The organism is Alcaligenes sp. WGS1538, from assembly GCF_043187505.1.
GTDB lineage: Bacteria > Pseudomonadota > Gammaproteobacteria > Burkholderiales > Burkholderiaceae_B > Alcaligenes.
In genome coordinates this window covers 3,596,537-3,651,238 of record NZ_CP171109.1, presented here as the reverse complement: position 1 = coordinate 3,651,238, position 54,702 = coordinate 3,596,537, and the positions used below count along the sequence as shown (strand labels likewise).

The 54,702-nt window shown below is 65.1% G+C and carries 56 protein-coding genes and 1 tRNA gene (2 of these 57 only partly in view); 22 read left to right on the top strand and 35 right to left on the bottom strand.

Translation table 11 applies throughout. The annotated features are described in order from the left end of the window. Positions 1–1,294: the 5' portion of a glycine betaine/L-proline transporter ProP gene (gene proP, locus ACF3ND_RS17010; protein WP_394062579.1), read on the bottom strand. It extends 239 nt beyond the left edge of the window; only the first 1,294 of its 1,533 coding nucleotides appear in the window; its start codon is at positions 1,292–1,294; the stop codon falls past the left edge of the window. A gap of 154 nt (positions 1,295–1,448) precedes the next feature. Continuing rightward, complete coding sequence (locus ACF3ND_RS17005) at positions 1,449–2,393, bottom strand: LysR family transcriptional regulator (RefSeq protein WP_394062577.1); 945 nt, start codon at positions 2,391–2,393, stop codon at positions 1,449–1,451. A gap of 107 nt (positions 2,394–2,500) precedes the next feature. Here ACF3ND_RS17005 and ACF3ND_RS17000 point away from each other — a divergent pair, with 107 nt between their 5' ends. The 6 genes from ACF3ND_RS17000 (at position 2,501) to ACF3ND_RS16975 (ending at position 8,988) form a co-directional block, all read left to right on the top strand. Next, on the top strand, positions 2,501–3,985 hold the full coding sequence (locus ACF3ND_RS17000; protein WP_394062575.1) for an amidohydrolase family protein: 1,485 nt from the start codon (positions 2,501–2,503) through the stop codon (positions 3,983–3,985). Between the two features lie 125 nt (positions 3,986–4,110). After that, entirely contained in the window at positions 4,111–5,523 is a 1,413-nt protein-coding gene (locus ACF3ND_RS16995; protein ID WP_394062573.1) for a gluconate:proton symporter, read from the top strand. Between the two features lie 18 nt (positions 5,524–5,541). Then, positions 5,542–6,387 (top strand): serine hydrolase, encoded by an 846-nt coding sequence (locus ACF3ND_RS16990; protein WP_394062571.1) that lies wholly within the window; start codon positions 5,542–5,544, stop codon positions 6,385–6,387. Between the two features lie 44 nt (positions 6,388–6,431). Further along, positions 6,432–7,256 carry a carbon-nitrogen hydrolase family protein gene (locus tag ACF3ND_RS16985; RefSeq protein WP_394062569.1) on the top strand — a complete coding sequence of 275 codons (825 nt, stop codon included), beginning with the start codon at positions 6,432–6,434 and terminating at the stop codon, positions 7,254–7,256. 18 nt (positions 7,257–7,274) lie between these two features. After that, a complete protein-coding gene (hutG, locus tag ACF3ND_RS16980; protein ID WP_394062567.1) occupies positions 7,275–8,078 on the top strand; it encodes an N-formylglutamate deformylase in 804 nt (267 codons plus the stop codon). Positions 8,079–8,139: 61 nt separating this feature from the next. Beyond that, positions 8,140–8,988 (top strand): putative RNA methyltransferase, encoded by an 849-nt coding sequence (locus tag ACF3ND_RS16975; protein WP_394062565.1) that lies wholly within the window; start codon positions 8,140–8,142, stop codon positions 8,986–8,988. A 5-nt stretch (positions 8,989–8,993) separates the two neighbouring features. Here the strand turns inward: ACF3ND_RS16975 and ACF3ND_RS16970 are convergent, their stop codons facing one another. Continuing rightward, positions 8,994–10,571 (bottom strand): diguanylate cyclase domain-containing protein, encoded by a 1,578-nt coding sequence (locus tag ACF3ND_RS16970; RefSeq protein WP_394062563.1) that lies wholly within the window; start codon positions 10,569–10,571, stop codon positions 8,994–8,996. Between the two features lie 266 nt (positions 10,572–10,837). Between ACF3ND_RS16970 and acnA the strand changes: the two genes are divergently transcribed. Next, positions 10,838–13,591, top strand: coding sequence for an aconitate hydratase AcnA (gene acnA / locus ACF3ND_RS16965; RefSeq protein WP_394062561.1), 2,754 nt, complete (start codon positions 10,838–10,840; stop codon positions 13,589–13,591). A gap of 72 nt (positions 13,592–13,663) precedes the next feature. Here the strand turns inward: acnA and ACF3ND_RS16960 are convergent, their stop codons facing one another. Continuing rightward, positions 13,664–13,903 (bottom strand): DUF2061 domain-containing protein, encoded by a 240-nt coding sequence (locus ACF3ND_RS16960; RefSeq protein WP_394062559.1) that lies wholly within the window; start codon positions 13,901–13,903, stop codon positions 13,664–13,666. Between the two features lie 173 nt (positions 13,904–14,076). Between ACF3ND_RS16960 and ACF3ND_RS16955 the strand changes: the two genes are divergently transcribed. Next, positions 14,077–15,486 carry an MFS transporter gene (locus tag ACF3ND_RS16955; protein ID WP_394062557.1) on the top strand — a complete coding sequence of 470 codons (1,410 nt, stop codon included), beginning with the start codon at positions 14,077–14,079 and terminating at the stop codon, positions 15,484–15,486. A gap of 14 nt (positions 15,487–15,500) precedes the next feature. Here the strand turns inward: ACF3ND_RS16955 and ACF3ND_RS16950 are convergent, their stop codons facing one another. Continuing rightward, positions 15,501–16,346 carry an aldo/keto reductase gene (locus tag ACF3ND_RS16950; protein WP_394062555.1) on the bottom strand — a complete coding sequence of 282 codons (846 nt, stop codon included), beginning with the start codon at positions 16,344–16,346 and terminating at the stop codon, positions 15,501–15,503. Between the two features lie 384 nt (positions 16,347–16,730). Here ACF3ND_RS16950 and panB point away from each other — a divergent pair, with 384 nt between their 5' ends. The 9 genes from panB to ACF3ND_RS16905 all read left to right on the top strand — a co-directional run bounded on the left by panB (position 16,731) and on the right by ACF3ND_RS16905 (position 25,393). Beyond that, positions 16,731–17,552, top strand: a complete 822-nt coding sequence (panB, locus tag ACF3ND_RS16945) for a 3-methyl-2-oxobutanoate hydroxymethyltransferase (RefSeq protein WP_394062553.1) — start codon at positions 16,731–16,733, stop codon at positions 17,550–17,552. Between the two features lie 64 nt (positions 17,553–17,616). Continuing rightward, positions 17,617–18,582: a LysR family transcriptional regulator gene (locus ACF3ND_RS16940; RefSeq protein ID WP_394062551.1), complete on the top strand. Its 966-nt coding sequence runs from the start codon at positions 17,617–17,619 to the stop codon at positions 18,580–18,582. A gap of 47 nt (positions 18,583–18,629) precedes the next feature. Continuing rightward, positions 18,630–20,066: an FAD-dependent oxidoreductase gene (locus tag ACF3ND_RS16935; RefSeq protein WP_394062549.1), complete on the top strand. Its 1,437-nt coding sequence runs from the start codon at positions 18,630–18,632 to the stop codon at positions 20,064–20,066. Between the two features lie 92 nt (positions 20,067–20,158). Then, entirely contained in the window at positions 20,159–20,686 is a 528-nt protein-coding gene (locus tag ACF3ND_RS16930) for a CMD domain-containing protein (protein WP_394062548.1), read from the top strand. Next, positions 20,683–21,267 (top strand): peroxidase-related enzyme, encoded by a 585-nt coding sequence (locus ACF3ND_RS16925; RefSeq protein ID WP_394062546.1) that lies wholly within the window; start codon positions 20,683–20,685, stop codon positions 21,265–21,267. Before ACF3ND_RS16930 ends, ACF3ND_RS16925 begins: the two co-directional genes overlap by 4 nt. Before the next feature lie 84 nt (positions 21,268–21,351). Then, on the top strand, positions 21,352–22,497 hold the full coding sequence (locus tag ACF3ND_RS16920) for an alpha-hydroxy acid oxidase (protein WP_394062545.1): 1,146 nt from the start codon (positions 21,352–21,354) through the stop codon (positions 22,495–22,497). Positions 22,498–22,567: 70 nt separating this feature from the next. Beyond that, positions 22,568–22,987, top strand: a complete 420-nt coding sequence (locus ACF3ND_RS16915; RefSeq protein ID WP_394062543.1) for a DUF2946 family protein — start codon at positions 22,568–22,570, stop codon at positions 22,985–22,987. Between the two features lie 63 nt (positions 22,988–23,050). Next, the gene (locus tag ACF3ND_RS16910; RefSeq protein ID WP_394062541.1) at positions 23,051–23,590 is read left to right on the top strand and encodes a YcnI family protein; all 540 of its coding nucleotides are present in this window, start codon (positions 23,051–23,053) and stop codon (positions 23,588–23,590) included. A gap of 123 nt (positions 23,591–23,713) precedes the next feature. Then, positions 23,714–25,393, top strand: coding sequence for a copper resistance protein CopC (locus tag ACF3ND_RS16905; RefSeq protein ID WP_394062539.1), 1,680 nt, complete (start codon positions 23,714–23,716; stop codon positions 25,391–25,393). A 50-nt stretch (positions 25,394–25,443) separates the two neighbouring features. Here the strand turns inward: ACF3ND_RS16905 and ACF3ND_RS16900 are convergent, their stop codons facing one another. The 5 genes from ACF3ND_RS16900 to ACF3ND_RS16880 all read right to left on the bottom strand — a co-directional run bounded on the left by ACF3ND_RS16900 (position 25,444) and on the right by ACF3ND_RS16880 (position 31,145). Then, positions 25,444–27,735 carry a molybdopterin cofactor-binding domain-containing protein gene (locus ACF3ND_RS16900; protein ID WP_394062537.1) on the bottom strand — a complete coding sequence of 764 codons (2,292 nt, stop codon included), beginning with the start codon at positions 27,733–27,735 and terminating at the stop codon, positions 25,444–25,446. Further along, positions 27,732–28,205: a (2Fe-2S)-binding protein gene (locus ACF3ND_RS16895; RefSeq protein ID WP_394062535.1), complete on the bottom strand. Its 474-nt coding sequence runs from the start codon at positions 28,203–28,205 to the stop codon at positions 27,732–27,734. Before ACF3ND_RS16895 ends, ACF3ND_RS16900 begins: the two co-directional genes overlap by 4 nt. A gap of 308 nt (positions 28,206–28,513) precedes the next feature. Next, positions 28,514–29,704: a hypothetical protein gene (locus ACF3ND_RS16890; protein WP_394062534.1), complete on the bottom strand. Its 1,191-nt coding sequence runs from the start codon at positions 29,702–29,704 to the stop codon at positions 28,514–28,516. Positions 29,705–29,893: 189 nt separating this feature from the next. Then, the gene (locus tag ACF3ND_RS16885) at positions 29,894–30,850 is read right to left on the bottom strand and encodes a DUF2332 domain-containing protein (RefSeq protein WP_394062532.1); all 957 of its coding nucleotides are present in this window, start codon (positions 30,848–30,850) and stop codon (positions 29,894–29,896) included. A 219-nt stretch (positions 30,851–31,069) separates the two neighbouring features. Further along, positions 31,070–31,145, bottom strand: a tRNA-Thr gene (locus ACF3ND_RS16880). Between the two features lie 245 nt (positions 31,146–31,390). Between ACF3ND_RS16880 and cysP the strand changes: the two genes are divergently transcribed. The 3 genes from cysP to cysW are packed head-to-tail and all read left to right on the top strand — an operon-like array spanning position 31,391 to position 34,131. Next, entirely contained in the window at positions 31,391–32,395 is a 1,005-nt protein-coding gene (gene cysP / locus ACF3ND_RS16875; RefSeq protein ID WP_394062530.1) for a thiosulfate ABC transporter substrate-binding protein CysP, read from the top strand. A gap of 3 nt (positions 32,396–32,398) precedes the next feature. Continuing rightward, on the top strand, positions 32,399–33,289 hold the full coding sequence (gene cysT, locus ACF3ND_RS16870) for a sulfate ABC transporter permease subunit CysT (protein WP_394062528.1): 891 nt from the start codon (positions 32,399–32,401) through the stop codon (positions 33,287–33,289). Beyond that, positions 33,286–34,131 carry a sulfate ABC transporter permease subunit CysW gene (gene cysW, locus ACF3ND_RS16865; protein ID WP_394062526.1) on the top strand — a complete coding sequence of 282 codons (846 nt, stop codon included), beginning with the start codon at positions 33,286–33,288 and terminating at the stop codon, positions 34,129–34,131. Before cysT ends, cysW begins: the two co-directional genes overlap by 4 nt. A 127-nt stretch (positions 34,132–34,258) precedes the next feature. Here cysW and ACF3ND_RS16860 read toward each other — a convergent pair whose 3' ends face one another. The 6 genes from ACF3ND_RS16860 to petA form a co-directional block, all read right to left on the bottom strand. Continuing rightward, entirely contained in the window at positions 34,259–35,440 is a 1,182-nt protein-coding gene (locus ACF3ND_RS16860; RefSeq protein ID WP_394062524.1) for a Fic family protein, read from the bottom strand. 244 nt (positions 35,441–35,684) lie between these two features. Further along, a complete protein-coding gene (locus ACF3ND_RS16855) occupies positions 35,685–36,116 on the bottom strand; it encodes a ClpXP protease specificity-enhancing factor (RefSeq protein WP_394062522.1) in 432 nt (143 codons plus the stop codon). A 7-nt stretch (positions 36,117–36,123) separates the two neighbouring features. Beyond that, positions 36,124–36,732: a glutathione S-transferase N-terminal domain-containing protein gene (locus ACF3ND_RS16850; protein WP_394062521.1), complete on the bottom strand. Its 609-nt coding sequence runs from the start codon at positions 36,730–36,732 to the stop codon at positions 36,124–36,126. Between the two features lie 127 nt (positions 36,733–36,859). Further along, positions 36,860–37,714 (bottom strand): cytochrome c1, encoded by an 855-nt coding sequence (locus ACF3ND_RS16845; protein ID WP_394062520.1) that lies wholly within the window; start codon positions 37,712–37,714, stop codon positions 36,860–36,862. Positions 37,715–37,733: 19 nt separating this feature from the next. Next, on the bottom strand, positions 37,734–39,122 hold the full coding sequence (locus ACF3ND_RS16840) for a cytochrome bc complex cytochrome b subunit (RefSeq protein WP_394062519.1): 1,389 nt from the start codon (positions 39,120–39,122) through the stop codon (positions 37,734–37,736). Positions 39,123–39,171: 49 nt separating this feature from the next. Then, on the bottom strand, positions 39,172–39,816 hold the full coding sequence (petA, locus tag ACF3ND_RS16835; protein ID WP_394062517.1) for a ubiquinol-cytochrome c reductase iron-sulfur subunit: 645 nt from the start codon (positions 39,814–39,816) through the stop codon (positions 39,172–39,174). A 124-nt stretch (positions 39,817–39,940) separates the two neighbouring features. Between petA and mscL the strand changes: the two genes are divergently transcribed. Next, a complete protein-coding gene (gene mscL, locus ACF3ND_RS16830) occupies positions 39,941–40,390 on the top strand; it encodes a large conductance mechanosensitive channel protein MscL (protein ID WP_394062515.1) in 450 nt (149 codons plus the stop codon). A gap of 191 nt (positions 40,391–40,581) precedes the next feature. On the opposite strand, the gene ACF3ND_RS16825 is transcribed toward mscL, so the two are convergent. After that, positions 40,582–41,358, bottom strand: coding sequence for a Nif3-like dinuclear metal center hexameric protein (locus ACF3ND_RS16825; RefSeq protein WP_394062513.1), 777 nt, complete (start codon positions 41,356–41,358; stop codon positions 40,582–40,584). Between the two features lie 25 nt (positions 41,359–41,383). Between ACF3ND_RS16825 and ACF3ND_RS16820 the strand changes: the two genes are divergently transcribed. Further along, positions 41,384–42,553: a S1C family serine protease gene (locus ACF3ND_RS16820; protein ID WP_394065859.1), complete on the top strand. Its 1,170-nt coding sequence runs from the start codon at positions 41,384–41,386 to the stop codon at positions 42,551–42,553. A gap of 89 nt (positions 42,554–42,642) precedes the next feature. Here ACF3ND_RS16820 and tatC read toward each other — a convergent pair whose 3' ends face one another. From tatC to ACF3ND_RS16730, 18 genes are all read right to left on the bottom strand, one after another. Further along, entirely contained in the window at positions 42,643–43,410 is a 768-nt protein-coding gene (gene tatC, locus ACF3ND_RS16815; RefSeq protein ID WP_394062511.1) for a twin-arginine translocase subunit TatC, read from the bottom strand. After that, the gene (gene tatB, locus ACF3ND_RS16810) at positions 43,407–43,883 is read right to left on the bottom strand and encodes a Sec-independent protein translocase protein TatB (RefSeq protein ID WP_394062509.1); all 477 of its coding nucleotides are present in this window, start codon (positions 43,881–43,883) and stop codon (positions 43,407–43,409) included. Before tatB ends, tatC begins: the two co-directional genes overlap by 4 nt. A gap of 20 nt (positions 43,884–43,903) precedes the next feature. Continuing rightward, positions 43,904–44,137, bottom strand: a complete 234-nt coding sequence (gene tatA, locus ACF3ND_RS16805) for a Sec-independent protein translocase subunit TatA (protein ID WP_394062507.1) — start codon at positions 44,135–44,137, stop codon at positions 43,904–43,906. Positions 44,138–44,149: 12 nt separating this feature from the next. Continuing rightward, positions 44,150–44,518 (bottom strand): histidine triad nucleotide-binding protein, encoded by a 369-nt coding sequence (locus ACF3ND_RS16800; protein WP_394062505.1) that lies wholly within the window; start codon positions 44,516–44,518, stop codon positions 44,150–44,152. An 87-nt stretch (positions 44,519–44,605) separates the two neighbouring features. After that, positions 44,606–44,959: a phosphoribosyl-ATP diphosphatase gene (locus ACF3ND_RS16795; protein WP_394062503.1), complete on the bottom strand. Its 354-nt coding sequence runs from the start codon at positions 44,957–44,959 to the stop codon at positions 44,606–44,608. Further along, positions 44,956–45,360, bottom strand: a complete 405-nt coding sequence (hisI, locus tag ACF3ND_RS16790; RefSeq protein WP_394062501.1) for a phosphoribosyl-AMP cyclohydrolase — start codon at positions 45,358–45,360, stop codon at positions 44,956–44,958. Before hisI ends, ACF3ND_RS16795 begins: the two co-directional genes overlap by 4 nt. Continuing rightward, positions 45,360–46,151 carry an imidazole glycerol phosphate synthase subunit HisF gene (hisF, locus tag ACF3ND_RS16785; RefSeq protein WP_394062499.1) on the bottom strand — a complete coding sequence of 264 codons (792 nt, stop codon included), beginning with the start codon at positions 46,149–46,151 and terminating at the stop codon, positions 45,360–45,362. The genes hisI and hisF overlap by 1 nt, the downstream gene beginning before the upstream one ends. Beyond that, positions 46,148–46,888, bottom strand: coding sequence for a 1-(5-phosphoribosyl)-5-[(5-phosphoribosylamino)methylideneamino]imidazole-4-carboxamide isomerase (hisA, locus tag ACF3ND_RS16780; RefSeq protein WP_394062497.1), 741 nt, complete (start codon positions 46,886–46,888; stop codon positions 46,148–46,150). Before hisA ends, hisF begins: the two co-directional genes overlap by 4 nt. Positions 46,889–46,966: 78 nt before the next feature. Further along, on the bottom strand, positions 46,967–47,662 hold the full coding sequence (locus ACF3ND_RS16775) for an imidazole glycerol phosphate synthase subunit HisH (protein ID WP_394062495.1): 696 nt from the start codon (positions 47,660–47,662) through the stop codon (positions 46,967–46,969). Positions 47,663–47,683: 21 nt separating this feature from the next. Beyond that, positions 47,684–48,271: an imidazoleglycerol-phosphate dehydratase HisB gene (gene hisB / locus ACF3ND_RS16770; RefSeq protein WP_394062493.1), complete on the bottom strand. Its 588-nt coding sequence runs from the start codon at positions 48,269–48,271 to the stop codon at positions 47,684–47,686. Between the two features lie 24 nt (positions 48,272–48,295). Continuing rightward, complete coding sequence (hisD, locus tag ACF3ND_RS16765; RefSeq protein WP_394062491.1) at positions 48,296–49,600, bottom strand: histidinol dehydrogenase; 1,305 nt, start codon at positions 49,598–49,600, stop codon at positions 48,296–48,298. 130 nt (positions 49,601–49,730) lie between these two features. After that, entirely contained in the window at positions 49,731–50,414 is a 684-nt protein-coding gene (hisG, locus tag ACF3ND_RS16760) for an ATP phosphoribosyltransferase (RefSeq protein ID WP_394062489.1), read from the bottom strand. Further along, on the bottom strand, positions 50,411–51,673 hold the full coding sequence (gene murA / locus ACF3ND_RS16755; RefSeq protein ID WP_394062487.1) for a UDP-N-acetylglucosamine 1-carboxyvinyltransferase: 1,263 nt from the start codon (positions 51,671–51,673) through the stop codon (positions 50,411–50,413). Before murA ends, hisG begins: the two co-directional genes overlap by 4 nt. Next, positions 51,666–51,914, bottom strand: a complete 249-nt coding sequence (locus tag ACF3ND_RS16750) for a BolA family protein (RefSeq protein ID WP_394062485.1) — start codon at positions 51,912–51,914, stop codon at positions 51,666–51,668. Before ACF3ND_RS16750 ends, murA begins: the two co-directional genes overlap by 8 nt. A gap of 4 nt (positions 51,915–51,918) precedes the next feature. Continuing rightward, positions 51,919–52,677, bottom strand: a complete 759-nt coding sequence (locus tag ACF3ND_RS16745) for an ABC transporter permease (RefSeq protein WP_394065858.1) — start codon at positions 52,675–52,677, stop codon at positions 51,919–51,921. A 95-nt stretch (positions 52,678–52,772) separates the two neighbouring features. Then, positions 52,773–53,564 carry an ABC transporter ATP-binding protein gene (locus tag ACF3ND_RS16740; RefSeq protein WP_394062483.1) on the bottom strand — a complete coding sequence of 264 codons (792 nt, stop codon included), beginning with the start codon at positions 53,562–53,564 and terminating at the stop codon, positions 52,773–52,775. Positions 53,565–53,759: 195 nt separating this feature from the next. Beyond that, positions 53,760–54,428 carry a phospholipid-binding protein MlaC gene (locus ACF3ND_RS16735; RefSeq protein WP_394062481.1) on the bottom strand — a complete coding sequence of 223 codons (669 nt, stop codon included), beginning with the start codon at positions 54,426–54,428 and terminating at the stop codon, positions 53,760–53,762. A 42-nt stretch (positions 54,429–54,470) separates the two neighbouring features. Further along, positions 54,471–54,702, bottom strand: partial view of a VacJ family lipoprotein gene (locus tag ACF3ND_RS16730; RefSeq protein WP_394062479.1) — the 3' portion only. The gene runs 551 nt beyond the window's last position; 232 of the gene's 783 nt are visible here — the last part of the coding sequence; its start codon lies beyond the right edge, outside the window; the stop codon is at positions 54,471–54,473.

The window sequence follows — 54,702 nt, the reverse complement described above, 5'->3', positions numbered from 1 at the left end:
AGGCGAACATCAGGTAGAAGGCGGGCAGCAGCAGATTGCCGGTCTGCTCGACCAGCCAGGCGGCGATGGTGGGCGTCAGGCCCGCGATGATGATGGCGATGTTGAAGGAGGCGGCCAGCGCGCTGTAGCGGATGCGGGTGGGGAACAGGGCCGGCAGGGTGGAGGCCATGACCCCGGTCATGCAGTTCAGCAGCACGGCCAGGATCAGCAACCCCAGAAAGATCCGCACGTTGTTGTCGCTGCCGATGAAGTGGAAGGCGGGCACCGCCAGGATCAGCAATCCTATGCTGCCGATCAGCAGGAAGGGCTTGCGGCCGACCTTGTCGCTGATGAAGCCCACCACCGGCTGCACGAACAGCATGCCTATCATGATCACCACGATGATCAGCACGCCGTGCTCTTCGGAATAGCCCAGGTTGCTGGACAGGTAGGTGGGCATGTAGGTCAGCAGCATGTAGTAGGTGATGTTGGTCACCAGCACCATGCCTATGCACACGAGCAGGGCCTTGCGGTACTTGGAGAAGATGGCGCCGAAGGAGACGGTGGGGCGTTCCTGTAGCGCGGCGCGGTCTTCCTGTTCCATTTTTTCCAGTTGCTGGGTGAAGGCGGGCGTCTCTTCGGCGGCGTGCCTCAGGTACAGGCCCAGCAGGCCCAGCGGCCCGGCCACGAAGAAGGGCACGCGCCAGCCCCAGTCCTGGAAGGCCTGTGCGGTCAGCGCCGTCTGCAGCAGCACCACCAGGCCCGCGCCCAGCACGAAGCCGGCGATGGAACCGAAGTCCAGCCAGCTGCCCAGGAAGCCGCGCTGCCGGTCGGGCGCGTATTCGGCCACGAATACCGCCGCGCCGGTGTATTCGCCGCCCACGGAAAAGCCCTGGGCCAGCTTGCACAGCAGGAGCAGGACGGGCGCCCAGATGCCGATGCTCAAGTATGAAGGGATCAGGCCGATGCAGAAGGTGCTGATGGCCATGATGATGATGGTCAGGGACAGCACTTTCTGGCGCCCGAAGCGATCGCCCATGACGCCGAAGAAGACGCCGCCCAGCGGCCGCACCAGGAAGGGCACCGAAAAGGTGCCCAGGGCGGCGATGGTCTGCACGGCGGGGGAGGCGTCGGGGAAGAAGACCTTGCCCAGGGTGGCGGCCACGAAACCATAGACGCCGAAGTCGAACCACTCCATGGCGTTGCCCAGTGCGGCGGCGGTGACGGCCTTCTTGAGCTTGGTATTGTCGACGACGGTGATGTCGTCGATCTGCAGCGGCCGCGCGTCGCTCGAAGCCGAGGGTGTCTGTGCCATGAATGCCTCCCGTGATGTGCAGGGCGAGCGCCCGCAGGTTCGTTTTACATTCTTGCCTTGACCATTGCTGCAACCGGCGCGGCGGCCTTGAAGAAAGGGCCGCGTCTGGAAACGATTCTACGTCCGGCCCCGCGAACCGTCCATATGGAGTCGCCTACAGGGCGCGGCACCCCTTGGGCAGGCGCGCCTGCTTCACGTAGGCGCGCACTTCCTGCGCCAGCGCGGCCGCCGCGGGCGTGGGCGCGTGGTCCTGGTGGAACATCAGGCACAGGGTGCGCACCAGCTTGGGGGCGCGCAGCAGGGAAAAGGACAGGCCGGGCACCATCACGCGGTGCGCGGCCAGGGCGGGCAGCAGGGCAATGGCCAGGCCGCTTTGCACCAGGGCGGCCTGGGAGGTGGTGCTGGAGGCTTCGTAGAACGGCGCGGCGGCTTCGATGGGCAGATCCGCCCGCGATTGCAGCACCGCCATGATGCCGGTCTCGTCCACCACCCCGACCAGCTTGCGGTGCCGCAGCGCCTTCCAGCTGACGGCGCCGCGCGCATCGGGCTTGATCTGTTCGTCGTCGCTGCGATAGAGCACGCCGAACTGGTCTTCCAGCAAGGGCTGGCTGTCCAGCCCGTGGACGTCCGCCCAGGGGCTGGTCAGGCCGAAGTCCACGTCCCCGGCGGCGATCTGGCGCTGGATGCGCCCCGAGTTGTCGTCGCGCAGGTAAAGGCGCACGGCGGGGTGGCGCTGGGAAAACGTGTAGGCGGCCGGCGCGATCAGGTCGGTGATGGCCGAAGGGGCGGCGGCCACGCTGACGCGGCCGCTTTTCAATGCGCCGTAGCGCATGACGTCGCCGATGGCGCCGTCGAAATCGGCCAGCAGGCGGGTGATGCGCGGCAGGAATTCCTGGCCCACTGGAGTCAGGGCGACGCGTCGGCTGGTGCGGGAGAACAGCGGCGTGTTCAGCGCCGCCTCCAGCTGCTGGATCAGGCCGGTGACGGAAGACTGCGTCTGGAACAGGCGCCGCGCCGCATGGGTGAAGCTGGCCTCCTGGGCCACGGCCACGAAGGCGTTCAAGTGTTTCAAGGTGATGTGCTTGGGCAGTCTATCCATCTTGATTTGCGATCAATCCATTAACTTAAACAATTTTTCATATTAATCATGCCTTTGGATAATACGCCCAACTCCTGCTTCCGTGGGGGGGATTTGTGGAGATGGGTATGCAGGCAGACGACCGCAGGCTGGACGTCAAGATCACCGATGGCTGGATCATGGATGGAACGGCGGCGCCGCGCTGGCGGGGCGACGTGGGCATTCGCGCAGGACGTATCGTCGCCCTGGGGGATCTGAGCGCCTGGACGGCCGAGCACTGCCTGGATGCGCGCGATAAAGTAGTTGCGCCCGGGTTCATCGACACGCATGGCCACGACGACCTGATGTTCATCGAGAAACCTGCACTGGACTGGAAGACCAGCCAGGGAATCACCTCGGTCGTGGTGGGCAATTGCGGCGTCAGCGCCTTTCCGGCGCCATTGCCGGGCAATTCGGCGGCCGCCCTGGCCCTGCTGGGCGAATCGCCCCTGTTCACGGGCATGGCCGACTATGTGCAGGCCGTGCAGGCCCTGCAGCCCATGATCAATGTGGCGGCCCTGGTGGGCCACGCCAATCTGCGCATGGCGGTGATGCAGGATCCCATGGCCGCGCCCACCGCCGACGAGCAGGCCGCCATGGAGTCGCTGCTGGACCAGGCCCTGGAGCAGGGCGCGGTGGGCTTCAGCACCGGCCTGGCCTACGAGCCTGGCTGCATGGCGCAGCCTGCCGAGCTCGAAGGCCTGGCGCGAGTCGCGGCCGCGCACGGCTCCCTGCACACCAGCCACATCCGCAACGAAGGCGACACGGTCGAGGAATCCGTCGAAGAAGTGCTGGCCGTGGGCCGCCAGACCGACTGCGCCACCCTGGTGTCGCACCACAAATGCATGTTGCCGGCCAACTGGGGCCGCAGCGACCGTACCTTGGCCAACATAGACCGGGCTCGCGCCGCGGGCCTTCAGGCCGCGCTGGACATCTATCCCTATTCGGGCAGCTCCACCATTCTGATCCCGGAGCGCGCCCACACCATAGACCGCATCCGCATCACCTGGTCCGAACCCCATCCCGAATGCAATGGCCGGTATCTGGCCGACATCGCCGAGCAATGGGGCTGCGACCGGGAAACCGCCGCGCGCCGCCTGCTGCCGGCCGGCGCCATCTATTTCGCCATGGACGAACAGGAAGTGCAGCGCATCTTTCGCCACCCCTGCTGCATGGTGGGATCCGACGGCCTGCCGGCTGACGCGCATCCGCATCCGCGCCTGTGGGGCAGCTTCACCCGCATCCTGGGGCGCTACGTGCGCGAAGACGGCCTGATGCCGCTGGAGCAGGCCGTGGCCAAGATGACGTCGCTGCCGGCATCGGTGTTCGGCCTGCAGGACCGGGGCGTGCTGCGGCCCGGCGCCTGGGCCGACGTGGTGGTGTTCGATCCCGACACCGTTCAGGACCGCGCCACCTGGGAGCAGCCCACGCTGCCTTCGCAGGGCGTGCAGGCCGTGTACGTGAATGGCGTGCAGGTGCATCCGCAGGCGCCGCAGCAGCGGCCCGGCCAGGTCTTGCGCCGGGCCTTTCCCGCCCAGGCGCAAAGCCTGGCCGCGCAGCAGGCCCGGACCTAGGCCGCAGCCGCACAGACAAGAAAATACCTGCCATGGCCTGGGCGTAAGACAGGGTATGGCGCATTGCATCACAATAGGACCGGCTCCGTCATGGGCTGGTCCGGAAGGATCGTAAAGGAGACGTCATGACCTTCACTCAGCAACAGGCGCCCACTGGCAAGCGTAACGCAGCCATTGCGGTGTTCTTGATCGGGCTAGCCATAGCTCTCTACACCCATTTCTACCTGCCCGGCCAGACCTCCCTGTGGGGCCTGACGCCGGTGGTGGTGTTCGCCGTCATCGCCCTGCTGGGCGTGGACATCGTGCTGGCGACCATAGGTGCCATCGTGCTGGGCGCCATCATGACCAGCACCACGCCGATCGCCATGGGCAAGCTGCTGGCCGAATCGCTGGGTTCGTTCATCGCGGTGGTCGGCCTGATCATCGTGCTGGGCGCGGGCGTGGGCGAAGTGGCCTCCCGCACGGGCGCGGCCGAACAACTGGTGCGAGCCATCGTCAAGCGCATCGGCCTGTCCAACCCGGTGCGCGTGCGCCTGGGCATCATGGTGACGTCCACCCTGATCTGCGGCGCCCTGGGCACCCTGGCCGGCGGCAACGCCATCATCGCCGCGGTGGTGATCCCGATCGCCGCCGCCGTGCGCCTGTCCCCGCCCGCCGTGGCCGCGCTGTTCCAGAGCGCAGGCTCGGCCGGCCTGGTGCTGGGGCCGTTCACTCCCAATGTGGTGACCGTGACCGGCCTGACGGGCCTGAGCTACATGGAATATCTGACCGTGGCCGGCCTGCCCATGGCCGCCGCCACGCTGCTGACCGGCTGGTTCATGTCCGGCCGCATCCAGAAGATGACGGAAAAGGACTTCCAGTATGAAGAAGCTGCACAGGGCGCCGCCGCCTTCGACCTGAACGCCAAGGCCTCGCCCAAGGCCGTGCGCGCCGCCTGGGCCTTCTGCGCCACCATCGTGACCCTGGCCGTCATCGGCATCATGGCCAAGGCCGGCTTTGCCTTCGCCATCATCGTGATGGTGTCCCTGGGCGCGGTCACCGGCCTGGCCGGCGGACTGTCCCCGCGCGAAATCCTGCAGGCCATGTATGCCGGCGCGGGCAAGCTGATCTGGATCTTCTTCCTGTTCTGGCTGTTCAATCCCGTGCTGGTGCTGGTGGATCAGCTTAACGCCTATCACGCCCTGCTGGACGCGGTGCAGCCTTACCTGGTGGGCATCAGCGGCGCGGCCTTGTGCATGATCATCGTGGCCTTCAACGTGGTGGGCCACATCCCGGGAGCGGCCGTGGCGCAGATGACCTTCACCGCCAAGATATTCGGTCCCGTGCTGGCGGCGGCCGGCGTGGGTCCCGCCGCCACCACGGCGGTGATCCTGGGCAGCTCGCAGATCGACTGGTTCGGTCCCTTCCCTTCGTCCGACATGTTCGGCCAGATGGGCCTGGCCCGTTCCACCCAGCTCAAGTACATGCTGTACAACGGCTGGGCCGTGATGCTCATCAATCTGCTGATGTTCGCCGGCCTGTTCATGATCCTGGCCTGATCGACGAGGAGAGACGCCATGTTCACCCTGGGAAGCGAGATACTGGACGCGGCTGCGCTGCGCAGCCGCCTGCGGCGCAGCCTGGAGCCCGCGCTGGAGCGGGAGGGCGCCCGCATTTCCATGGCCGTGCGCACGCTGGAGGGCGACAGTCTGTTCGACTGGCATGCGCAGCGCGCCATGCCCTCGGCCAGCCTGATCAAGGTGCCCATGCTGCTGTGCCTGCTGGAGGAGGTCGCCCAAGGGCGCTTGAGCCTGGAGGACATGTGCGCGCTGCCCGGCGCCGGCCGCGCCGGCGGCACGGGCATCCTCAGCCAGCTGCCCAGCGTGCAGGCCCTGACCTTGCGCGAACTGGCGCACCTGATGATCGTCCTGAGCGACAACGTGGCCACCAATGCCCTGATCGACCTGCTGGGCATGGAGCGCATCAACCAGTGGAGTCGGCAGGCCGGCCTGCGGCACACGGACCTGCAGCGCCACATGATGGACGCCCAGGCGCGGGCCCAGGGAAAAGACAACTGGACCAGCGCGGCCGACGCCTGCGCCGTGCTGGCATACCTGCTGCATGCGCCCGCCCTGCCGGACGACTTGCGTCAGGAAGGACTGCGGATGCTGGCCGACCAGCGCGAGCGCGGCCATTTCGCGGCCATTCTGCCGCCCCAGGCGGAGCTGGCCCACAAGACGGGCTCCCTGCCCGGACTGCGTCATGACGCCGGCATTCTGACGGTGGGCGGACGCAGCGTCGTGCTGGCCGTGCTGGCCGATGGCTTCACGGACGGCCGCACCAGCGGCACCTTGTATGGCGGCGAAGGCGCCGCCGTGCTGGCGCGTCTGGCGGCCCAGGTGGCCCAGGCCTTGCAGGATTGAACCCGCCCGGCGCGCTGGCGCCGGGCCTGGAAGAAGGAAAAACTATGTCTACGACACGCGTCGCCCTGATTCAACTGGATAGCGGCCGGGACCGCGAGGCCAACCTGGCGCAGATCGAGCGCTGGGCGCTGGCGGCGGCCCAGGACGGGGCGGAATTGATCATCACGCCCGAATACAGCGATGTGCGCGGCGATACGGCCTGGCTGCAGCAGAACGCCACGCCCATCCCCGGCCTGGTCACCGAGCGCATGGCGAGCCTGGCGCGGCGCACCGGCGCCTGGATCCACATGGGTTCCATGCACGAGCGCCGGCCGGAGGATCGCCGCCTGGGCAATACGGGCGTGACGTTCTCGCCGGACGGCGCCATCGTCGCGCAGTACCGCAAGGTGCATCTGTACGATGCCGTGGTCAATGGCCTGGAGTACCGCGAGTCGGATGATTTCTGCCATGGCGATCATTTGCAGACCGTCCAGGTAGGCGGCCTGACGCTGGGCCTGAGCATCTGCTATGACCTGCGCTTTGCCGAGCTGTTCCGCAGCCTGCGCGCCCAGGGCGCCAATGCGCTGGTGGTTCCGGCCGCCTTCAATGTGCATACGGGCCGCGATCATTGGAAAGTGCTGCTGCGCGCCCGCGCCATCGAGAACCAGTGCTACGTGCTGGCGGCCGCGCAGATCGGCGGGCCCGGGCCGGCCATGCCCTGCCTGGGACGCAGCATGATCATCGACCCCTGGGGCACGGTGCTGGCCTGCATGCCGGACCAGCCCGGCTATATATGCGTGGACCTGGATCCGGCGCGCGTGTCGCGCCTGCGCGAGTCGCTGCCCGCCTGGAGTCACCGGCGCGGCGATCTGTACCCCATCGTTTCCTGATCATCCTGGAGCCTGGCCATGACCGACCCCGCCGTTTTTGAATTTCACCCCGGCACGGCGCCTTTGCTGATCTCCATGCCGCATGCCGGAACCTATGTGCCGCCGGAGGTGGCGGCGCGCTTTACCGAGCCGGCCCGCCAGGTGCCGGACACCGACTGGCATCTGCCGCGCCTGTACGCCTGCGCCCGCGAATTGGGCGCGTCCGTGCTGGTGGCCAATTATTCGCGCTTCGTGGTGGACCAGAACCGTCCGCCCGATAACGCCAGCCTGTATCCCGGCCAGAGCGTCACCGGCCTGTGCCCCTTGGACACCTTTGGCGATGAGCCCGTCTACCTGCCCGGCCAGGAGCCCGACGAGCAGGAGATCGCCCAGCGCCGCGAGGCGGTCTGGCGGCCGTATCACCAGCAGCTGGAGCGGGAGCTGGCGCGCCTGCGCAGCCTGCATGGCCGCGTCGTGCTGTGGGACGCCCATTCCATCCGCTCCGTAGTGCCGCGTTTCTTCGAGGGCCGCCTGCCCGACCTGAACTTCGGCACCGCCGACGGCGCCAGCTGCGCCCCCGGACTGAGCGCGCGCCTGATGGCGGCGGTCCAGGCCGACGGCCGCTACAGCAGCGTGCTCAACGGCCGCTTCAAGGGGGGCTACATCACCCGCCGCTACGGCAATCCGGAACAGGGCGTGCATGCCGTGCAACTGGAGATGGCGCAGTGCTGCTACATGCAGGAGCACTGGCCTTTCGATTACCAGGAAGAGCCCGCCCGCCGCATCCAGCCCCTGATCGAGACCTTGCTGTGCGAGGCGCTGGCGTTCGCCGGGCAGGATTGAACCTGCGCCGGGGGCGCTACACTATCGCCTTGGCCGCAGTGGCCGTAGAGCGATGAACACGATGCCTGACCATACACCGCCCCTGTTCGGGCGCCTTTGCTGTCCCCTGGACGGCCAACTCCTGACCTTGCAGGAGCGCAGCTGGCGCTGCCCGGCGGGCCATTGTTTCGACGTGGCCGGCCAGGGCTACGTCAATCTGCTGCCGGTGCAGAACAAGCGCTCGCGCGACCCCGGCGACAGCAAGGAGATGGTGGCGGCCCGGCGCCGCTATCTGGAATCGGGCGTGTATGCGCCCATTGCCGCCGGCGTGGCGCGCCTGCTGATGGACGGCCTGGAAGGGCGGGCCCCTTATGCCTGCCTGGACGCCGGCTGCGGGGAGGGTTATTACCTGCGCCGCCTGCAGGAGCGGGACGAGCGCGGCGAACTGGCCCTGATAGGGCTGGACATCTCCAAGTGGGCGGTCATGGCCGGCGCGCGCAGCTCGCCGGGCATGCGCTGGCTGGTGGGCAGCAACGCGCACCTGCCCGTACCCGAGGCCAGCCTGGATGCGCTGATCTGCATGTTCGGCTTTCCCGTCTACGAGGAGTTCCGGCGCGCGCTCAAGCCCGGCGGCCTGCTCCTGCAGGTGGAGGCGGGGCCGGATCACCTGGTGGAGCTGCGCCGTATCATCTATCCCAGCCTCAAAGCCGAGAAGCCGCCGTCCCAGGAGCCGCCGGAGGGCTTCAGCCTGGAGGCCGACGAGCGACTGTCCTTCGCGATTGCGCTGCAGTCCCAGGCGCAGATCGCCGATCTGCTGCTGATGACGCCCCATCTGTTCCGCGCCAGCGTGCAGGGGCTGGAACAGGCGCGCGCCCTGGCGCGCCTGGATCTGACGGTGGATGTGCGGCTGAGCGCCTGCCGTCGTCTGTAGACGGCTCAGTCGCTCTTGGAGGCGCGCCCCGGCAGGCCGACTATCTCCACACGGTTGCGTCCGTTGCGTTTGGCGTCGTACAAGGCCTGGTCGGCCATTTTCAGCACCTCGGCCTGGTCGGATGCGTGCACCGGCCAATGAGCCACGCCGATGGAAATGGTGATGTTCTGGCCTATGGGGCTTTCCGTACGACTGACCAGATTGCGCAGGCGTTCGGCCAACTGGGCGGCCTGCTCGATGTTCTGATTGGGCAGGAACAGGAAGAATTCTTCGCCGCCGGCACGGCAAAGGACGTCGGTATCGCGGGTGCAGGCGCGCATGGTGTCCGCCAGGAAGCGCAGCACCAGGTCCCCGGCGTCGTGGCCGTAGGTGTCGTTCACCAATTTGAAATGGTCGATGTCGCAGGCCAGCGCGGCAAAGGGCAAGTCGGCCTCCTTCCATTGCTGCAGGGTCGAAGCCATGCCGCGCCGGTTCATCAGTCCGGTCAGCGGATCGGTATTGCGTTCCTGATCCATGACGCCGATCTTGCGGTTCAGCTTCTTCAGGCCGATCAGCATGGCCAGCTTGATCTGCCGCGCCTCGAAATACCAGGCGTGCACTTTCTCGATGCGTTCGCTGGCGCTGGGCGAATCCCAGTGCGGCGCCGTGCGGGCCAGCTTGCGCAAGGGCTTGGCGATCAGCAGGGCCAGCATCCAGATCAGGACCAGCACCAGCAGGAAAAAGGGAATGGTGTTGCGCAGCACCTCGGCCAGCAAGGCGTCCAGCTCGTTGAGCACCACATGGGTGGGGCGCTGCACCACCACGCCCCACTGGATGTCGCGGGCCGGCGCAAAGCCGGCCAGCATGCCCACGCCTTGCGAATTGATCAGGGACATGGCACTGGTCCTGCCCTGGATGACGGCGTCGATGGCCTGGTTGCCCTGCACCACCTCGCCGATGCGGCTGCGGTCCTGGTGGTAGATCAGCCGCTTGTCCTTGTCCACGACGTAGATCTGCGAGCCGTCGCGGTAGAAATGTTCGCCCAGCAAGGTGTTCAGGCTGTTGGGCTCATGCAGGTAGATGGTGCCGCCCACCAAGCCCGCGTAGTCTCCGTGGGAGTCCACGATGGGATGCGACAGGAAGATCAGCAGGCGCCCGGTGCTGGATACATAAGGCTGGCTGACCGTGGGCAGCTTGGCGTTCAGCGCCTGGCGCACGCCGCTGCTGGCCAGCGTGGCGCCCAGCAGGCCCAGATCCGGCGGAGAGTTGGCCAGCACCTTGCCTTCCTCGTTCAGGATCAGCACCGAGTTGAAGCTGTTGTTCTGCTCCTTCAGGCGATGCGTCTCGGCGTCCAGTTGCCAGGACTGGTGCATGTTCAGGGACAAGACGCGCGCGCTGTAGGCCAATTGCTGCTGCAGCGTGTCGACGAATTGGTCCGTGCTGCTGGCCAGCTTCAGCGCATAGGCGCGGTTGTTTTCCAGCGACTGTTCGAGCAGGATGGAACGCTCGGCCGAGTAGGCGCCGTACAGGGTGTAGCCCAGGGTCAGCAGACTGCTGGAGGTGGCCAGCAGCAGGATCAGACGGCGCAGGTCGACTAAAAACATGAAAGGGAGCGTGTGGATGGAGGAGGGGCGGCAGGCAGCGTCAAGCGCGGGTTGGCGACGTTTCACGGCTCATTATACGGAAAGAAATGTTTTGTCACCGGTCGGGCGTCCGCAGGGCGCGGCGCGGGGGCCGGGTCGAGCCACCTCGGCAGCACAACGTGTAAGATGAGGTGTGGCGCTCGCCATTGTCCATTTACCACAGACACTTAGCAGGCCTTGCAGATTGGCGGTGTCGGGCAGGTGTCCTTTTTCACGGAGATCCCGATATGAAAAGCGTAGATAGTTTTCAGTCATTGGACCATCTGGACGTCGGCGGACAGCGCTACGAGTATTACCGCCTGGACGCGGTGCGCGGAGAGGGGCTGGATGTGGCCAGCCTGCCGTACGGCCTGAAGATCCTGCTGGAAAACCTGCTGCGCACCGAAGACGGAGGCGATGTCACGGCGGACGACATCCGCGCGCTGGCGGCCTGGGATCCGGCCGCCGAACCCGACCGGGAAATCGCCTTCACGCCGGCCCGCGTGGTGCTGCAGGACTTCACCGGCGTGCCCGCCGTGGTGGACCTGGCCGCCATGCGCGAGGCCATGCAGGCCCTGGGCGGCGATCCTCACAAGATCAACCCGCTCGCGCCCGTGGAGCTGGTCATCGATCACTCCGTCATCGTGGATGATTTCGGCAGCCCCAGCTCCTTCCAGCGCAACGTGGAAATCGAATACGGCCGCAACATGGAGCGCTACCAGTTCCTGCGCTGGGGCCAGAACGCCTTCGACAACTTCAAGGTCGTGCCGCCGGGCACGGGCATCGTGCACCAGGTCAACCTGGAACACCTGGCGCGCGTGGTCTTCACGCGCAATGAGGAAGGCCGCCTGCTGGCCTATCCAGACACCTGTGTGGGCACGGATTCGCATACTCCCATGGTCAACGGCCTGGGCGTCGTCGCCTGGGGCGTGGGCGGCATCGAGGCCGAGGCCGCCATGCTGGGCCAGCCCATCTCCATGCTGATCCCCCGCGTGGTGGGCTTCAAGCTCACCGGCCAGATGCCCGAAGGCACCACCGCCACTGACCTGGTGCTGACCATCACCGACATGTTGCGCAAGCATGGGGTGGTGGGCAAGTTCGTGGAATTCTACGGCCCCGGCGTGAGCGCCGTGCCGCTGGCCAACCGCGCCACCATCGGCAATATGAGCCCTGAATACGGCTCCACCATCTCCATGTTCCCGATCGACGAGGAGACGCTGCGCTACATGAAGCTGACCGGCCGCTCGGATGAGCAGATCGCGCTGGTGCAGGCCTACGCCAAGGCCCAGGGCCTGTGGCACGATCCCGACCACGAGCCGCGCTATTCCGAACGCCTGGAGCTGGATCTGGCCACGGTGGTGCCGTCCATCGCCGGTCCCAAGCGGCCGCAGGATCGCATCGCGCTGTCCTCGTCCAAGCAGTCCTTCCGTCAGGAACTGGCCGGCCTGGTGGGCAGCCACGCCGCCAGCTACGACGAGGCCGTGGAAGAAAGCTTCCCCGCTTCCGATGTGCCCTCGCATGAACCGCCGGCGCGTCGCAGCAACGCCGCCCGGTTCACCCTGGCCGACGGCAGCCAGTGCGAGCTGGACAACGGCTCGGTGGTCATCGCGGCCATCACGTCCTGCACCAATACCTCCAACCCCAGCGTCATGATGGCGGCGGCTCTGCTGGCCAAGAAGGCCGTCGAAAAAGGGCTGAATCGCAAGCCCTGGGTCAAGACCAGCCTGGCGCCCGGATCGCGCGTGGTGACGGACTACTACGAGCGCGCGGGCCTCACGCCTTACCTGAACAAGCTGGGCTTCGACCTGGTGGGCTACGGCTGCACCACCTGCATCGGCAATTCGGGGCCGCTGATCCCGGAAGTCAGCCAGGCCATCAACCAGAACGACCTGACCGTGGTGTCGGTGCTGTCGGGCAACCGCAACTTCGAGGGCCGCATCCACCCCGAGGTCAAGATGAACTACCTGATGTCCCCGCCGCTGGTCGTGGCCTATGCGCTGGCCGGCACCATGGACATAGACCTGTACCAGGAGCCGCTGGGCAAGGGCTCGGACGGCCAGGACGTGTTCCTGAAGGACATCTGGCCTTCGGCCGCCGAGGTGCAGGCCACCATCAGCCAGGCCATCGCGGCCGACATGTACCGCGAGGGCTACGCCGACGTGTTCGCCGGCGACCAGCGCTGGCAGTCCCTGCCCACGCCCAAGGGCGATCTGTTCCACTGGCAGGACAGCTCCACGTACGTGCGCAAGCCGCCGTACTTCGTCGACCTGCAGCGCGAGCCCAGCCCGGTGACGGACATCTACGGCGCGCGCGTGCTGGCCAAGCTGGGCGATTCGGTCACCACCGACCATATCAGCCCGGCCGGCGCCATCTCGCGCACTTCGCCTGCGGCCACCTACCTGATGGGGCATGGCGTGGAGCAGCCGGACTTCAACTCCTACGGTTCGCGCCGCGGCAACCACGAAGTCATGATCCGCGGCACCTTCGCCAACGTGCGCCTGCGCAACCAGCTGGCCCCGGGCACCGAGGGCGGCTACACCCGCGACTTCACCCAGGACGGCGCGCCCGTGGCCACGATCTACGATGCATCGCGCAACTACCTGCAGACCGGCACGCCGCTGGTCATCCTGGCGGGCAAGGAATACGGCTCGGGCTCATCGCGCGACTGGGCGGCCAAAGGTACGGTGCTGCTGGGCGTGCGCGCCGTGATCGCCGAATCCTACGAGCGCATCCACCGCAGCAACCTGCTGGGCATGGGCGTGCTGCCGCTGCAGTTTCCGGACGGCGAGAACGCCCAGACCCTGGGTCTGGCCGGCGACGAGGTCTTCGACATCGTGGGCATCACGGCGCTGAACCAGGACCAGATTCCCGAAACCGTGATGGTGCGCGCCGGCGACATCCAGTTCGAGGCCCGCGTGCGCATCGACACTCCCAGCGAAGCCCATTACTACCGTCATGGCGGCATCATGCAGTACGTGCTGAGGGGATTGCTGAAGTCTTGAGCCGGTTTTTGTAAACTGTCTTGACGGCAAGGTTTCGCCTGCGCCAGCGGCCCGGGGTTTGCTCCTGAACGTTCACGAGCAGGTACCCAGCGCCGCTGGCGCACTTGTACGTCCCTCGTTCCGGCGCATGCGCCGGTCTTTGAGACGCGTCCAGAGTTTGTCATGCAGCGGCATCAAGGTGACGTTGCAGATGGGTTCGACGACGGCGGCCACGCCGCCCGTCGCCAGCGAACCCGTGAATGCATAGGTCACGGCGAAGGCCACGGACATGTGCAGGGCAACCTGGCTGGTCTTGAAGGCGAGAAGAAGCATGATGAATCCACCGATAGTGTTTTCTAAATGATAATCACTATCATTGGCGCGAACCATTTTGTATTTTTCATCGAGCTTATCAATTTTGTATATCGGCCCGGCGCGCAAGCGCACGGGCCGGTTTATTGAATATGACTATGCGGCGCGCCCGACGCGCCAATGGAAAGAGAAAAATGCAAAGTGTTCAAGAAGCATCCTGGTCGGAGCTGTTGTGGGGCCGCAATGGCCTGCGTTCGCTGGCCCTGGCCGGCGGGGTGGCGGTTCACGCCATCAATGTGTATGTGGCCACCACCATCCTGCCTTCGGTCGTGCAGGACATCGGCGGGCTGGAATACTACGCCTGGAATACCACGCTGTTCGTGGTGGCCTCCATCCTGGGTTCTGCGCTGTCGCCGCAGTTCCTGGAAAAGCTGGGCCTGCGGCAGGGCTTTCTGGTGTCGTTGCTGGTATTCGCGCTGGGCACGACGTTCTGCGCCCTTGCCCCCTCCATGCCTTTCCTGCTGTTCGCGCGCACCTTGCAGGGGCTGGGCGGCGGCTTGCTGCTGGGGCTGAGCTATTCGTCCATCCGCCTGGTGTTCGAGGAACGCCTCTGGCCCCGGGCCATGGCGCTGGTATCGAGCATGTGGGGCGTGGCCACCCTGTCGGGGCCTGCCATCGGGGGCGTCTTCGCCCAGATGGGGGAGTGGCGCCTGGCCTTCTGGAGCGTGCTGCCCTGCGCCCTGGGGCTGGCCGTGCTGGTCTGGACCCAGTTGCGCGATGCGCGCCGTCCCGATGCGCCCAAGTCCGGGTCCACGCTGGGCAAGGTGCTGCTGCTGACCTCTTCCGTGCTGGTCATGTCGGCGGGCAGCCTGTCCAGTTCCTGGCTGGTCAACCTGGCCGGCGTGCTGGGCGGGGCCGTGCTGGTGTACATCATGGCCCTGGCCGACCGCGGCTCGGCCAGCCGGCTGTTCCCGCAAGGCACGTATTCCCTGGGCACGGCGCTGGGCAGCCTGTATGCCGGCATCGGCCTGGTCAGCGTGGCCGTGGCCACGGAAATCTTCATTCCCTACTTTCTGCAGATCATTCACCACATGACGCCGCTCAAGGCCGGCTACCTGACCGCCTTGATGTCCGGAGGCTGGACCCTGGGCTCCATCGCCAGCTCCAGCCGCAGCATGAAGGCGGCCGACAGGCTCATCATCATCGGCCCTTTGCTCTCGGGCCTGTCCCTGGCGGCGCTGGGCGTGCTGATTCCCTGGCAGGGCCTGGCCAGCGGCCCGGACTATTCCTGGGCGCTGTATTTATCCTTGCTGGGGGTGGGCGTGGGCATAGGCCTGGCCTGGCCGCATCTGCTGACGCGGGTGTTCCATTCGGCGCCCAAAGGGCAGGAGAACATCGCCTCGGCGGCGATCACCACGCTTCAGTTGTTCACCATGGCGCTGGGCGCGGCCATGGCGGGCATCATCACCACGGCGGCCGGCTTCGTGGACCCGGGCGGCGTGCAGGGCGCGCGCCAGTCGGCTCAGGTGCTGCTGCTGGTCTTCGCCCTGGCCCCCGTGCTCGCGGCCCTCTTGTCGGGGCCGGCGCGCCGGGTGCGTCCGTGAGCCGAAGCGCCTGATCAGGCGGCCTTGGGCAGGCGGAACAGTTCGGGGTCCGGGCCCAGGCGGCCGCCGGCCTGATCCAGGGCGGCGATGTCCGCCATGTCCTGGGCGCTCAGCTCGAAACTGAAGATGTCGAAGTTCTCGCGCTGGCGCTCGGGGGAGTTCGACTTGGTGATCACCATATTGCCCAGCTGCACCTGCCAGCGCAGCACGATCTGTGCGAGCGTGCGGCCGTGCTTTTCGGCGATGCGCTGCAGCACCGGATTGTCCCACAGCGTGCCCAGTCCCAGCGGGCTCCATGCCTGGGTCTGCATGGCGTGATCATGGTGGTAGTGGCGCAGCTCGGACTGCTGGAAGCCGGGGTGCAGCTCGACCTGGTTGAGCACCGGCAGCACGCCGGTCTTGTCCAGCAGGGTCTGCAGGTGATGCGGCTGGAAGTTGCACACGCCGATGGACTTGATCAGGCCTTCGTTGCGCAAATTGATCAGCATTTCCCAGGACTGCACGAACTGGCCGATCTTGGGCACGGGCCAGTGGATCAGGTACAGGTCCACATAATCCAGTTGCAGCTTGTCCAGGCTCTCCTTGAAGGCCTTCTGGGTGTTCTCGTGGCCGTGCATGTCGTTCCACAGCTTGGTGGTCACGAACAGTTCCTCACGTCGCAGGCCGGACTGGCGTATGCCCTGGCCGACCTCGGCTTCGTTGCCGTAGATGGCGGCCGTATCGATCAGGCGGTACCCCGTTTCGATGGCGCTGCAGACGACGTCGGCCGTGCGGGCGGCTTCGACCTGCCAGACGCCCAGGCCCAGTTGCGGGGCGGTGTTGCCGTCGTGGAAGGTAATGGTAGGGGGTGTAGTGGACATAGGTTTCTCCTAGGTTTCTGCGCGGCAGACCGGATGGCGGACAACCGGCGCGAATGCCGCGCGGCGAGGCCCTGCGCGGTCCAGACGGCGGACCGCGCAGGTGCGTAAAGCAAAAAAATTTACCCTCGCGCCGCGCCTTCGGCTTGCCGCCCCAAGGGGGCGTTTTCTATCTCGGGCGCTCCGGCGGCCCGGCGATAAAAAAGAAAAAAGACGAGAATCCGCGAGGGATGGGCACACGGACCTTGTGTGCGGGCAGGAAGTTGGCTTATTGTTTTTTTTCCTGCGCCGATTATATAGGCGCGGAATGGATTTTTATCTATCGTTTTGCAATTAGCATCATTCATATTCCCATATTTTGATAAATGGGCTTAAGTTGGAGTAAGTATGAGCGTACACAGCACGCAGGCGCGCCTGAGCGTACCCGCCTTGATGGCTTACAAGGGCAAGCAGAAGATCGCCTCGCTGACCGCCTACATTGCGCCCATCGCGCGCATGCTGGACGAGCATATGGACATGATTCTGGTGGGCGACTCCACGGCCATGGTGGGCTATGCCATGCCGGACACCCTGAGCATCACGGTGGACATGATGGCCGCGCACGCCGCCGCCGTGGTGCGCGCCACGCAGCACGCCTGCATCGTGGTGGACATGCCCTTCGGCAGCTACCAGCAGTCCCCCCAGCAGGCCTTCGCCAATGCCTCGCGCATGCTGGCCGCCAGCGGCGCCCAGGCGGTCAAGCTCGAAGGCGGACAGGTCATGGCCGAAACCACGCGTTTCCTGGTGGAACGCGGCGTGCCGGTGCTGGCCCACGTCGGGCTGATGCCGCAGTACGTGAACACCATGGGCGGCTACAAGGCCCAGGGCATGAATGACGCCGCCGCCCAGCGCGTGCTGGAAGACGCGGTGGCGCACGCCCAGGCGGGCGCCTGGGGCGTGGTGCTGGAAGGCGTGGCCGAAGGACTGGGCCGGCGCATCACGGAGTCCATCGCCATTCCCACCATCGGCATCGGCGCTTCGCCCGCCTGCGACGGCCAGGTGCTGGTCACCGAGGACATCCTGGGGCTGACCAGCGGCAAGATCCCGAAATTCGCCAAGCCCTATGCCGACGTGGGCGCGCTGATCTCCCAGGCCGCCGCGCAATACGGCGCCGAGGTGCGCGCCGGGACTTTTCCGTCGCTGGAACATTGTTTCGGCGTGAAACGCTAGTGCGGCAAACTATTCCGTATTAGAATATTCCATGTTCATAAATGCAGTATCCACATAAAGCGACATGGAAATCCGACAGCTTGAGGCCTTTGCGGCCGTGATGTCCGCCGGCAGCGTCACCGCTGCCGGACGCCTGCTGGACCGCTCGCAGCCCGTGGTCAGCCGCCAGATCCAGGAACTGGAGCAGGAGCTGGGCTTCAGGCTGTTCACCCGCACGCGGCCCCAGGTCACCCTAACCGAGCAGGGGCGCGAGTTCTACCTGGAAGCGCGCCCCGTCCTGATGAACCTGGAGGTGCTGCAGAGCCGCGCGCTGGAGATCGCCCGCGGCGGTCTGCGCCCCTTGCGCATCGTGGCCACGCGCGCGCTGGCCGTCGGTCTGCTGCCCCAGGTGCTGGGCCTGATGGAGCAGCATGATCCCGCCTTCAAGCAGAAGCTGATCATCGACACGGTCAACGCCGAAGAGGTGGTGCAGGCCATCGATGAAGGCCGAGCCGACCTGGGCGTCACCAGTCTGCCGCTGGACATCGACAGTTGCACCCTGCACTGGTCCGGCCAGAGCCCCTGCCTGCTGGGCGTTCCCGCCAGCAGCCCCCTGGCCGGGCGCGAGACCGTGCGCCTGAGCGAAATCCGCGGCATGCCGCTGATCGCCGTTCAGAACCGGCATCGCCTGCGCCATACCCTGGCCACGGCCCTGCTGCGCGCCAGTCCCGAGGCTCCCGATGATATCCGCCACATCGAAGTGACCTCGTCCCTGGAGGGCCTGGCCCTGGTGGGGCAGGGCGTGGGCGTGTCCCTGATCGACCCCTTCACGGCGCACGGCGTGCCCATGAGGAACGTGGAGCTGCGCCCCATCGACATCCACGTGCCCTACATGATGGGCGTGGTGTCCCTGAAGTCTCGCGAACTGCGCCCCGACGCGCAGCGCCTGGTGGAGGCGCTGCGCCAGTACGTGCTGCAATTCATTCCGCGCTTCGTGCTGGGCGATGACACCGGCCTGCCCAGCACGCACGACCCGTTTGACTCTCTCTGAGCCGATTCGTTTTTTCCAGAAGGCGGCCTGGACCGCCTGCAGACACCATGACAGCAGAATTTCCGATACCCGATGGTCTGGCCGCGCTGGAGGCGCGCGTGCGCCAGGATTACGCCTGGCTGGACCTGCCCGCCAAGCCCTGGGTGCCCGAGACCTCCATCGCTGGACAGGCCGTGCTGGACGCAGCCATCGTGGGCGGCGGCATGGCGGGCCTGGCCCTGGCCAACGCCATGAAGAACCTGGGCCTGCGCGTCCAGGTCTACGATCAGGCGCCCGCCGGATTCGAGGGCCCCTGGGCGACCACGGCGCGCATGGAGACCCTGCGCTCTCCCAAGCAGCTGACCGGCCCGGCCCTGGGCTTTCCCGCGCTGACCTTCCGCGCCTGGTTCGAATCCCAGTTCGGCGCCCAGGCCTGGGAGGAGCTCGACAAGATTCCCCGCCTGCAGTGGATGGACTACCTGCGCTGGTACCGCCAGGTCAATGGAATAGCCATCGCCAACGAACATGAAGTGCTGGATATCGTGCCCAGCGCCGATCACGTGCGTCTGCGCATACGCGGCGCGCAGGGCGAATTCGACATGCTGGCCCGCCATGTGGTCCTGGCCACCGGTCGCGCCGGCCTGGGCGGCCCCAGCCTGCCGGATTGGGCGCAGGCCATCGCGTCCGGCGCGCGGGCGCATTCTTCCGACGTCATGGACTATGCGGAGCTGCGCGGCAAGCGCGTGGCCGTCATCGGCGCAGGCGCCTCCGCCATGGACAGCGCCGCCACGGCGCTGGAGAACGGGGCCCTCGGCGTGGACCTGCTGATCCGCCGCGCCGACATTCCCCGCGTGAATAAAGGCAAAGGCCTGGGCAGCCCTGGCGCCGTGCATGGCACGCTGGGCTTGCCGGATGAATGGAAATGGAAGATCCGGCACTACATCGGCGAGCAGCAGGTGCCGCCGCCGCGCGGCAGCGTGCTGCGCGTGTCGCGCCATGCCAATGCGCGCTTCTACCTGGATGCGGGCGTGCAGGGCGCGGCCATGGACGGCACGCAGGTCATCCTGCAAACCAAGCGCGGCGAGCGCCGCTACGATTTCGTGATCTTCGCCACCGGCTTCAAGGTGGACTGGCGCTCGCGGCCTGAATACCGCACGATCGCGCCCGCCATCCGCGTCTGGGGCGACCGCTTCGCCGAACCCGCCGGCCAGGAAAGCCAGGAGCTGCGCGAATCGCCGGACCTGGGCGATCTGTTCGAGTTCCAGCCGCGCGAGCCCGGCCAGATGCCGGGCCTGGAGCGCGTGCATTGTTTCTGCTATCCCGCCACATTGACCCACGGCCAGGTGTCGGGGGACATCCCCGCCATCAGCGATGGAGCCTTGCGCCTGTCGCAGGGGCTGTGCCGCCAGCTGTTCGTGGAAGATGCGCCTATCCATTTCGAGCGCCTGCAGGCCTATGACGAGCCTGAAGTCTACGGCGACGAGTGGGCGCCTGCGCAGGATTGATGAGGAGCGGCGCCGCAGGGGTATGGCCACTGAACCGCCTCGAGGCGCCGGATGATAAAAACCGTGCGGCGGATGCCGCCACAGGAGAGACCATGACTGAACACGACGAGGCGGCCGCCGCCGACCTGATCGACCAGTTGCTGGGCGTGGGCCCCGGTGATGACCTGCATGCCTTGCGCCATGCCCGGGCCAAGGCCACCGACGCCATCCAGCGCAGCCAGGAGCTGTTTTTCCAGCCTGAACTGGGCCAGGTATCCTTGCAGGACCGATTGAGCATCGCCTTGTATGCCTGCGTATTGTCGCGGGCGCAGCGACTGGGCGGCTATTACCGGGAGCAACTGGCCGGCCAGCCCGGCGTGTCGCCGGAGCTGGTGACGGCACTGGAGCAGGACAGGCTGGACGCGGTCCAGGATGCGCGCCTGCGCGCCATGCTGGTCTTCACCCGCATCCTGATCCTGACGCCGGTGCAGGGCGACAAGGCCGCTTTGCAGGCCTTGCAGGCCGCCGGCCTGCGGACGCCCGACGTGGTGACGGTGGCGCAACTGATCGCCTACCTGTCCTATCAGATCCGCATGCTGGCCGGTCTGCTGGCATTGCAACAGCGCAAGGAGCAGGCATGAGCGAGATCATCCGCAAGAACGGTTTCACCAACGAGAATCTGGACTGGACCGCCTGGCTGGACGTGGTCGATCTGGAGCGCGCCACGCCCGAACAGATCGCCGTGCTGGAGATGAGCCATCCCAAGGCCAAGGAAATGGACTACTACCGCTTCCTGGTGCATCAGCCCGCCATCCTGCAGCAGCGTTCCGAAGCCTATAACGCCATCATGTACGCGCCGGGCGGCCTGCCGCGCGCGGAGCGCGAGCTGGCGGCCCTGACGGTCTCGCGCATCAATGGCTGCGCCTATTGCGCCTCCGTGCACGCCCAGCGCTTCGAACAATTGGCCAAGCGCAACGATACCGTGCACCAGGTGTTCGAGGATCCGCGCAGCGCGGGCGCCACGGACCGGGAGCGCGCCATCGCGGCCTTCGCCGTCAAGCTGACCGAGGCTCCCGACCAGTTGGACGCCCAGGACATGGCCGCCTTGCAGGCCCAGGGTCTGAGCGACGCCGAGATCCTGGACCTGATCAACTCGGCCGCCATCTTCGGCTGGGCCAATCGCCTGATGCACAATCTGGGCGAATCGTCGCCACAGGCCTGACCGTTCAGCCATATACTTCAAGCCTCAATAAATAATTCGAATCGGGACCAGCAAGCCTGGTCCCGGACAGGGGCGTTGGAGCATATGAAGCTGAATATTGATGATTACCGGCAGGCGGCGCAGCGCTTCTTGCCGCGCTTCGTCTATGACTATGTGGCGGGCGCGGCGGAGGACGAGCTCTGCCTGCAGCGCAATCGCCGGGATCTGGAAGCGATCACCCTGTTGCCGCGCAGCCTGCGCGACACGGCCGCGGCCTCGACGGCCGTGCAGGTGTTCGGCCGTGCGTGGAGCGCGCCGTTCGGCGTGGCGCCGGTCGGGCTGATCGACGTGGTCAGGCCCAGGGGGGACATCCTGGCTGCCCGCGCGGCGGGCAGGGCGGGCCTGCCGTATGTCCTGTCCACGGCCTCCAACAGCCGGCTGGAGGATGTTCGCCAGGCCACCGACGGGCCTTGCTGGATGCAGCTGTACGTCATGCAGGACAGGGGCATGGCGGACTCCATCCTGGATCGCGCCCGCGAGGCCGGCTTCGAGGCGCTGGTCCTGACCGTGGACGTGCCGGTCGGCGGTTACCGCGAGAAAGACGTGCGCCATGGTTTCAAGCTGCCGTTCCGCCCCGGTCCGCGCCTGCTGCTGGACATGGCCCTCCACCCTGGCTGGCTGAGGCGTCAGGCCCTGGCCGGCGCGCCGCAGTTCGTGAACCTGGCGCCCACCAGCGGCGCGACCTCGGCCCAGGCGCAGGCGGCCTTGCTGTCGCGCACCATGGATCGCTCCCTCATCTGGGAAGACCTGACCTGGTTGCGCTCGAAGTGGGACGGTCCCTTGCTGATCAAAGGCCTCCTGCATCCGCAGGACGCCCGCCAGGCATTGCAGCATGGAGTCGACGGCCTGATCGTGTCCAACCACGGGGGCCGGCAGCTGGACGTCGCTCCTTCGGCCATTTCGGCGCTTCCGGCGATCATGGACGTCGTGCGGGATCGCGTGCCGGTCTTCATCGACAGCGGTTTCCGGCGAGGAGCCGACGTGGCCAAGGCATTGGCCTGGGGCGCGCAGGGCGTCTTCCTGGGGCGCCCGGTCGCCTATGGACTTGCCCAGGGGGGCGAGCAAGGCGTGGCGAGCGTGCTGGATATCGTGGCCCAGGAACTGCTGCGTACCATGACCCTGCTGGGAGCGAGTCGCCCGGACGAACTGGACCAATGCCTGGGGGAGGGAGTTCCCGTCCAGGGCCGCTAGGGTCCCCGGCCGCGGGCCGGTAACAAATGCGCTGCGGGCGGGCCGGAAAGCCTGTCATATACTGTGCGGCATGCACGCTTTCATTTCCGTTCGGCGCACGTCTGAAGCGGCCTGGCAGGCCTTGTTCTGCCTGGCCCTTCTGGCGTTCGCGTGCCGGGCGGTCGTGCCTGCGGGCTACATGCCGGGACTGTCGGAGCAGAACGGGCTTGCCATGACTTTCTGTACGGCGCAGGGAGTGGTCACGACCCTATGGGCGGGCTCGCCGGATGCGGCCGGGAAAACTTCCCAGGATGACCATGCCGCCGGCCTGGATTGCCCCTTCGGCTTGCTGCTCGCCCAGGCCGCGCTGCCCGACCAGGACGCGCCTTTGCCGGTGGGCGTCGTGACCTATCGCCCTGTTTCGCTCCAACCTCCGTATCGGGCCTTGCCGCCCTTGCCGGCGCTGGGTCCGCCTCTGGGTTCGCGCGCTCCGCCTGCTTCTCTCGTGTGATGTTCGTCCACGGCCGCTCTTGTGCGGCCAAGCATTCAACGATACTGATCTCGAGGTTCTTCCATGTCCATTCATGTCATTTCCAGCCGCCTGGCCGCCGCGGCGGCGGCCCTGGTGCTGGTTCCATCCGCCGTGTTCGCCCACGTCTCGCTGGAGACCCGCCAGGCCCCGGTCGAAAGCAGCTACAAGGCCGTGTTCAAGGTGCCGCACGGCTGCAAAGGTTCTCCCACCGTCAAGCTGCGCGTGCGCATTCCCGATGGCGTGCTGGGCGTCAAGCCGCAGCCCAAAGCCGGGTGGACGCTCCAGACGGTGACGGGCGACTATGGCCGCGCCTATACCCTTTACGGGGCACCGGTGAGCTCCGGCGTGAAGGAGGTCGTCTGGTCCGGCGGTTCCCTGCCCGACGATCACTATGACGAGTTCGTGTTCGTCGCTTACCTGAGCAGCGCCTTGAAGCCGGATACCACCCTGTATTTCCCTGTGGTACAGGAGTGCGAGCAAGGCCTGACGCGGTGGATAGACCAGCCTGCGCCAGGTCAGAAGCCGGCGGACGATCATTCGGATTCTCCTGCCCCCGCCCTGAAACTCCTGCCCAAGCCTTGAGCTGACTCGCAGGCCCCGCCGGCCGTGGCCCGACTGCAAGGTTGAGCCTGCTCCGGCTGGCGGGTCGGACAGACGGATCGGGGCTGAAGCGTAGCCAACGTGAAGCGCATGGAAGGGGGCGTGATGCAGACAAACACTTTCGATGTCCGGGCATGCCGGCATGGGCGGCTGCCGGATCGGGCGCGCGCCTGGTTCATGGCGTTGTTCCTCTTGGCGGGCGCGCTCGCGTGGTCGCCGCGGGCGGCCGCCCACGCGGCGCTGATAAGCAGCAGTCCGCAGGCAGGAGCGGTGCTGACGCAGGCCCCGGAGCAGGTCCGGTTGCGGTTCAACGAGCCGGTGTCGCCCTTGGTACTGAAGCTGATTCAGCCGGACGGGCAGGGCGTGGCGCTTGCCGATGCGCAGGTTCTGCCCGATGGCCTGGCGCTGCCCATGCCCAGGCTGGACATGCAGGGGACCTACGCCTTGAGCTGGCGCGTAGCGTCCGCCGACGGCCACCCTGTCGGCGGCACGGTGACGTTTTCCATCGGGATCCAGGACAGGGACGCAAGTCAAGCCGGGCAGGGCGAGCGGGGGCGGGACGTGCTGATCTGGCTGGCCCGCTGGCTAGCCTGCGCGACCTTGTTCCTGAGCACGGGATTGGCCGCTGCCCAGGCCTTGACTTCATCGCGTCGCCAATTGCGGCGCACGCTGCGCTGGAGCGCGTCCCTGGGCGCGACAATGGTCTTGTTCAATGCCGGCCTCTGGGGCGTCGACGCCCTGGACCTGCCCCTTGCCGGTTTCTTCAGCGCAGCGGCATGGACGGCCGTGTGGGCCTCGTCGTTTGGAACGTCAGCCTTGCTGGCCCTGGCCGCCCTGGCATGTGCCGCGCTGGCGCCGGGCCGGCGCACTCCCCTACGCCAGGGCATCATGGCCGTGGCGGCCATCGTGTTGCTGGGCGCTTCCTTTGCCTCCACGGGACACGCCAGCGCCGCGCCGCCCGCCTGGCTGTCCATGCCCGCTGTATGGCTGCATGTCGTAGCCGTCGCATTGTGGGTCGGGTTCCTGTGGCCGCTGGCGTCGGGCCTGGGCGACAGCCCGGACCTCTTGCTGCTGCAGCGCTTTTCCCGCTGGATTCCGCTGGTGCTGCTGGTCCTGTTCGGGGCCGGCAGCGTCCTGGTCTACGTGCAGCTGGATGGGATGGCTTCGCTCTGGCAAAGCGCGTACGGGCGGGTCCTTCTGGGCAAGTTGGCCCTGGTGGCTTTGATGCTGGGGCTGGGAGCGCACAACCGCTACCGGCTGACAAGCGCCGTTCTGCGGCGGGAGATCGCGCCCCGGCTGGCCATGCGGCGCGTGATACGCATCGAATGCCTGCTGGCGCTGATGATCCTGGCGGTGGCGGCGCTCTGGCGGTTCACGCCGCCGCCACGCGCCCTGGCTGCGTCGGCCGCCTCAACGGCGCGAACTGTCGTGATGGCCCATGTCCATGGCTCGAACGCCATGGCAGAGCTGGCCCTGCGCGCGCCAGCTCCAGCGGCGCCAGGTTCCCGCGTCGCCGGCGGGTCGAGCGGGTCGGGCGAGCTGCAGATCACTTTGACTAATCCCGCAGGACAGCCCCTGGCCGCCCAGGAAGTGGATGTCGTCTTCTCCAATCCGGCCGCGGGCCTCGAGCCTCTGAGTTTTCCCGCTGAACGGGTCAGCGAAGGCCTTTGGCATGTGCAGAATCTGCAATTGCCCTATCAGCCGGACTGGCAGGTGCGCATCGATGTGCTGATTTCGGACTTCGATCGCGTGCGGCTGGAAACGACTGTGCGGATGAAGGAATAATGCGGGATGGGGCCGGCCCGCAGCCCCAGGCGTGCAAGGCCTGAGGGGAGTCAGGCAAGCATGCGGATGGGCAGGCTGCGCATGCGCTTGCCGGTCGCGGCGAACACCGCGTTGCACAGGGCGGGCGCCACGGGCGGCACCGGCGGCTCGCCCACGCCGCCGGGCGGCAGGCTGTGGTCGTTATTGACCAGATGGGTCCGTATCACGCGGGGCGACTGGCCATGGCGCAGCACTTCATAATCGTGGAAGTTGCTCTGCACCACCCGGCCTTTCTCGAAGGTGATCTCGCTGGCCAGCGCCAGACTCAGGCCCATGACGGCTCCGCCCTCCATCTGGGCGCGGATCCGTTCGGGATTGATCTGCGGGCCGCAGTCCAGGGCCATGTCCACGGCCACCACCTGCACCTTGCCCTGCTCCTTGACGGCGACCTCGATCACCGTGGCTGTGTAGCTCATGAAACTGTAGCAGAAGGCCAGCCCCAATCCATGACCTTCGGGCAGCTTCCGTCCCCAGCCGGCGCCCTGGCAGGCGGCCTCGATCACGGCTCGCAGGCGGCCGGTGTCATAGGGGTAGCGCTGCGGCGACTCGCTGTAGTTCCAGGTGTCGGCCAAGGAGCCCGGATCGATCCTGCGCGCCGGCCCGATCAGCTCGAGCGCAAACTGCTTGTGATCCGTGCCTGCATGGTGCGCCAGTTCGGCAATGAAGCATTGCGCGGCGAAGGCATGCGGGATGTTGGCCACCGAGCGGAACCAGCCTATGCGCGCATGCGCCGGCACGGCGGCGGTCTCCACGCGCACATTGGGGATCTGGTAGGGCATGTTGATGGCCGACATGGCCGATTCGAACAGTTGCTGTCCTTGTGCGTTCTGATCGAACAGGGACGCGATGGTGGGCGCGGCGCTGCGGTGCAGCCAGGAGCGGACCTGGCCGTCGCCGTCGATGACGGCTTCCAGACGCTCTACGGACACGGTGTGCAGATAATCGTGCTGGATGTCGTCCTCGCGGGTCCAGATCAGTTTCACCGGAGTGCCTTCGGGCATGGCCTGGGCGACGATGGCGGCTTCATCCACGAAGTCGGGCATGGACTTGCGGCCGAACCCGCCGCCCAGCAGCAGGACGTTGACCTTGACGACTTCGGGCTTGAGCTTCAGGCGCGCCGACACGGCGTCCTGCGCGGCAGCCGGGTTCTGGATCGAGGTCCAGACCTCGGCCTTTCCGCCCTGGATCCGGACCGTGGCCGCGGGCGGCTCCATCGATGCATGGGCCAGGTGCGGCACATAATAATCGGCGCTCAGGCGCCGGTCATCGGACGCTTTCTTCCATTCCCGGGCAACATCGCCTTGTACGCGCATCGCCTTGCCCGGCGCTCGGGCCGCGGCTTCAAGCATCCGGCGATAGGCAGCGGAGTCATAGCTGCCGTTGGGGCCGTCTTCCCATTCCAGGTCCAGCGCCGAGCGCCCCTGCAGGGCCGCCCAGGTGTTGCGAGCCACGACGGCCACGCCGCCCAGGGGCAGGAAGCCGGGCGCGCCCTCGAACGCGGGAATCGTCACGACTTTGAGCACGCCGGGCACCGCCAGCGCCCGGGTCGAATCGACATGGCGCAGCTTGCCGCCCACCACGGGGGGACGCGCCACCACGGCATAGACCATGCTCGGCAGGCGCATGTCCATGCCGTAGAGCGCCCGGCCTTTGCCGATGGCCTCGAGGTCGACCGGCCGGACCTGGCCCTTGCCGATATAGCGGAAGTCCGCGGGTTCTTTCAGCCGGAGGGCATCGACCGCAGGCACGGGCAAGCGGGCCGCCTCGGCAGCCAGTTCGCCAAAGCCAAGGCGGCGGCCCGTGGGGGCATGCACGACTTCATGTTGCTCGGCCCTGAGCTCGGTCACAGGCACCGCCCATCGCGCCGCGGCGGCCGATTCGAGCATCTGGCGGGCGGCGGCGCCCACCCTGCGCATCGGCATCAGGAAGTGCCGCATGCTGCGCGAACCGTCCACGTTCTGGTTGCCATATCGGGCTTCGTCAGCCGGGGCCTGGATGACTTTCACACGGTCCCAGCGGGCCTGCATTTCGTCGGCGACCACCATGGGCAGGCTGGTGCGCACGCCGGTGCCCATTTCCGCTCGGTGAGCCACGATGGTGACGAGGCCGTCCGCGGCAATGGAAACGAAAATCAGCGGATCATCCACGGTGCCGCCGGGCATGGAGTCCGCTCCGAATTTTTGCGCCGGGGCGTCGGCGGCCCAACAGGCCGAGACCAGTCCTCTGGCCGTCACGGCCAGTGTCAGTGCGCCCAGGGAGCCTTGCAGGAATCGGCGCCGGGAGAGCAGGGTGGCCGCGGTCATGAGTGTTCTCCTTGCGCCAGGCGGCCTGCCGCGTCGGTGATGGCGGCGCGGATGCGCGGGTAGGTGCCGCAACGGCAGATATTCCCGTTCATCGCTTCGTCGATCTGCTGGTCGGTGGGCGTTGCCGTGGCCTGAAGCAGGCTGGCGGCCGCCATGATCTGTCCCGCCTGGCAATAGCCGCACTGGGCGACGCTGTGCTCGAGCCAGGCTTGCTGCAGCACTCTGCCCACCCGGTCCGTTTCCAGAGCTTCGATGGTGGAAATGGCGCGTCCGGCCGCTGCCGCGACGGGGGTGACGCAGGCGCGGACGGGGGCGCCGTCCATGTGCAACGTACAGGCGCCGCACAAGGCTGCGCCACAGCCGAACTTGGTGCCGGTCAGGCCCAGTTCGTCGCGCAGCACCCAGAGCAGCGGCATGTCGTCGGGAACGTCGACCTCCCAGTCCCGACCATTGATGTGAAGTGTCGCCATAGGGCCTCCTTGGAGTGGATGACGCTGCGTCCAGCGACCCCTTGGGCGCAGCCTGTCTCGCAAGTCCAGGATTATGCTGGCAAATCCAGGCCGTCATTAATTAGCGAGGTTTATAGCAGTATAAAGATCCTCATGCCCGGCCTGGCGGCGGAGTTGTAAGGCAGATGTTTTTGTTTTTGATTTTTGATTGCTCGGGATCAGCTTCTTGACCCTGCCTCGCGAGTGGCTGCCGGTGTTAACCCGAGCTGGGTAAATGCTTTTCTTGCTGGCGTGATTCTGTTTCTACGATCTTAAGTAAACATCCCTGTTCACAGGGTCTCGCCGATACGCTGCGCCAATCGCTTGTAGAAGCTTGGCCATTTGAAATACCCGGAATGGGCGCCGATGAAGAAACGGCCGGTATCGTACTTGAAGTCATGCACTGTGCCGGCTGAGGTCCCGGTGAAGGTCGGCAGGACCAGAAAGCCCAGCAAGTCATTGGTGTCCAGGATGTTCAGCCAGCGCTTCGCACGCCTGGGCGCGGCGATGGCCTCGTGCGGGGTTTTGTTGCGGTCTGTGCGCCCGGGACTGGTCCACAGCAGCGACATTTCCTCGAACAATCCCACCTGAGCCCCCACGGTTACCCAGGCATCGACCTCCAGATCAGAACCTTCCACGTAATGGGTGAGGACGTCGTAGACGATTTCAGCGCCGAAACTGTGGCAGATGACCACCAGCGGCTCCCTGCTCGAGCGGGCCAGGTCATGGGCCTGCCGCAGCGACTGGAGAATCGTCGCGGCGATGGGGCCGGGCTTGGCGCCGTCGCCGCGCTCGGCCAGATAGCGGAAGGTGTCGCCCATGAGGGTGGCGGCCTTGCGCGTCAGAGGGCGCCGCAAGGGCAGCACGAAGGCATGGGAGATCTGGTCGGGGCCAAGCAGTATCAGGCGCTTCGCTCCCTCTTCGAGCATGCTCCTCAAGCCCGCGTCATGGAATGCCTCCTCTTCACCGGCGGCCTGCATTGGGCTGACCACATCGAGTACCTGTTCCAGCACGCCATTCATGGTGGGCTGCGCCAACCAAGGCTCTGCGGTGTCGGCCAGACGGTTCTGCGCCACGCGGTAGGCCCTGGCCACAGCGAGCATGTCGGCCTGGGATCGGGCTTGCTGGATGACGGCATCGAACAGCAGATCGACGGCGGTGTCGGGACTGCGCCGCGCCACCGCATCCAGGGTGTCTCCGGCCTGCACCGTGCCATCCGCCATGGCGATGCCCAGCGATGGCGGCGGCTCCTGGTCGTCCCTTGTCAGAGACTCCATCTCGCTGCCTTTGGGAATCACCGCCAGGTCATGCCAGAACCTGACCCCGTCATCGCCCCAGTACGGCGCGAAGATGGGGTGCCGGGCATCGATCCCGGCGGCGGGAGCGACGATCTCCCTGAGAAACGCCGCCCGAACCTGCTCCTCACGGCCATAGTCCGCATCCCTGCGACTGTTGACGCCGTGGACGAATACGAATGGCATAAGCCCCTCCTGGGTATATGCAGCGCTCAATTCCCAGCTTAGATTCAAAAATTCCGGACTGGCGTACATTTTCGTCCGCAGGTAACGAGAGATTGCTGGGCGGGGCTACTGTGTTACCAAAAGGCGTTCCTTGCTTGCCTCATGCCGGGTTTTCGTGCCGTTCGAGTGATCCGGATGCCCATCTTCGCCTCAGATCCAATGCAGTTCACGCCCGTGGGGCGATGTCCAAGCTTGTGGCCGGCCATTGACCGTCAGCAGGAACATTCCATCAGGCGCGGGCTCAAGGTCTCGGGCGAATTGGGGAAAGACTCTGGGGCTTTCATTGCTGATCCAGACGCAGTTGGCTGCCAGCATTGTTTCAGCGAATTCGTCCCGGCTGTCCTGGTCAGCGATGTAGCTGAGTACAGCGGAGTGATACACCACCACAGTGGCTTCGGCCGGCGCCTGGGCCATCAAACCCTTCAAGTCGCGGAGCAGATTGCCTCTCACCACCCGGGGCGGCTTGCTGCGAGCGATCCGAATCGCTGCTTGCAATCGTTCCAGCCTGTCCGCATCTTCAGGCCACACCAGCAGCTCCAGCCAGGCGACATCGTCGTCATTGCGGAGGTCGACTGGATTCAAGTCGAGTCCGGCGCGCCAGACGATGTTCGGATATTCGATGGGTAAAGGCGCCGTTCCAGTGACCTTGCAGGGGAAGATGGGACGCGCTGCAGCGCCCTGGCGCGGCAATAAGCGACGTGCTCCCCAGTCGAAGCCATATTCTTCGAAAAGCAGGCACAGCCCCGCAGAGGCCCCCACTTCAATGAGCGCCACATCGCCAGTGATGCTCGCCAGCGACGGCAACAGGACGGAACATCGGCCTGGTTCGTTGGTCTGCGTTGACCGCGAGAGCATGACCTGCCTTATCGCAGCGGCGTGTTCCGCCAGCGATTTCTCGAATGCGTCTATGGAAAGAGGGGTGTCGGCCACTCGCCTGAGAGCGGCAAAGAAGAGGTTGGGCTGCCGTTTGTCCGGCGGCAATGTGCTCAGGAGGGCCAGTGCCGCAGGCGACTGCGAGACATGTATGGAAAGCCGCTCATAAAGAGGCGATCGGCCTGCCGCCTCGGTCCTGGCAAACAGTCGGTAACGTTCGGCAAGTTCATGCACTTGCTTGCTCCTCTGGACGTTGAACACGAGATGCTCCCCACGCAAGGCGATGTTGCCGTCCTGGGCATTCAGGATAGCTGCTCGTTCAGCATTCTAGAGTATCAAGAAGAGGTACCGTAAACTTGCTTTTTGCCTGTAAGTGATCAGGTTTGGCCTCGAAATACAGCCTTTGAAAAGCAAAACGCCAACCCGAAGGGTTGGCGTTTTGCTTGAAGCTGTTGGTGCCGGCTAAAGGAGTTGAACCCTCGACCTTCGCATTACAAGTGCGCTGCTCTACCAACTGAGCTAAGCCGGCGAACTGGGGATTATAACGGGCTTCTGCGTGAACAGGCAATCAGGCCGTGGACTGCCGGGGGCGCCTCTCCGAGAGGGGCTGCCGGAAGGTTCATGCTTTCTGGTTATAAAGGAATGATAAAAAGTTCGTTTTAAATGCTTTATCCCCTACTCATAATGAAATCCATCAAGGCTTTGGTTATATACGCCGGGCCGCAGAACACGTTGTGATGCTACGGGCCCGCATCGGGCTCCCAGGGGAAAAACATGAAATTGAAGTCCGTGGTCGGTTCCGCTCTGCTCTTGTCTTCGCTGCTGGGCGGCGTGGCCGGCGCGCAGGTCACCTTGCTCAATGCTTCCTTCGACGTGGCCCGCGAGACCTTCGCCGCCATCAATCCCAAGTTCGTGGAGCACTGGAAAGCCACTACCGGCCAGGACATCAAGATCGACCAGTCGTTCGCCGGCACGTCCCGCCAGGCCCAGGACATCATCCAGGGCAAGAAGGTGGACACGGTGACCTTCAACCAGGTGACGGACATCGAGTTCCTGGCCGAACGCGGCGCCGTGGCCAAGGACTGGGCCAGCAAGTTCCCCAACAACAGCTCGCCGTACTACAGCACCATCGCCTTCCTGGTACGCAAGGGCAACCCCAAGAACATCAAGTCCTGGGATGATCTGGTGCGCGACGATGTGAAGCTAGTGTTCCCCAACCCCAAGACGTCCGGCAACGCCCGCTACACCTACCTGGCTTCCTGGCTCTACGCCAACGAGAAGTTCGGCGGCGACCAAGCCAAGATCAAGGATTTCGTGCGCAAGGTGCTGGGCAATGTGGAGAGCTTTCCCACGGGCGGCCGCGGCGCGACGGTGGCCTTCGCACAGAACGGCCAGGGCGACGTGCTGCTGACCTTTGAATCCGAAGTCATCAATATCGCCGGCAGCGACGAGTTCAAGGGCAGCGAGCTGGAAATCGTGGTGCCGCCCGTCAGCGTGCTGGCCGAGTTCCCGGTCGCCGTGGTGGACAAGGTCGTGGACCAGAAGGGCACGCGTAAAGAAGCGACGGAATACCTGAAGTTCCAGTACACTCCTGAAATCCAGCGTCTGCTGGCAGGATTCAACTATCGGGTGACTGATCCTGCCGTGGCGAAGGAATTCGAATCCAAATACGCGCCGGTCAAGCTGATCAACCCCACGGACGTGCTGGGTAGCTGGAAAGACATCCAGAGCCAGCATTTCGCAGCCAACGGCATTCTGGACCAATTGCTCGCGAAATAACCGATGACCCGTTCCCTCGTGGACCCGACCGCAGCGCCCCTGGCGGCGCCTGCGGTCAAACCCGTCTTTTTCCTGCGCCGCCCCGTCATCCCAGGTTTTGGCCTGAGCTTCGGCTTCAGCGTCCTGTACCTGTCCATCATCGTCCTGCTGCCGCTCTCGGCGCTGTTCATGTATGTCAGCGACATGAGCATGGCCGACTACTGGCGCGCCGTCACCGACAAGCGCGTGCTCAGCAGCTACCAGGTCACCATCAGCGCGGCCTTCTATTCCACGGTGATCGCCAGCGTGGTGGGCTTCATCATCGCCTGGATCATCACGCGTTTCGATTTTCCGGGGCGCCGGCTGATCGACGCATTGGTGGACCTGCCTTTCGCCCTGCCGACCTCGGTGGCCGGCCTGACCCTGGCGACCCTGTTCGTGCCCGGCGGCTGGTTCGGCCAGTTCCTGCCCGAAGGCTGGAGGATCGCCTACCAGTATCCCGGCATCGTGGTCGCCATGACCTTCACCAGCCTGCCTTTCGTGGTGCGCATCGTGCAGCCGGTGATCGAGGAGCTGGGCGATGAATACGAGGAAGTCGCCCAGACCCTGGGGGCGACGGGCTGGCAGACCTTCTACAAGGTGGTGTTCCCGCCCCTGATCCCGGCCATGGTGACCGGCGCGTCCCAGGCCTTCATACGCAGCCTGGGCGAGTTCGGCGCGGTCATCATGATCGCCGGCAACATTCCCTATAAAACCGAAGTGTCCTCGCTGATGATCTTCGTGCGCCTGCAGGAATTCAACTATCCGGCGGCGGCGGCCATTGCTTCGGTGATCCTGCTGGCGTCCCTGCTGCTGCTCTTCACTTTGCAGCTGGTGCAGAACCGCCTGCTGGGCTGGCAACGGAGGGGCGCATGAGAAAAGCACCCAAGAGTCTGGCGGACCGCCTGATCCTGGCCGTGGGCATCGTGCTGGTGCTGGGCCTGCTGGTGGTGCCGCTGCTGCTGATCTTCTCCAAGGCCCTGGGCGACGGGCTGCCGGCCTTGTGGTCCAACCTGCGGGAAGACTTCATGCTGCACGCCATCGGGCTGACGCTGTTCGTGGCGGTGGTGACGGTGCCGCTGAACATGGTCTTCGGCATCCTGCTGGCCTGGTGCCTGACGCATTACCAGTTTCGCGGGCGGCGCCTGCTGAGCACGCTGGTGGACCTTCCCTATGCGGTCTCGCCCGTGGTGGCCGGCCTGTGCTATCTGGTGGTCTATGGGGTGGAGACGTCCCTGGGCCAATGGTTCAGCGGTCACGACATTCAGTTGATGTTCGCCTGGCCGGGCATCGTCATGGTCACGATCTTCGTCACCACGCCCTATGTGGCGCGCATCCTGATCCCGGTCATGCAGGCCCAGGGTTCGGATGCGGAAGCCGCGGCGCTCAGCCTGGGCGCCAATGGATGGCAGATCTTCTGGCATGTCACCCTGCCCGACATCAAGTGGGCGCTGATATACGGCGTGGTGCTCACCAATGCGCGCGCCATCGGCGAGTTCGGCGCGGTGTCGGTGGTGTCCGGCACCATCATGAACCAGACCCTCACCTTGTCCCTGCTGGTGGACCAGCTCAACAACGACAACAAGGCCGCTGCCGCCTTCACGGCCGCCGCCCTGCTGGCGACCTTCGCCATTGTGTCGGTGATGCTCAAGAGCCTGCTGGAATGGCGCGTGGCCGCCGCACGGCGCCGCAACCAGGCCGAGGCGGTGCAGACTTGAGGAAGTTCAGCCTCAGTCAGTGCGTGGCCTACGTGGGCGCCTGTAACGGCATTTTGTATCGATATGGCCTGCTTTGATGTCCGACTCGACGCGTGCCGGGAGCGCTCAGATAAATCCGCTCTTGTCGTCAGATCGCTGCGGGAAGGGGGGCGGTGCCTTCGCTCAAAATGGCGAGGTATTGCTGATAGCTGAAAACGCGGCCCCGTTTGCGACCGGTGATTTCTTTGATAATGCCGAGCCGTTCCAGGTCAGAGAGCGCTGCATTGACCGTCGGAGTCGAAAGGCCTGTTTGTTGGACGAGTTGACTGGCTGTTAAATAGGGGTGCTGTTGAAACAGATCATGGACGCGTAGGGCTGAGCCAGGTCGGTCACTTTGCGCGGTGATCCGTTCGCGGTCTTCCTTGAATAGATCGACGATCCGGGTGGCGGCGTCGAACGCCTGATTGGCTGTATCTGCGACGCCGGCGAGATAAAAGTCGAGCCAGGCTTCCCATGCGCCGTGCTCGCGCACTTCTTGAAGCAGGCGGTAATAGTCCGTGCGATGAGTTTTGAGATAAAGGCTCAGGTAGAGCAACGGTTTGCGCAGCACTCCGTTGACGCACAGATAAAGGGTGACCAGCAGGCGGCCGATCCTGCCGTTACCGTCCAAGAACGGATGAATGGTTTCGAACTGGACGTGCAGCAGACCTGCCTTAACCAGTGCCGGTAGCCGCGACTGGTCTTCATGCATGAAGCGTTCAAGAGCATCAAGACAAGAGGCCATCTCGGCGGGCGGCGGCGGTACGAAAAGCGCGTTGCCCGGGCGCGACCCGCCTATCCAGTTCTGTGAACGTCGAAATTCGCCGGGGTTTTTCGTGCCGCCGCGCCCACTTTGAAGCAGTCGCGCGTGCATTTCGCGAATCAGGCGCAAGGACAGGGGCAACTCTTTCAGTCGTTCCAAACCATACATCATCGCATCGACGTAGTTTGATACTTCACGAATGTCGTCGATTGGCTGGCCCGCTTGCGCTTCGGTTTCGAAACGGAGCAAATCCGAAAGAGTTGATTGCGTACCTTCGATCTGGGATGAGAGGACTGCTTCTTTCCTGACATACATATAGAGGAACAGTTCCTGACGCGGGAGCAGCATCGTGATGCCGTCCAGACGTCCCAGTGCGCGTTCCGCTAAGCTTAGTCGTTCCAGCAGGGCCAGTACATCGATGGGCGGTTGCGGAGGCAGCGGCGGCGGTACAAAGGCGCGCACGAGCTCGCCCGCAACAGGGGCTTCGACAAAGCGTCCTAGCCGAAGGGTGGGGGAAGATTCAGGCATGCCCCATTATGGAGTTGTGCTTTTATTTAAGCAAATCCATTTTTTTTAAATAGTGAGTGCGTTAAGGTAAGTGCTCTTAAATAACGGTCAATATCAACATTGACCATGCGTCTTTGCGTGAGCCTCGCAGTGATCGGTGAGGTCAGGCAGAACCAATTCGGTGCGGCGTCGAGAGGACTTCTGCGAGGAACAAAAAGCACAAGGGCCCCATGCGGGGCCCTTGTTGCGTGTGCGTCGTGCGTGCTTACTTGACGATCTTCAGGTGCGAAACCTTGCTGCCGTCGCCATCCTTGGCGGGGGCGGGTGCATCGTCGGCCTTTTCGGAGGCGGCGTCGGGCGTATCGCCGCCTGGGTAGGGCTCGGACTCCACCACGTCAAAGCCCATGCCGGCGCCCGTCTCGCGGGCGTAGATGGCCGACACGGCGGCGACGGGTACGAAGATGTCTTCCGTGACGCCGCCAAAGCGGGTCTGGAATTCGATGTAGTCGTTGCCCATGACCAGGCGGTTGGTGGCCAGGTGCCCGATGTTCAGGGTGATCTGGCCGTCCTGGATGTGCCCGCGCGGGACCACGGTATTGGCGTCCACGGTGACGACGATGTGCGGCGTGTAGCCGTTGTCGGTGCACCATTCGTGCAGGGCGCGCAGCAGGTAGGGCTTGGTCGAGGTTTCTTGCATGATGGGATCAGCGACGCATGACTTTTTCGGAGGGCGTCAGCGCCTCGATATAGGCGGGACGCGAGAATACGCGTTCGGCATACTTCTGCACGGGCGCGGCGCTCTTGGGCAGTTCGATGCCGTAGTGGTCCAGGCGCCAGAGCAGGGGGGCGATGGCCACGTCCAGCATGGAGAATTCTTCACCCAGCATGTACTTGTTCTTGAGCAGGATGGGGGCCAGTTGCGCCAGGTGGTTGCGGATCTGCTGGCGGGCCAGGTCCTGGGCCTTGGGGTCGGTGTTGCGGCGGTCTTCCAGGGCGGCCACGTGCACGAACAGTTCCTTTTCGAAGTTGTACAGGAACAGGCGGGTGCGGGCGCGCATGGTGGGGTCCGCGGGCATCAGCTGCGGATGGGGGAAGCGCTCGTCGATGTATTCGTTGATGATGTTCGATTCGTACAGGATCAGGTCGCGTTCGACCAGGATGGGCACCTGTCCGTAGGGGTTCATGACGGCGATATCTTCAGGCTTGTTGTACAAGTCGATGTCGCGGATCTCGAAATCCATGCCTTTTTCAAACAACACGAAACGGCAGCGTTGCGAGAAAGGGCAGGTCGTTCCAGAGTAGAGCACCATCATGGTATGGGATTCCAGTCGTAGAAATAAAAACAAGAGCCTCACGGCTCAAGAAACAAGGCCGCGCGGCTGGGCCTTGGCAAACGGGAAGCCGGGCAGGCCTGGCGGCCAGCCCGACTAGCATAGCGTGTTACTTGATGTCTTTCCAGAACACGCTGTTCAGGCGCCAGGCGACGGCGAAGAACAGCAGCAGGAACAGCATCACGCCCACGCCGATCTTCTTGCGCACCAGCTGGGCGGGTTCGGCCATCCAGCCCATGAAGTTGGCCAGGTCGGCCACGTCGCTGTCGAACTTGGCGGCCTGCTTGGCGTTGACGGGCTCCAGCTTGACGGAGTCCGTGGCATGGCCGGTGTAGTTGGCCAGCGGTTCCTTGGTGACTGTGGAGAAACCGAAGGGATCGTAGGTGGCGGTGGTCTTGACCCACTGCTTGCTGCCGTCGTCCTTGGCTTCTTCGGCCACGGTCGTGCGGTGCAGCGTCACGCCGCCCTGGCGCTCCCACAGGGCGTGGGGCATGCCCACGCTGGGGAAGACCAGGTTGTCCCAGCCGGTGGGGCGGGAAGCGTCGCGGTAGAACGTGCGCAGGTAGGTGTAGATGTAGTCCGTGCCGGTGGGGCCCAGGTTGGCGGATTTGGCGCGGGCGATCACGGACAGGTCCGGCGGCGCGGCGCCGAACCACTTCTTGCCCATTTCCGGCGTCATGGCGATCTTCATGAGGTCGCCCACCTTGTCCGAGGTGAACAGCAGGTTCTTCTTGATGTCTTCGTCGGACAGGCCGATTTCCGTGAGCTTGTTGTAGCGCATGGAGTTGGCGCTGTGACAGTTCAGACAGTAGTTGACGAACAGTTTTGCGCCATTTTGCAGCGCAGCCATGTCGTTGATGCGGTTGGGAGCGCGCTCCAGAGCATAGCCGCCCTCGGCGGCGACAGCCACCGTGCAGGTCAGGGACAAGGCCAGAGCGCCAAGCAGTTTTTTAATCATGGTCATTCCGTTACGTGTTGTGGGCCTAGTGAGGGCGGAAGGTCACGCGATCAGGTTCGGGCTTGAACGTACCCAGGCGGCTCCAGACCGGCATCAGCAGGAAGAAGGCCAGGTAGATCACGGTGCCGATCTGGCTCAGCAGGTTGAACAGATCGTTAGGTGCTTGCGTGCCCAGGTAACCCAGGATCAGGAAGTTGACGATGAAAATCGCGTACAGCACTTTGTGCCAGGTGGGACGATAGCGGATCGACTTGACGGGCGAGGCGTCCAGCCAGGGCAGGAAGAACAGGATCACGACCGCGCCGCCCATGGCCACCACGCCCCAGAACTTGGCGTCGATGATGCGGAACAGCACGGCGATGGCGATCAGGATGGCGGGAACGGCCACGCGCCAGATGCCGGGCAGCTTGCCCTTGACGAACAGCGCGATGGCGGCGATGACCGAGGCGCCGGCCAGGATCCAGGTGAAGTCGGCGGTGGTGGCGCGCAGCATCGAGTAGAACGGCGTGAAGTACCAGACCGGGGCGATGTGCGGAGGCGTCTTCAGGGCGTCGGCCGGGGTGAAGTTGTTGAACTCCAGGAAGTAGCCGCCCATTTCAGGCGCGAAGAACAGGATCGCGGCGAACACGATCAGGAAGCCGGCCACGCCCAAGATGTCGTGCACGGTGTAGTAGGGGTGGAATGGAATGCCGTCCAGGGGGCGACCTTGGGCGTCCTTGGGGCCTTTCTTGATTTCCACGCCGTCGGGGTTGTTGGAACCCACTTCGTGCAGGGCGATCAGGTGGGCCACGACCAGGCCCAGCAGGACCAGGGGAATGGCGATCACGTGCAGGGCGAAGAAGCGGTTCAGGGTGGCGTCGGACACCACGTAGTCGCCGCGGATGAAGATGGCCAGGTCAGGACCGATGAAGGGGATGGCCGAGAACAGGTTCACGATCACCTGGGCGCCCCAGTAGGACATCTGGCCCCAGGGCAGCAGGTAGCCCATGAAGGCTTCGCCCATCAGGCACAGGAAGATGGCCACGCCGAAGATCCAGACCAGTTCGCGGGGCTTGCGGTAGGAGCCGTAGAACAGGCCGCGCAGCATGTGCAGGTACACCACCACGAAGAACATGGAGGCGCCGGTGGAGTGCATGTAGCGGATGATCCAGCCGCCGGGCACTTCGCGCATGATGTATTCGACGGATTCGAACGCCAGCTTGGCGTCGGGCTTGTAGTTCATGACCAGGAAGATCCCGGTCACGATTTGGATGACCAGCACCAGCAGTGCCAGGGAACCGAAGAAGTACCAGAAGTTGAAGTTCTTCGGAGCGTAGTATTCCGACATGTGCTCCTTGTACAGGGATGTCAGGGGGAAACGCCTGTCAATCCATCCCAAGAGTCCTGTCGTTTCGACGGTTTTCTCGCCAGCCATGAAACGGCTCCTTTATCTTTTAATGAATACGTATTGGGTTACAGCCGCCTTAGGCCTTGTTGTCTTCGTCCACGCCGATCGTGACCATCGTGCCGTCGGCCGAGAACTGGTAGGGCGGGATTTCGAGGTTGTCGGGCGCGGGCTTGTTGCTGTAGACGCGGCCGGCCAGGTCGAAGGTCGAACCGTGGCAGGGGCACAGGAAGCCGCCTTCCCAGCCGCCAGGCAGGCCGGCGCCGGCGCCGGCGGCCAGGTGGGGCGTTGGCGAGCAGCCCAGGTGGGTGCAGATACCGATACAGATAAAGATTTCAGGACGACGCGAACGGTACTCGTTCTTGGCGTAGGCGGGCGTGAAGCCGGGGCGGTCCGAATTGGGGTCGGCCAGCTGGCTGTCCAGCTTGGGCAGGGCGTCCAGCTGCTCTTTCGTGCGATGCAGGATCCAGACGGGCTTGCCGCGCCATTCCACGGTGCGCATTTCGCCGGGGGCGATGCTGGAGATGTCCACTTCCACGGGCGCGCCGGCGGCCTTGGCCTTGTCGGACGGAGCAAAGGAGCTGACGAAAGGAACAGCGGTGGCCACACCAGCGACACCACCTAACGCACAGGCGGTGGCGACCCAGGTGCGGCGCGAAGGATCGGGCGGAAGGTTGGGATCAACCGCGCCTATGTCATCGGGCTGTGTCGTAATCTGACTCATTCTAGTATCCTTATTCCTGCCCGATTCGGGCATACCACAATTTACGGATTTGGGCCTGGGTATATTATTCAACCGCGTATTATAGCGTTACCCAGCACAGCATGACTTGATCAAAGGTGAACATATGAACAAGGCTCGAGGTTTTCTCCACGAATTCCGGGAGTTTGCAGTCAAGGGCAACATGATAGACCTCGCGGTCGGTGTCATCATCGGGGCCGCGTTCGGCAAGATCATCGACTCGCTGGTGAAGGACATCATCATGCCCGTCATCAGCTTCATACTGGGGGGCGAAGTCGATTTCACCAATCAATTCACGGTCTTGCGCCTGCCCGAAGGCTACAGCGGCCCTGAAACCTTCGATGCCCTGACCAAGGCGGGCGCCGTTATCCTGTCGTGGGGCAACTTCCTGACCATTCTGATCAATTTCATCCTGCTGGCCTTCGTGGTGTTCTGCATGGTGAAGATGGTCAACCGCATGCGCGACACCGTGGTCAAGAAGGAGGAAGCCGCTCCTGAGCCAACCCCCGAGGACGTGCTGTTGTTGCGCGAGATCCGGGATTCGCTGAAGAAATAAAGGCGTTGCCTGATCAATGCGCTAGAGCAAGGGTGTCGTCAGGCACCCTTTTTTGTTCATGCAAACCAGCCGGCAATGCCAAGTCGGGTCGCTGCCGGATACTTGATTTTAGCCCTTCTTCACCGGGCCGTGTCTAGCTGTCAGCCGCATAAAACCTTGTTCAGCGTCATGTCAGCGCGCCTGTCCGCCGTTCATACGGGATTGTCCAGATCCACGAACTCGACCTCGATGCCAAAGCGCCGGGCGATCTCCTCGCCCAGGGCCTTGGCGCCGTAGCGTTCCGTGGCGTGATGACCCGCCGCCATGAAGGCGATGCCGTTCTCCTGGGCGCTGTGAAAGGTCTGTTCCGAGGCCTCGCCGGTGATGTACAGGTCCGCGCCGGCTTCGATCGCGGCGTCGATGAAACCCTGCGCTCCGCCCGTGCACCAGGCGATGCGGCGTATGTTTCGTTGTAAATCCCCAACAACGAGTGGCTCACGTTGTAAATTACTGCAAACTGTCAGGCGAAAGGTTTCGAGGGTCGCCGGCTCCGCCATTTCGCCCAGCCAGACCAGTCCGTCCGGGCCGCAGGTGCGGGGTCGGCCTTGTTCATCGCGCAGCGGCTCTATCCCCAGCCGGCGCCCCAGCTGGGCGTTATTGCCGAATTCCGGGTGGGCGTCCAGGGGCAGGTGGTAGCCCAGCAGGTTAAGCTGGTGCTGCAGGACGCGTTCGATGCGCGTTTTCCTGGCGCCGCGTATGCAGGGATTCTCGTTCTTCCAGAACCAGCCGTGGTGCACCAGGATGGCGTCCGCTTGGCGGGCGATGGCCGCGTCCACCAGTGCCAGCGATGCGGTCACGCCGGTGACCAGTTTGCGGATGACGGGCTTGCCCTCCACCTGCAGGCCGTTGGGGCAGTAATCCTTGAACCGGGCGGCATCCAGGGTGGTGTCCAGCCAGTTGGCCAGATCGGCAGTTGAAACCTGTGTCATGGAAATCCTTATCTGAATGAGTGCTATGCGTCGATTGTGGCTGGTATTTGCTCAAGCGGTGACGGTCTGTCTGGCGGGCTTCTTTATCGTGGCGACACTCAGGCCGCAATGGCTGGGCGCGCCTGCGACGCCGGTCCGGCCCGCCGCACCTGTCCCGGCGCCGGCTTTGCCGGTCGCGCCGAACGCCGTGCAGGCCAGCCCTGCGCCCTTGTCATACGCGTCCGCCGTCGCCAGCGCCGCGCCCACCGTGGTCAATGTGTACACCAGCAAGCATCTGGACGGCAATCCGTCGCCGTTCCAGGACCCGGAGCTGAACCGCCTGTTCCGCGAACTGCCCGACCTGATCGAGCGCCGACCCAATACCAACCTGGGTTCGGGAGTGATCGTACATGAGGAAGGTTTCATCCTCACCAATTACCATGTGATCGAGGCGGCCGACGCCATCGAGGTCGCCCTGGCCGACGGGCGCCAGGCACGGGCGCGGCTGATAGGCGCGGACCCGGAAAGTGATCTGGCCGTGCTGAAGATCGATCTGCCCGGCCTGACCGCGATTGCGGCCGAGGACAGCTCGGATCTGCGCGTGGGGGATGTGGTGCTGGCCATCGGCAATCCGTTCGGCGTGGGCCAGACCACGACCATGGGCATCGTGTCGGGGCTGGGACGCAACCGCCTGGGCATCAATATCTACGAGAACTTCATCCAGACCGACGCGGCCATCAATCCCGGCAATTCGGGCGGCGCGCTGGTGAATGCGCGCGGCCGGCTGGTGGGCATCAACACCGCCATCTATTCCGAGACGGGCGGATCCCTGGGCATAGGCTTTGCCATCCCCGCCACGACGGCCCTGGCCATCATGGAGGAGATCATCCGCAATGGCGTGGTGACGCGCGGCTGGCTGGGCCTGGAGCCGCAGGACATCACGCCGGATCTGGCCAAGGTCTTCCATCTGGACAGCGACGAAGGCGTCATCATCGCCAGCCTGCAGCACCAGGGCCCGGGCGCCCAGGCGGGCATGCGGGTGGGGGATATCGTGCTGCGCTTCAATGGCCAGAAGGTCACGGACTCCATCGGCCTGCTGAACCAGATCGCGCCCATCAAGCCCGGCCAGGAGGTCGCCCTGTCCCTGCTGCGCGAGGGCAGGACGCTGGAGCTGAAGGTCAAGGTGGGCGCGCGGCCGGCGGCCCGGAACCGCTGAAGGCCCGCTGCCGCTTTGTTTTCACGTGGCAAAAAAAGAGCCCCTTGTCATGGCGACAAGGGGCTTTTTACCGTGGACCGGGATGCGTTCTAGAGATCCAGCTCGCGTCTTTTGCTTTCCGGGACCTCGCGTTTCTTGATCATGCTGGCCGCCAGGATGCCCATTTCGTACAGCAGGCACAGCGGCGCGGCCAGCAGGATCTGGCTGACCACGTCCGGGGGCGTGACGATGGCGGCAATCACGAAGGCGCCCACGATGACGTAGCCGCGGATCTCGCGCAGCTTGGCCACCGTGACCACGCCGGTCTTGACCAGCAGGATCACGGCGATGGGCACTTCGAAGGTGATGCCGAAGGCCATGAACATGGTCATGACAAAGCCCAGGTAGGCTTCGATGTCCGGCGCCGGCGTGATGGACTGCGGCGCGAAGGTGGCGATGAAGTGGAACACCGTGCGGAACACCACGAAATAGCAGAAGGCCATGCCTGCGATGAACAGCAGGGTGCTGGTGAAGATCAGCGGCAGGGCCAGCTTTTTTTCGTGGCTGTACAGGCCGGGCGCGATGAAGGCCCAGGCCTGGTAGAGCACCACGGGCAGGGCCAGCACGAAGGCGGCCATCAGGGTGACCTTGACGGGCACCATGAAGGGCGTGATGACGCCGGTGGCGATCATGCGCGTGCCTTCGGGCAGCGAGGCCATCATGGGCTGGGCCAGCACGTCGTAGATGGCCGAGGCGCCGGGGTACATGAACAGCACCACGAAAATGCCCACCACGGTCAGCACGGCCCGCAGCAGGCGGGTGCGCAGCTCGATCAGGTGGGAGATGAAGGAGTCTTCCTGAGGCGCTTCGGTGCTCATGCCGTCGGTCCTTTGGGGTTGGAGGCGGGAGCGTCCCCTGGAGCGGACTGTGCGGGCGCGGGCCTGGCCGCGTCCTGCGGCGCGTGGCCGGCGGCGGGCTCGGGAGCGGCGGGCGGCGCGTCCGCTTTCCGGGCGGGCTCGTCGGCCTGGGCGGACAGGGCGCTGCGCGCCGAGTCCGAGGCCTGCTGGAGGGCGTCGCGCGCCTGCTCCAGCGGCTGGCTCAGGCTCTTGCCCGTGTCTTCGACGGAAGAGCGCACGGAACGGGCCGCCTCTTCCATCTGGTCCTTGAGCTTGTTGACTTCGTCCAGGTTGATTTCGCGCTGGATGTCGGACTTGACCTCGTTGACATAGCGCTGCGCGCGGCCGAGCAGGTGCCCTGCCGTGCGAGCCACCTTGGGCAGGCGCTCGGGACCGATGACGATCAGGGCGACCACGCCGATGACGATTAACTCGGTAAAGCTGACATCAAACATTGAAGCTCACACAAAAGCGATCAGGCGCGATCGGATTTTTCCTTGGCCTGCACGTCTATGGTCTGAGGATCGGCGGCGCGCTGGCTGACCGATTCGGGGGTCTTGCCGTCGTCGGCCGCGTCTTTCATGCCTTCCTTGAAGCCCTTGACGGCGCCGCCCAGGTCCGAGCCGATGTTGCGCAGCTTCTTGGTGCCGAAAATGAGGGCGACGATGACCAGGACGACCAGCCAGTGCCAAATGCTAAAGCTACCCATAATGTATCTCCGTTATGCAGCCACGGCTGCGCGATGTGCCCATGGGCGCGGACCGCCCAGGATGTGCATGTGTAAGTGATTGATTTCCTGCCCGCCGTCGAGGCCGTTGTTGATCACGACGCGAAAGCCGCCTTCGGGTCCGGGACGGCAGCCTGCCTGGGCAGCCAGCGTCGGGGCCATTGCCAACATTTTACCCAACCACACGCTGTCTTCGGGAGAAATTGCCTGCAGGGACTGCACGTGCTGCTTGGGGATTACCAGTAGATGTACCGGAGCGGCCGGATTGATGTCGTGGATGACCAGGAAGTCCTCGTCCTCGTAGACTTTCTTGGAGGGAATGTCGCCGGCGGCGATTTTACAGAAGAGACAGTTCTCGCTCATAGGAACCTCGGTAGCGGGACGCCCGCCCGGCGGGCGCCTTGAATAAGTCCATGTATCCGGACAGTGTATCGCGTCTGCGTGACAGGATTACAGTCCGTCGCGCGGCCGGGAGGCTTTTTCCGCCAGTCCGGAGGTGCCCTCGCGGCGCACCAGCTCGGCCAGCACGTCGCGCGGCTCCAGGCCGTAGTAGGTCAGGGCCACCAGGCTGTGGAACCACAGGTCGGCGGTCTCGCTGACGATGCGCTCGCGCTGTTCGTCCTTGGCGGCCATGACCAGTTCCGTGGCTTCTTCGCCTATCTTCTTCAGAAAGGCGTCCGGCCCCTTGGCGAACAGCTTGGCGGCGTAGGACGATGCCGGGTCGCCGCCCTGTGCGGGCAGGCGCGACTTCAGGGTGCGGCCCAGGTGTTCCAGGATGGTGTCGGGATTCAGTTCTTGGCTCATCGGTAGATGTGCTCCGGGTCCTTCAGCACGGGATCGGTGATGGCCCATTGCGCCTGCTCGTCCCGCCCCTGCAGCTGGCGAAAGAAGCAGCTTTCCCGGCCGGTATGGCAGGCGATGTGGCCGACCTGCTCGACGCTCAGGAGGATGACATCGCCGTCGCAGTCCAGGCGGATGTCCGAGACGTGCTGGACGTGGCCGGATTCCTCGCCCTTGCGCCAGAGGCGCTGGCGCGAGCGCGACCAGTACACGGCGCACCGCGTGCGAGCCGTCTCCAGCAGCGACTCCTGGTTCATCCAGGCGACCATCAAGATTTTTCCGCTGGCCTGGTCCTGGGCGATGGCGGGGATCAGTCCCTGCTCGTCGAACCGGACCTCGGCCAGCCAGGCGGGTAGGGTAGACATCAGCGGCGTACCTGTATGCCTTGGGCGGCCATGAAGTCCTTGGCCTCGGCGATCGTATGTTGTCCGTAATGGAAAATGCTGGCGGCCAGCACGGCGCTGGCGCCGCCCTGCAGCACGCCATCGGCCAGGTCCTGCAGCCCGCCCACGCCGCCGGAGGCGATCACGGGCACGGAGACGGCGCTGGAGACGGCGCGGGTCAGTTCGAGGTCGAAGCCCGACTTGGTGCCGTCGCGGTCCATGCTGGTCAGCAGCAGCTCGCCCGCGCCGTAGTCGGCCATGCGCACCGCCCATTCCACCACGTCCAGCCCGGTGGCCCGGCGGCCGCCGTGGGTGAACACTTCCCAGCGGGGCGGCTCGCCCGCGGCGCTGACGCGGCGCGCGTCGATGGCCACCACGATGCACTGGTTGCCGTGGTGGTCGCTGGCGGCGCGCACCAGGTCCGGATTGGTGATGGCGGCGCTGTTGATGGAGACCTTGTCGGCGCCCGCATTGAGCAGGCGCTGCACGTCCGCCACTTCGCGCACGCCGCCGCCCACCGTCAGCGGAATGAACACCTGGCTGGCGACTTGCTCGATGATGGGCAGGATCAGGTCGCGGTTGTCCGAGGTGGCGGTGATGTCCAGGAAGGTGAGTTCGTCCGCGCCTTGTTCGTTGTACTGGCGGGCGATCTCGACGGGATCGCCGGCATCGACCAGGTCCACGAAGTTCACGCCCTTGACCACGCGTCCGGCGGTCACGTCCAGGCAGGGGATGATGCGGCAGGAGAGTTCGCTGGCGACGTCCTGGCTCATGCCTGGTACTCGTCGGCGAATTCCTGGGCCTGGGCGAAGTCCAGCGTGCCTTCGTAGATGCTGCGGCCCAGGATCACGCCTTCCACGCCTTCGGATTCGACGGCGCACAGGGCCTCGATGTCCTTCAGGTTGGTGACGCCGCCCGAGGCGATGACGGGGATCTTCACGTGCTGGGACAGGCGTACGGTGGCTTCGATGTTCACGCCCGAGAGCATGCCGTCGCGGCCGATGTCGGTGTAGATGATGGACTCGCAGCCGTAGTCCTCGAACTTCTTGGCCAGGTCCAGCACGTCGTGGCGGGTCAGCTTGCTCCAGCCGTCCGTGGCGATCTTGCCGTCGCGCGCGTCCAGGCCCACGATGATGCTGCCGGGGAAGGCGCTGCAGGCGTCCTGCAGGAAGCCCGGGCTCTTGACCGCGGCGGTGCCGATGATGACATAGCTCATGCCGACATCCAGGTAGCGCTCTATCGTGTCCAGGTCGCGGATGCCGCCGCCGATCTGCACGGGGATTTCGCCATCGACGGCCTTGAGGATGGATTTGATGGCTTCCACGTTTTTGGGCTTGCCGGCGAAGGCGCCGTTCAGGTCCACCAGATGCAGACGGCGAGCACCTGCTTCCAGCCATTGTGTCGCTATTTCGGCCGGATCATCGGAGAAAACAGTAGCATCGTCCAGGTCGCCCTGGCGAAGGCGCACGCAACGCCCGTCTTTGAGGTCGATGGCGGGGATCAAAAGCATGGTCTTTAGCCGTAAAAACGTAAGGAATACTGAGTCTGATGGATGGAAAGGAAAGAAGCCGCGGAACGGTAATTGGAATCAGGGTTTCCAGCGGGCGAAATTCCGGAACAGTTGCAGGCCGTTGTCCGCGCTTTTCTCTGGATGGCACTGCACCGCGAAAATATTAGCGGTTGCCACCGCGCAGGTAAAGCGCTGGCCGTACTGGCTCGTGCCGCAGATTTGGCCTGGATCAGACGGATCCGCAAAATAACTGTGCACGAAATAGAAATAGGCGCCGTCGGGGATGCCGGCCCACAGGGCGTGATCCCGGTTCTGGTGCACGCGATTCCAGCCTATATGTGGCACTTTCAGGACGCCGGGTTCCCGGGCGCCGGGCTGCCGGGCGTCGGGCTGCCGGGCGTCGGGCTGCCGGGCGCCGCTGGCGGTCTTGTAGCCGGGGCCTTCGAAGCGGCGCACGCGTCCGGGCATCAGGCCCAGGCAGGGCACATTGCCTTCCTCGCTCAGGTCGAACAGCATTTGTTCGCCCACACAGATCCCCAGCAGGGGCTTGCTGCGGGCCGCGGCCAGCAGCGCCTTGCGCAGGCCCGATTCGTCCAGGTGGCGCATGCAGTCGGGCATGGCGCCCTGGCCGGGCAGCACCACCCGGTCGGCGTCCAGGATGGCCTGGGGGGTTTGGGCGAGGATGACGCGGTCAGCGGGCGCGGCGGCGCTCAGTGCGCGGGCAACAGAGAAAATGTTGCCCGTGCCGTAGTCGACAATGGCGATGGTTGTCACGATGTGTGGCCGAAGGAAGGTTTACAGAACCCCTTTGGTCGAAGGCACCACGCCTTCGCTGCGCGGATCGAGCTCCAGCGCCATCCGCAGTGCTCGGCCAAAGGCTTTGAACACGGTTTCGCACTGATGATGTGCGTTTTCGCCGCGTAGGTTATCGATGTGCAAGGTGACCAGCGCGTGATTGACGAAGCCCTGGAAAAACTCGCGCGTCAAGTCTACATCGAACTGGCCGATCCGTGCGCGGGTGAAGGGCAGAAAATAGAACAGGCCGGGGCGGCCGGAAAAGTCCACCACCACGCGCGACAGGGCCTCGTCCAGGGGGACGTATGAATGGCCGTAGCGGCGCAGGCCCGCCTTGTTGCCCACGGCCTTGGCGAAGGCCTGGCCCAGGGCGATGCCGATGTCCTCGACCGTGTGGTGGTCGTCGATGTGGGTGTCGCCTTCGCAGTGCACGTCCAGGTCGATCAGGCCGTGGCGGGCGATCTGGTCCAGCATGTGGTCCAGGAAGGGCACGCCGCTGTTCAGGTTGTGGCGGCCCGTGCCGTCCAGGTTGATGGCGACGCGGATGCGGGTTTCGTTGGTGTTGCGGGTGATTTCGGCGGTACGCATGTCAGGCCGGCGGCTAGGCCGGTTTCAGGATTGGGTCAGTCGGAATTGCGCGCTGGCGGCGTGGGCGTACAGGCCCTCGCCCTCGGCCAGCGTGGCGGCTATGGGTCCCAGCGTCTGCGCGCCCGATTCCGAAACCTGGATGATGCTGCTGCGTTTCTGGAAATCGTAGACGCCCAGCGGCGACGAGAAGCGCGCGGTGCGCGCTGTCGGCAGGACATGGTTCGGGCCCGCACAGTAATCGCCCAGCGATTCGGAGCTGTAGGGGCCCAGGAAGATGGCGCCGGCATGGCGGATCTTGCCCAGCAGGTCCCGGGCATTGCGCGTGGACACCTCCAGGTGTTCGGGCGCGATGTGGTTGCTGATGCGGCAGGCCTCGTCCAGGTCGCGCACCTTGATCAGGGCGCCCCGGCCGGACAGGCTGCGGCGGATGATGTCGGCGCGCGGCATGGTGGCCAGCAGGCGCTCGATGGCGGCCTCGACCTGGTCCAGGTAGGCGGCGTCCGGACAGAGCAGGATGGCCTGGGCCAGTTCGTCGTGCTCGGCCTGGGAAAACAGGTCCATGGCGATCCAGTCGGGCGGCGCGCTGCCGTCGCTGATGATCAGGATCTCGCTGGGGCCGGCGATCATGTCGATGCCCACCACGCCGAAGACCCGGCGCTTGGCCGAAGCCACATAGGCGTTGCCGGGCCCGACGATCTTGTCCACGGCGGGAATGGTGTCCGTGCCATAGGCCAGCGCGCCCACGGCCTGGGCGCCGCCGATGGTGAAGACGCGGTCCACCCCGCCCAGGGCGGCGGCGGCCAGCACGATGGGGTTGCGCACGCCGTCGGGCGTGGGCGTGACCATAATCAGCTCGGGCACGCCGGCCACCTTGGCCGGAATGGCGTTCATCAGCACGGACGAGGGGTAGGCGGCCTTGCCGCCGGGCACGTACAGGCCCACGCGGTCCAGCGGGGTGACTTGCTGGCCCAGCACTGTGCCGTCGGGTTCGGTATAGGTCCAGGTCTGGGCGCGCTGGTGCTCGTGGTAGCGGCGCACGCGCTCGGCTGCCTGCTCCAGGGCCTGGCGCTGATCGGCTGGCAGGCCGTCCAGCGCAGCCTGCAGTTCTTCGCGGGAGACCTCAAGCGCGGCGGCCCGGTCCACGTCCAGGCGGTCGAAGCGGCGCGTGTAGTCGAGCAGGGCGGCGTCGCCTTCATGCTGGATGCGATGCAGGATGTCGGCGCAGGCCCGTTCGATGGATTCGTCTTCGGAGGCTTCATAGGCCAGCAACGAGCGCAGTTCGGCGTCGAACTGGGCGGACTCGGCATTCAGGCGATGGATCAGTGACATGACGCTATAGAGGAAAACAGAAGTTCAACAGGCAGTGTATACCGTTTTGCTTAAGGCGGGCCGGGTCGGCCGGCCCAGGAGGACACCGGCCTTTGAAGACCCATGTCGCCGCGGCGTGCGGGCGACGGGTCTAGGCCGGGCCATGCTCCACGGAGGCGCGCGAGAAGGCGTCGATCAGGGGCTGCAGCTGCGGGCTGCGGTTCTTCATGGCGGCCTGGTTGACGATCAGGCGCGAGGAGATCGTGGCGATTTCTTCCACTTCGACCAGCTTGTTGGCGCGCAGGGTCCCGCCGCTGGACACCAGGTCCACGATGGCGTCGGCCAGGCCCACCAGCGGCGCCAGTTCCATGGAGCCGTACAGCTTGATCAGGTCCACGTACACGCCCTTGCCGGCGAAGTGCTCGCGCGCGGCGCGGGTGTACTTGGTGGCGATGCGCAGGCGCGAGCCCTGCTTGACGGCGGAGTGGTAGTCGAAGCCCTCGGCCACGGCCACGCACAGGCGGCAGCGGGCGATGTTCAGGTCCACGGGCTGGTACAGGCCGCCGGGGTGCTGCTCCATGTGTTCGTACAGCACGTCCTTGCCGGCGATGCCGATGTGCGCGGCGCCGTACTGCACGTAGGTGGGCACGTCGGTGGCGCGCACGATGATCAGGCGCAGGTCGGGATTGTTGGTGGGCAGGATCAGCTTGCGGGAGGTTTCGGGGCTTTCCAGCACCTTGATGCCGGCTTCTTCCAGCAGGGGCAGGGTCTCGTCGAAGATGCGGCCCTTGGACAGGGCCAGCGTCAGGGGCTGGTTCAGGCTGGCGGGGCTCATGCGTTTTCCTTGCTGCTGATGCGCTCGATCTGCGCGCCCACGGCCTGGAGCTTGGCTTCCATGCGGTCGTAGCCGCGGTCCAGGTGGTAGATGCGCTCGACGGTGGTTTCGCCGCGGGCGGCCAGTCCGGCGATGACCAGGCTGGCGGAGGCCCGCAGGTCGGTGGCCATGACGGTGGCGCCGGTCAGGCAGGGCACGCCCTTGACCACCGCCACGTGGCCGTCGATCTCGATCTGCGCGCCCAGGCGGTTCAGCTCCTGGACGTGCATGTAGCGGTTTTCGAAAATGGTTTCCACCACGGAGGAGGTGCCGTCGGCGATGGTGTTCAGCGCCATCAGCTGGGCCTGCATGTCGGTGGGAAAGCCCGGGTATTCGCTGGTGCGAAAGCCCACGGCCTTGGGGCGGCCCTGCATGGAGCCCTTGATCCAGTCCGCGCCCGTCTCGATGCGCAGGCCGGCCTCGCGCAGCTTGTCCAGCGTGGCGCCCAGGGCCTGGGCGTCGGTGTTGCGCAGGATGAGCTCGCCGCCGGTCGCGCCCACGGCGCACAGAAAGGTGCCGGTCTCGATGCGGTCCGGGCAGATGCGGTGTTCGGCGCCGTGCAGGCGATCCACGCCGTCGATGACGATGCGGTCGGTGCCGTGGCCCTGGATGCGGGCGCCCATCTTGATGAGCAGCTCGGCCAGGTCGATGATTTCCGGTTCGCGGGCGGCGTTCTCCAGAATCGTCTGGCCCTCGGCCAGCACCGCGGCCATCATCAGGTTCTCCGTGCCCGTGACGGTGATCATGTCGGTGCGCACCACCGCGCCGCGCAGGCGCTTGGCGCGCGCATTGACGAAGCCGTGCTCGACGTGGATCTCCGCGCCCATGGCCGCCAGCCCCTTGATGTGCTGGTCCACGGGGCGCTGGCCTATGGCGCAGCCGCCCGGCAGGCTGACGCGCGCCTCGCCGAAGCGGGCCAGCAGCGGGCCCAGCACCAGGATGGAGGCGCGCATGGTCTTGACCAGCTCGTAAGGCGCTTCCAGGCTGGTGATGTCGGCGGAGGTCAGGGCCAGCGTGCCGTTGCGCTCCTGCGCCACGCCCAGCTGTCCGAGCAGCTTGAGGGTGGTGTCGATGTCGCGCAGGCGCGGCACATTGTCCAGCACCACGGTGTCGGCCGTCAGCAGGCTGGCGCACAGAATGGGCAGGGCGGCGTTCTTGGCGCCGGAGACGGAGATTTCCCCGTTCAGGCGCTGGCCGCCCGAAATGCGTAATTTATCCATTCGGATTGGCCTTGTATTCGTCGGGAGTCAGGGTGCGCATGGACAGGGCGTGGATCTCGGCCTTCATGCGATCGCCCAGGGCCTTGTAGACCAGCTGGTGGCGGGCGATCAGGCGCTTGCCTTCAAAGGCGGGGCTGACGATCAGCGCCTCGAAATGCGAGCCGTCGCCATCGACGTGCAGGTGGTCGCAGGGCAGGTTGTCGGCAATGTATTGGCGTACTTGTTCAGGGGTCGGCAACATGAGGTCAATTCCGTAATTTATAGCCTGATGCGAGCAGGCGTAGCGAAATCAGGCACAGCGCAGCAAAGACGCCGGCGACGACGGCAAAGCTGAACCAGGGCGAGACGTCCGAGGCGGCGAAGAACCCGTAGCGGAACCCGTCTATGGTGTAGAAGAGCGGGTTCCAGTGCGAGACCGTCTGCCAGAAGGGCGGCAGGCTGTGGATCGAGTAGAACACGCCGGACAGGAAGGTGGCCGGCATGATCAGGAAGTTCTGGAACGCGGCCAGCTGGTCGAATTTCTCGGACCAGAGGCCGGCGATCAGGCCCAGCGTGCCCATGATGCCGCAGGACATGACGGCAAAGAGGATAACCCACAGCGGGTTGGCCACGGGCAGGTGCACGAAGAATAAGGATATGGCCCACACGCATATGCCCACGCACAGGCCGCGCGCAATGGAGGCCAGCAGGTAGGCGGCGAAGATCTCGCGGTGCGAGAGAGGCGGCAGAAGGATGAACACCAGGTTGCCGGAAATGCGGCTCTGGATCAGCGAGGACGAGGGATTGGCGAAGGCGTTCTGCAGCATGCTCATCATCATCAGCCCGGGGATCAGGAAGGCGGTGTAGGGTACGGAGTCGTACACCGTGACACGGCCTTCGAGCACGTGGGCGAAGATCAGCAGGTACATCAGCGCCGTCAGCACCGGAGCGGCGATGGTCTGGAAGGCGACCTTCCAGAAGCGCATCAGTTCCTTGCGCAGCAGCGTGGGAAAGCCCGAGCCCATGGCGGGCTGCGCGGGCGGCTGCACCGTGCCGGGGCGCGGCGCGGCGGCGTCGGCGTTCCGGGGCACGCCCCAGTGCTTGGGGGAGGCGGGTTGGTTCATAGGGCCACTCCCATTTTTCCTTCGTTGTGCATGATGCGTACGAATGCGTCTTCCAGGTCGGTCCCGCCGGCGCGCTCCATGATGGCCTGGGTGGTGTCCAGGGCGACGATGTTGCCGTGCTTGAGCAGGCCTAAGCGTCCGCACAGGGCTTCGGCCTCTTCCAGGTAGTGCGTGGTCAGCAGGATGGTGTGGCCCTGCTGGTTCAGGCGGATGATGAACTCCCACAGGGTGCGGCGCAGGTCCACGTCCACGCCGGCGGTGGGTTCGTCCAGGATGATGACGGGCGGGCGGTGCACCAGCGCCTGGGCGACCAGCACGCGGCGTTTCATGCCGCCGGACAGGGCGCGCATATTGGCGTCGGCCTTGTCCGTCAGGGCCAGGTTGGCCAGGATCTCGTCGATCCAGTCGTCGTTGTGCTTCAGGCCGAAGTAGCCCGATTGCAGGCGCAGGGTCTCGCGCACGGTGAAGAAGGGGTCGTAGACGATTTCCTGGGGCACCACGCCCAGGGAGCGGCGCGCCTGCTGATACTGGGTGCGCACGTCGTAGCCGCAGACGCTGACTTTGCCGCTGGTGGGCTGGGTCAGGCCGGCGAGCATGGAGATCAGGGTGGTCTTGCCCGCGCCGTTGGGGCCCAGCAGGCCGAAGAACTCGCCGTGCTCGATGGTCAGGCTGACCTGGTCAACGGCCAGGAAGCCGGCGTCGGTGCGGGGAGGGGAAAACAGGCTTTTGAGGCCGCGGCGGCGGGGCGCAAAGCGTTTGCTGACGTTGTCGAGTTTAAGGGCGGACATGGCAATTAAGGTTGGCCTGACGCGGATGTGCTGTGGTTGTCGCCGCCGCGGCGCCCCTGTGGCGAGAGCGGGCCTGCGCTGGTGCGCAGGGCCTGCCGCGGCGATGGTCAGGTTCTTTATTATAGGGTACTACTCTGGTCTGGTTATAAGCTCATGACCAGAGCGCGCCCTGCCGCCCCGTGAAGGGCGGCCGGCTTACTTGTTCTGGTTGTTGAGCGCCTGGATCAGGCCGTTGATGCCGTTCTGCTCGATCTGCTGGGAGAACTGGTTGCGGTAGTTCTGGATCAGCCAGATGCCTTCCACGTTCAGGTCGTAGATCTTCCAGCCCTCGGGCGTCTTTTCCATGCGGTAGTCCACGCCCACGGGGGCGCCGCTGGACTGGGTCAGCGAAGAGCGCACAACCACGTCGTCGGCGTTGGGGTCGCCGCGGAAGGGCAGGATGTTCAGCTGGGTCTTGTCGTCCACGCGGGACAGGGCGCCGCTGTAGGTACGCACCAGGGTGCCTTTGAAGGCATCGATCAGTTGCTGGCGCTGCTCGGGCGTGGCCTGGCGCCAATAGCGGCCGGCGGCCAGGCGCGTGGTCTTCTCCAGGTTCACGTAGGGCAGGATGTGCTGGTCCACGGCGGACAGGATGGCGCTGCGGTTGCCGCTGCGGATGGCGTCGCTGTCCTTGACGACCTGCAGAGCCTTGCTGCCGACGGCCGCCACGAAGTCGTTGGGCGCCGCCTTGGGGTCGATGACCTGGGCCTGGGCGGCCGTGTGCAGGCACAGGGCCAGGATCGCGCAGGCGGCCAGGAACCAGTGAAAGAGACGGGAGGGCGAGGACTGCAAAGCAGTCCCGCCGGCGGCGGGACGTGGGTTCATGCGTAAAACTCCAGATTCAATGTGAAGCGGGCAGGCCGGGTCTTATTCGTCAGCATCCGAGTAGTCGGGCAGATCCTGACTGGTGTCGCCGCCGGTTCGGCGCGACTGGACCATGGCGTTGCGTCGTTGCAGGTAAGCGTCGCGTATGAAGCTGTACCGGTCAAGGGCAATGTCGTTAACAAGTTTTTCCGCATCCAGCAGGCCGGCGCGCGCATCCACGGCCCACAGGCCCATGATGCTGTTGCGCACGGGCACGTCGCGGATGGCCATGATG

Excerpts from the sequence above, each read along its gene's own strand:
- ACF3ND_RS17005 (WP_394062577.1), bottom strand. The coding sequence starts at position 2,393 with ATGGATAGACTGCCCAAGCACATCACCTTGAAACACTTGAACGCCTTC.
- ACF3ND_RS17000 (WP_394062575.1), top strand. The coding sequence starts at position 2,501 with ATGCAGGCAGACGACCGCAGGCTGGACGTCAAGATCACCGATGGCTGG.
- ACF3ND_RS16995 (WP_394062573.1), top strand. The coding sequence starts at position 4,111 with ATGACCTTCACTCAGCAACAGGCGCCCACTGGCAAGCGTAACGCAGCC.
- ACF3ND_RS16990 (WP_394062571.1), top strand. The coding sequence starts at position 5,542 with ATGTTCACCCTGGGAAGCGAGATACTGGACGCGGCTGCGCTGCGCAGC.
- ACF3ND_RS16985 (WP_394062569.1), top strand. The coding sequence starts at position 6,432 with ATGTCTACGACACGCGTCGCCCTGATTCAACTGGATAGCGGCCGGGAC.
- hutG (WP_394062567.1), top strand. The coding sequence starts at position 7,275 with ATGACCGACCCCGCCGTTTTTGAATTTCACCCCGGCACGGCGCCTTTG.
- ACF3ND_RS16975 (WP_394062565.1), top strand. The coding sequence starts at position 8,140 with ATGCCTGACCATACACCGCCCCTGTTCGGGCGCCTTTGCTGTCCCCTG.
- ACF3ND_RS16970 (WP_394062563.1), bottom strand. The coding sequence starts at position 10,571 with ATGTTTTTAGTCGACCTGCGCCGTCTGATCCTGCTGCTGGCCACCTCC.
- acnA (WP_394062561.1), top strand. The coding sequence starts at position 10,838 with ATGAAAAGCGTAGATAGTTTTCAGTCATTGGACCATCTGGACGTCGGC.
- ACF3ND_RS16960 (WP_394062559.1), bottom strand. The coding sequence starts at position 13,903 with ATGCTTCTTCTCGCCTTCAAGACCAGCCAGGTTGCCCTGCACATGTCC.
- ACF3ND_RS16955 (WP_394062557.1), top strand. The coding sequence starts at position 14,077 with ATGCAAAGTGTTCAAGAAGCATCCTGGTCGGAGCTGTTGTGGGGCCGC.
- ACF3ND_RS16950 (WP_394062555.1), bottom strand. The coding sequence starts at position 16,346 with ATGTCCACTACACCCCCTACCATTACCTTCCACGACGGCAACACCGCC.
- panB (WP_394062553.1), top strand. The coding sequence starts at position 16,731 with ATGAGCGTACACAGCACGCAGGCGCGCCTGAGCGTACCCGCCTTGATG.
- ACF3ND_RS16940 (WP_394062551.1), top strand. The coding sequence starts at position 17,617 with ATGGAAATCCGACAGCTTGAGGCCTTTGCGGCCGTGATGTCCGCCGGC.
- ACF3ND_RS16935 (WP_394062549.1), top strand. The coding sequence starts at position 18,630 with ATGACAGCAGAATTTCCGATACCCGATGGTCTGGCCGCGCTGGAGGCG.
- ACF3ND_RS16930 (WP_394062548.1), top strand. The coding sequence starts at position 20,159 with ATGACTGAACACGACGAGGCGGCCGCCGCCGACCTGATCGACCAGTTG.
- ACF3ND_RS16925 (WP_394062546.1), top strand. The coding sequence starts at position 20,683 with ATGAGCGAGATCATCCGCAAGAACGGTTTCACCAACGAGAATCTGGAC.
- ACF3ND_RS16920 (WP_394062545.1), top strand. The coding sequence starts at position 21,352 with ATGAAGCTGAATATTGATGATTACCGGCAGGCGGCGCAGCGCTTCTTG.
- ACF3ND_RS16915 (WP_394062543.1), top strand. The coding sequence starts at position 22,568 with ATGCACGCTTTCATTTCCGTTCGGCGCACGTCTGAAGCGGCCTGGCAG.
- ACF3ND_RS16910 (WP_394062541.1), top strand. The coding sequence starts at position 23,051 with ATGTCCATTCATGTCATTTCCAGCCGCCTGGCCGCCGCGGCGGCGGCC.
- ACF3ND_RS16905 (WP_394062539.1), top strand. The coding sequence starts at position 23,714 with ATGCAGACAAACACTTTCGATGTCCGGGCATGCCGGCATGGGCGGCTG.
- ACF3ND_RS16900 (WP_394062537.1), bottom strand. The coding sequence starts at position 27,735 with ATGACCGCGGCCACCCTGCTCTCCCGGCGCCGATTCCTGCAAGGCTCC.
- ACF3ND_RS16895 (WP_394062535.1), bottom strand. The coding sequence starts at position 28,205 with ATGGCGACACTTCACATCAATGGTCGGGACTGGGAGGTCGACGTTCCC.
- ACF3ND_RS16890 (WP_394062534.1), bottom strand. The coding sequence starts at position 29,704 with ATGCCATTCGTATTCGTCCACGGCGTCAACAGTCGCAGGGATGCGGAC.
- cysP (WP_394062530.1), top strand. The coding sequence starts at position 31,391 with ATGAAATTGAAGTCCGTGGTCGGTTCCGCTCTGCTCTTGTCTTCGCTG.
- cysT (WP_394062528.1), top strand. The coding sequence starts at position 32,399 with ATGACCCGTTCCCTCGTGGACCCGACCGCAGCGCCCCTGGCGGCGCCT.
- cysW (WP_394062526.1), top strand. The coding sequence starts at position 33,286 with ATGAGAAAAGCACCCAAGAGTCTGGCGGACCGCCTGATCCTGGCCGTG.
- ACF3ND_RS16860 (WP_394062524.1), bottom strand. The coding sequence starts at position 35,440 with ATGCCTGAATCTTCCCCCACCCTTCGGCTAGGACGCTTTGTCGAAGCC.
- ACF3ND_RS16855 (WP_394062522.1), bottom strand. The coding sequence starts at position 36,116 with ATGCAAGAAACCTCGACCAAGCCCTACCTGCTGCGCGCCCTGCACGAA.
- ACF3ND_RS16850 (WP_394062521.1), bottom strand. The coding sequence starts at position 36,732 with ATGATGGTGCTCTACTCTGGAACGACCTGCCCTTTCTCGCAACGCTGC.
- ACF3ND_RS16845 (WP_394062520.1), bottom strand. The coding sequence starts at position 37,714 with ATGACCATGATTAAAAAACTGCTTGGCGCTCTGGCCTTGTCCCTGACC.
- ACF3ND_RS16840 (WP_394062519.1), bottom strand. The coding sequence starts at position 39,122 with ATGGCTGGCGAGAAAACCGTCGAAACGACAGGACTCTTGGGATGGATT.
- petA (WP_394062517.1), bottom strand. The coding sequence starts at position 39,816 with ATGAGTCAGATTACGACACAGCCCGATGACATAGGCGCGGTTGATCCC.
- mscL (WP_394062515.1), top strand. The coding sequence starts at position 39,941 with ATGAACAAGGCTCGAGGTTTTCTCCACGAATTCCGGGAGTTTGCAGTC.
- ACF3ND_RS16825 (WP_394062513.1), bottom strand. The coding sequence starts at position 41,358 with ATGACACAGGTTTCAACTGCCGATCTGGCCAACTGGCTGGACACCACC.
- ACF3ND_RS16820 (WP_394065859.1), top strand. The coding sequence starts at position 41,384 with ATGCGTCGATTGTGGCTGGTATTTGCTCAAGCGGTGACGGTCTGTCTG.
- tatC (WP_394062511.1), bottom strand. The coding sequence starts at position 43,410 with ATGAGCACCGAAGCGCCTCAGGAAGACTCCTTCATCTCCCACCTGATC.
- tatB (WP_394062509.1), bottom strand. The coding sequence starts at position 43,883 with ATGTTTGATGTCAGCTTTACCGAGTTAATCGTCATCGGCGTGGTCGCC.
- tatA (WP_394062507.1), bottom strand. The coding sequence starts at position 44,137 with ATGGGTAGCTTTAGCATTTGGCACTGGCTGGTCGTCCTGGTCATCGTC.
- ACF3ND_RS16800 (WP_394062505.1), bottom strand. The coding sequence starts at position 44,518 with ATGAGCGAGAACTGTCTCTTCTGTAAAATCGCCGCCGGCGACATTCCC.
- ACF3ND_RS16795 (WP_394062503.1), bottom strand. The coding sequence starts at position 44,959 with ATGAGCCAAGAACTGAATCCCGACACCATCCTGGAACACCTGGGCCGC.
- hisI (WP_394062501.1), bottom strand. The coding sequence starts at position 45,360 with ATGTCTACCCTACCCGCCTGGCTGGCCGAGGTCCGGTTCGACGAGCAG.
- hisF (WP_394062499.1), bottom strand. The coding sequence starts at position 46,151 with ATGAGCCAGGACGTCGCCAGCGAACTCTCCTGCCGCATCATCCCCTGC.
- hisA (WP_394062497.1), bottom strand. The coding sequence starts at position 46,888 with ATGCTTTTGATCCCCGCCATCGACCTCAAAGACGGGCGTTGCGTGCGC.
- hisB (WP_394062493.1), bottom strand. The coding sequence starts at position 48,271 with ATGCGTACCGCCGAAATCACCCGCAACACCAACGAAACCCGCATCCGC.
- hisD (WP_394062491.1), bottom strand. The coding sequence starts at position 49,600 with ATGTCACTGATCCATCGCCTGAATGCCGAGTCCGCCCAGTTCGACGCC.
- hisG (WP_394062489.1), bottom strand. The coding sequence starts at position 50,414 with ATGAGCCCCGCCAGCCTGAACCAGCCCCTGACGCTGGCCCTGTCCAAG.
- murA (WP_394062487.1), bottom strand. The coding sequence starts at position 51,673 with ATGGATAAATTACGCATTTCGGGCGGCCAGCGCCTGAACGGGGAAATC.
- ACF3ND_RS16750 (WP_394062485.1), bottom strand. The coding sequence starts at position 51,914 with ATGTTGCCGACCCCTGAACAAGTACGCCAATACATTGCCGACAACCTG.
- ACF3ND_RS16745 (WP_394065858.1), bottom strand. The coding sequence starts at position 52,677 with ATGGGCTCGGGCTTTCCCACGCTGCTGCGCAAGGAACTGATGCGCTTC.
- ACF3ND_RS16740 (WP_394062483.1), bottom strand. The coding sequence starts at position 53,564 with ATGTCCGCCCTTAAACTCGACAACGTCAGCAAACGCTTTGCGCCCCGC.
- ACF3ND_RS16735 (WP_394062481.1), bottom strand. The coding sequence starts at position 54,428 with ATGAACCCACGTCCCGCCGCCGGCGGGACTGCTTTGCAGTCCTCGCCC.